Raw genomic sequence first — 55707 nt, 5'->3', positions numbered from 1 at the left:
CCTGTTCGCCGGAGCGGCACTGCTCGTCGGCTTCGTCCTCTACAGCACCCGCGCCAAGAACCCCATGCTTCCGATGCGGCTGTTCCGCTCCAGGGCCTTCTCCGGCATCAACGCAGCGAGCCTGCTGATGTTCTTGGGAATGTTCGGCTCGATCTTCCTCCTGAGCCAGTTCATGCAGGGCGTCCTCGGCTACTCGCCCACCCAGGCGGGCCTGCGCATGCTGCCCTGGACCGGCATGCCGATGCTCGTCGCCCCGATCGCCGGCATCCTGTCCGACCGCATAGGCGGCCGCCCCGTAGTCGCCACCGGCCTCTTCCTCCAGGCCGCCGGCCTCGGCTGGATGGCCACCGTGGTAGCCCCCGGCGTCTCCTACGCCGCCCAGCTCCCCGCCCTGATCATCAGCGGCATCGGCATGGCCCTGTACTTCGCCCCCGCCGCCAACCTGGTCATGTCCAGCGTCCTGCCCAAGGAACAGGGCATAGCCTCCGGCGCCAACAACGCACTGCGCGAGGTGGGCGGAGCGCTCGGCATCGCCATCATGTCGTCGATCTTCTCGTCCCAGGGCGGCTACGAGTCCGCCCAGACCTTCGTGGACGGGCTCCAGCCCGCCTTGATCACCGGCTCGGCAGTGGTCGCCCTCGCAGCAGTAGCCGCCCTCCTGATCCCGAGGAGGCGCGCTGGGCAGACGGCGACATCGCAGTCGGCGGAGGAGGCGACGCCGGCACTGGAGCCGATCGCAGGCTGACCCACGACGACGAAACGGCTCCGCCCGAAAGGGCGGGGCCGTTTTCCTGTGCCCCTGCGCACGGGTTGAGGCAGAGGCGGTTCGCACGACTGCCCGCAGACTCGGCAGGCAGGTCGACGCACCCGCACCCGCCCACGGCGGAAAGGGGACGTGCCGGGAGGTGTCCGCCCGCAGCGGCCGGCGTCCCCCAAAGCACAGCCCCAACAACCAGCACCGCCGGACCGAGGACGGACACGCCCGGCGCGGCCCCGACCCCAGACGCACTGGCAGGCGCAACGCGCACCCCCACCCAGCCCGCGCAGGCCGCCGCAGGCATCGGCACCCCCCACCGGCGGCGTCTCGTACTCTTGAGCCCGTGCAGGAACGACACGACGCCCCTCTCGCCCCCCTGACCACCTTCCGCCTGGGCGGCCCCGCAACCCGCCTGATCACCGCCACCACCGACGCCGAGGTGATCGCAGCCGTGAGCGAGGCCGACGCCACCGGAACCCCGCTCCTACTGATCGGCGGCGGCTCGAACCTGGTCATCGGCGACAAGGGCTTCGCCGGCACCGCACTCGTCATCGCCACCAAGGGCTTCGAACTCGACGGCACAAACCTGGAACTCGCCGCCGGCGAGGTATGGACCGACGCCGTCGCCCGCACCGTGGAGGCAGGCCTCGCCGGCACCGAATGCCTCGCCGGCATCCCCGGTTCTGCCGGCGCAACCCCCATCCAGAACGTGGGCGCGTACGGCCAGGAGGTCTCCTCCACCATCACCGAGGTGATCGCATACGACCGCACCACCCGCCGAACGGTCACCATCCCGAACGCCGACTGCGCCTTCTCGTACCGCCACAGCCGCTTCAAGGCCGATCCCGACCGCCACGTGGTCCTGCGCGTCCGCTTCGAACTGGAGGACGCGGCCGGCCTCTCCGGCCCCATCAAGTACGCCGAAACGGCCCGAGCCCTCGGCGTGGAACCCGGCGACCGGGTCCCCCTCGCCGCCGCCCGCGAGACCGTCCTCAAGCTCCGCTCCGGCAAGGGCATGGTCCTGGACCCGGAGGACCACGACACCTGGTCGGCGGGCTCCTTCTTCACCAACCCGATCCTCACCGACGCCGACTTCACCGCGTTCCACGCGCGCGTGAAGCAGAAGCTCGGCGCCGACGCGGAACCCCCCGCGTACCCCGCAGGCGACGGCCACACCAAGACCTCCGCGGCCTGGCTGATCGACAAGGCGGGCTTCACCAAGGGTTACGGCACCGGCCCGGCCCGCATCTCCACCAAGCACACCCTGGCCCTCACCAACAGGGGCAACGCCACCACCGAGGACCTCCTCACCCTCGCCCGCGAGGTCGTCGCAGGGGTCCACGAGACCTTCGGAATCACGCTGGTCAACGAGCCGGTGACGGTCGGAGTGAGCCTGTAAGGGCGCCTCAGTAGGCCACACCCACCCCCTGCTTCACCGTCCCCGCATCGTCGAGCGCCGCCAGCATCGCGTGTGCCGCATCCGCGCGGGCGATGAAGCGGCCATCGGGCGGAAAGCCCCCGACGACCGTGCGGTAGGAGCCGGTGAGCGGCTTGTTCTGCAGCCGCGGCGGCCGTACGGACGTCCAGTCGGTGCCACTGCGCGCCAGCTCGGCCTCCATCTCCCGCAGATCCGCGTAGACGTCCCTGAGGATCGCGGAGACGATGCCCCGCGCGGCACGGTCGACCAACTTCGCGCCCTCCGGCTCGGGGCCGACCGGCCCGGCACTGACCACGACCAGCCGCAGCACGCCCTCCGCCTCCATCGCGCCCAGCACGACACGGGTCAGCCGGGCGGCCACCCCGGCGTCCTTGCGGCTGCGGGCGCCGAGCCCGGACAGGACGGCGTCGCGGCCTGCCACCGCACCCCGCACCGCCTCCGGGTCGGTCAGGTCGGCGCGGAACACCTCCAGCGCGTCGCCGGTGACGCCGAGCCGGGCCGGATCGCGGACCACCGCGGTCACCCGGTGGCCGGCGCCGAGCGCCTGACGCACGATCTCCCGGCCGATGCCGCCGGTGGCGCCGAAAACGGTGAGTTTCATGAGTACCCCCGCACTCGAGATAGGTGGGTGAGTATTCACTCACCCCTGCCTCCTCCTAGAGTGGGTAAGCACTCACCCACCCGTCAAGCCCGATTGGACGACACATGGAAACGAAGCCGGCCCGGGTCCGCATCCTCGATGCCGCTCACGAGCTGATGCTCACCGTCGGGCTGGCGAAGGCGACCACCAAGGAGATCGCCAAGGCGGCCGGCTGCTCGGAGGCCGCGCTCTACAAGTACTTCGCGAGCAAGGAGGAGCTGTTCATCCAGGTGCTCTCGGAACGCCTGCCCCGGCTGACTCCACTGCTCAGCAGCCTCGCCGCCGAGCCCGGCAGGGCCACGCTGGAGGAGAACCTCACCGAGATCGCCCGCCAGGCCGCCCTCTTCTACGAGCAGAGCTTCCCGATCGCCGCCTCGCTCTACGCCGAGACCCAGCTCAAAAGGCGCCACGACGACGCGATGCGGCAGATGGGATCGGGACCGCACAAGCCGATCCAGGGCCTGGACACATATCTGCGGGCAGAGCAGGAACTCGGCCGGGTCAGCCAGAACGCGGACACGTTCGCGGCCGCATCGCTCCTCCTGGGCGCCTGCGCGCAGCGGGCATTCGCCTACGACGCCACAGAGACCGGCACCAGACCGCCCGTGGACGAGTTCGCCACCCGCCTCGCCCGCACCCTGTTGAGCGGAATCTCCGTTGCCGACCACACCGCCGGTCCCCGACCCTGATGCCATGAGGCATCGCACATGCGCCTGAGACTGCACGAGTTCCGCCCCGGAACAGGCCCCTACGAACACCGCGTCGTCCAGCCCAGGCACCTCCTGCGGCACACCTCCCTGACCGCCCCCGACCCCATCGGCCTGCTGCTGGGCGACCACGACGGCCTGAACACCCTCGCCGGACTGTTCTCCTTCGCCGCCCACTCCCGCCACACGCTCGTCCATGTGCCGCTGCGCGACGGAGTCCCGCCCGACGAGGGCTGGGGCGAGCGGGTCGACCTCGTGCTGGCCCACCACACCCTCGGCCTGCGCCCCAGCCAGTGGCCCGAACTGCGCCGGAAACTACGCCGGGCCACCCCACTGACCGCCCGCACCGACGAGGCACGCACCGCCCGCGACGCGGCCTCCTGGCACGAGCGGCAGAAGCGCGCCGACGCCCGGGACGACCTGCGACACGCCACCCACGCCCGCACGTTCTTCCTCTTCGGCACCCGCGAGGTGTTCGCCGAGACCGCCATGGACTTCGCCCGCGCGGCGGGCTGGGGACCGCGTCAGAAGCGTGTCGCCGAAGGCCACTCGGCACTGATGGCGGGACTGCCGCTGATCCAGCCGCCCGGCGGCGGGCACCCCGTCGAGGTGCTGATCTGCTTCAAGGCCTATCCGCCGTACGCCCACTTCAGACGACCGGGCCGCTGAGCCACTCGTCGATCCCCGCCAGCAGCTTCGCGCTCACATCCTCCGGCGCCGCCGAAGCCCGCACCGACTGCCGGGCCAGTTCCGCCAACTCCTCGTCGGTGAAGCCGTGATGGCGGCGGGCGATGTCGTACTGGGCGGCCAGCCGGGACCCGAACAGCAGCGGGTCGTCGGCGCCCAGGGCCATCGGCACACCGGCCTCGTACAAGGTCCGAAGCGGCACGTCCTCGGGCTTCTCGTACACACCCAGAGCCACATTCGAGGCAGGGCACACCTCGCACGTGACCCCCCGCTCCGCCAGCCGCTTCAGCAGCCGCGGATCCTCCGCCGCCCGCACACCGTGCCCGATCCGGTTCGCGTCCAGGTCGTCGAGACAGTCCCGCACCGACGAGGGACCGGTCAGCTCGCCACCGTGCGGAGCCGACAGCAGCCCGCCCTCCCGCGCGATGTGGAAGGCACGGTCGAAGTCCCTCGCCATACCCCGGCGTTCGTCATTGGACAGCCCGAAACCGACCACACCCCGGTCCGCGTAGCGCACCGCCAGCCGCGCCAGCGTCCGCGCGTCCAGGGGGTGCTTCATCCGGTTCGCGGCGACCAGCACCCGCATGCCGAGCCCCGTGTCGCGCGAAGTGGTCTCCACGGCGTCCAGGATGATCTCCAGCGCCGGGATCAACCCACCCAGCCGAGGCGCGTACGACGTCGGATCGACCTGGATCTCCAGCCACCCCGAGCCGTCGCGTACATCCTCCTCCGCGGCCTCCCGCACCAGCCGCTGAATGTCCTCGGGCTGCCTGAGGCACGAGCGCGCCGCGTCGTACAGCCGCTGGAACCGGAACCAGCCCCGCTCGTCCGTGGCCCGCAGCTTCGGCGGCTCACCGCTGGTCAACGCCTCGGTCAGCGCATCGGGCAGCCGTACCCCGTACTTGTCGGCCAGTTCCAGCACGGTGGTGGGCCGCATCGAACCGGTGAAGTGCAGATGCAGATGGGCCTTCGGCAGCTCAGAGACATCACGTACACGCTCCATCCCAGGATCCTGCCGTACGTCCCAGCCGTCCCGGTAGCGGATTCCCCGTACGTGGTCTTGCTCGCACGAAAAAACGGGCCACCCCGTGCGAGGTGGCCCGTTCGGTGCGGCGAGGTCAGTCCTGCGCCTCCGCCAGCAGCTTCTGGATCCGGCTGACGCCCTCGACGAGATCCTCGTCACCCAGGGCGTACGACAGCCGCAGATAGCCCGGCGTGCCGAAGGCCTCGCCCGGGACGACCGCGACCTCGGACTCCTCCAGGATCAGCGCGGCCAGCTCGACCGTGTCCTGCGGGCGCTTGCCGCGGATCTCCTTGCCGAGCAGGCCCTTGACCGACGGGTACGCGTAGAAGGCGCCCTCGGGCTCCGGGCAGACGACGCCGTCGATCTCGTTGAGCATGCGGACGATCGTCTTGCGGCGGCGGTCGAAGGCCTCGCGCATCTTCGCCACGGCGTCCAGGTCACCCGACACCGCAGCCAGCGCCGCGACCTGCGCGACGTTCGACACGTTCGACGTGGCGTGCGACTGCAGGTTCGTCGCGGCCTTGACCACGTCCTTCGGACCGATGACCCAGCCCACGCGCCAGCCCGTCATGGCGTACGTCTTCGCGACACCGTTGACGACGACGCACTTGTCGCGCAGCTCTGGCAGCAGCGCGGGCAGGGACACGGAGACCGCGTCGCCGTAGACCAGGTGCTCGTAGATCTCGTCGGTCAGCACCCACAGGCCGTGCTCCACGGCCCAGCGGCCGATCGCCTCGGTCTCGGCCTCGGAGTACACCGCACCGGTCGGGTTGGAGGGGGAGACGAAGAGGACGACCTTCGTCTTCTCCGTGCGGGCCGCCTCCAGCTGCTCCACGGAGACGCGGTAGCCGGTGGTCTCGTCCGCGACGACATCCACCGGGACACCGCCGGCCAGGCGGATCGACTCCGGGTACGTGGTCCAGTACGGCGCCGGGACGATGACCTCGTCGCCCGGGTCGAGGATCGCGGCGAAGGCCTCGTAGATGGCCTGCTTGCCGCCGTTGGTGACCAGGATCTGCGAGACGTCGGGTTCCCAGCCGGAGTCGCGCAGCGTCTTCGCGGCGATCGCGGACTTCAGCTCGGGCAGACCACCGGCCGGTGTGTACCGGTGGTACTTAGGGTTCTTGCAGGCCTCGATCGCGGCCTCGACGATGTAGTCGGGCGTCGGGAAGTCGGGCTCACCGGCGCCGAAGCCGATCACCGGACGCCCGGCGGCCTTGAGGGCCTTGGCCTTGGCGTCCACGGCGAGGGTGGCGGACTCGGAGATCGCGCCGACTCGGGCGGAGACCCGGCGCTCGGTGGGAGGGGTTGCAGCGCTCATGGACCCCATCGTTTCAGACCGGAAACGACCCCGGCACGCGGGTTTCACAGACTGAACAGCTGCGGGTCGGTCATTGAACAGGAGTGCGGATCCCGGCGATGGCCTGGTGATCTTCCGCCGGTTTCCGGGCGATCTTCCGCCGCCAAGGCCCCTACGGGGGCTTTCTGTTCGACGAGGCGCCCCGGACCACGTACACTCTCACCTCGTTGGCCTTCAGCAGCCGCACCGCAGGCGGTGCACACCGAGCACCCGGTCGGATGCGGTACGTTGGGGGACACACCAAAGGGTCGTAGCTCAATTGGTAGAGCACCGGTCTCCAAAACCGGCGGTTGGGGGTTCAAGTCCCTCCGGCCCTGCTACACACACCTTCGCCAGGATGTGTGCGCATGTACGTACAGCAATGCACCGCCGTGCGGCTCAGACCGGGCGCGGCACGGCCACGACCCGGGAACAGGTGAGGACGAATGGCGGACGCCGTGGGCTCCATCGACACGCCTGATGCCCAGGACGAGGCGCAGGAGACGAAGAAGAAGGCCCGCAAGGGCGGCAAGCGGGCCAAGAAGGGCCCGTTCAAGAGGCTTGCCCTCTTCTACCGCCAGGTCATCGCCGAGCTCCGCAAGGTCGTCTGGCCCACGCGTAACCAGCTGACGACCTACACGACCGTGGTGATTGTCTTCGTCGTCATCATGATCGCCCTGGTGACCGTGATTGACTATGGACTCAGCCACGCCGCCAAGTACGTCTTCGGCTGAGCCGACTGCGAAGGGCGCCGTGGTTACCGGCGCCCCTTTCGCATGTTCCACCCCTATGTATCCAGGAAGAAGCAGCCACCGTGTCTGACACGAACCTGAACGACGACGCCATCGAGCCGGACGAGTCCGTGGACGACGAGCTCGACATCGTCGAGGGCGCGGACGAGCAGGACGAGTTCGAGGCTGCGGAGGCCGAGGCGGGCGAGCCCGCCGAGGAAGAGGCCGTCCACGTCGTGGACGAGGAAGCCGTCGAGGCCGAGGAAGCCGTCGAGGAGGAGACCGAGCCGGTCGACCCCGTCCAGGCCCTCCGCGAGGAGCTGCGCACCCTCCCCGGCGAGTGGTACGTCATCCACACCTACGCCGGCTACGAGAACCGCGTGAAGACCAACCTGGAGCAGCGCGCCGTCTCGCTGAACGTCGAGGACTACATCTTCCAGGCCGAGGTGCCGCAGGAAGAGGTCGTCCAGATCAAGAACGGCGACCGCAAGACGATCAAGCAGAACAAGCTCCCGGGCTACGTCCTCGTCCGTATGGACCTGACGAACGAGTCCTGGGGCGTCGTCCGCAACACCCCCGGCGTCACCGGCTTCGTGGGCAACGCCTACGACCCGTACCCGCTGACGCTGGACGAGATCGTCAAGATGCTCGCCCCGGAGGCCGAGGAGAAGGCCGCCCGCGAGGCCGCCGAGGCCGAGGGCAAGCCCGCCCCGCAGCGCAAGGTCGAGGTCCAGGTGCTGGACTTCGAGGTCGGCGACTCGGTCACCGTCACCGACGGCCCGTTCGCCACGCTCCAGGCGACCATCAACGAGATCAACCCCGACTCGAAGAAGGTCAAGGGCCTCGTGGAGATCTTCGGCCGCGAGACGCCGGTCGAGCTCTCCTTCGACCAGATCCAGAAGAACTAGTTCTTCCTGGACCACCACGTCCGAGCAGGTCAGAGGGGCTGTCAGAAGCCCGTCTGACCTGCTCGGTTTTTGGCCGCGCATCTATACCCGTTATCGTTGTGCGGTATGCCTTCATCTGGGACGCGACCCGGGTGGGGGTAGACCCGAATCGAAAGGACCCGGAGAGCAATGCCTCCCAAGAAGAAGAAGGTCACGGGGCTCATCAAGCTCCAGATCCAGGCCGGCGCCGCGAACCCGGCCCCGCCGGTCGGCCCCGCGCTGGGTCAGCACGGCGTCAACATCATGGAGTTCTGCAAGGCGTACAACGCCGCGACCGAGTCGCAGCGTGGCTGGGTGATCCCGGTGGAGATCACGGTCTACGAGGACCGCTCCTTCACCTTCATCACCAAGACGCCGCCGGCCGCCAAGATGATCCTCAAGGCCGCGGGCATCGAGAAGGGCTCCGGCGAGCCGCACAAGACCAAGGTCGCCAAGATCACCGAGGCGCAGGTCCGCGAGATCGCCCAGACCAAGCTCCCCGACCTCAACGCCAACGACCTGGACGCCGCCGCGAAGATCATCGCCGGCACCGCGCGTTCCATGGGCGTCACGGTCGAGGGCTGAGCCCCAACTCCCCGCAGAAAAAGCAGTAGTGGCAGGGCCTGCTCGGCCCGCACCACGACTCCTAAGAATCCACAGGAGCAGTAGTGAGCAAGCGCAGCAAGTCTCTCCGCGCTGCGGACGCCAAGGTCGACCGGGAAAAGCTCTACGCCCCGCTCGAGGCCGTCCGTCTCGCCAAGGAGACCTCCACGACCAAGTTCGACGGCACCGTCGAGGTCGCCTTCCGTCTGGGTGTCGACCCGCGCAAGGCCGACCAGATGGTCCGTGGCACCGTGAACCTTCCGCACGGCACCGGTAAGACCGCCCGGGTCCTGGTCTTCGCGACCGGCGACCGTGCCGAGGCCGCGCGTGCCGCGGGCGCCGACATCGTCGGCGCCGACGAGCTGATCGACGAGGTCTCGAAGGGCCGCCTGGACTTCGACGCCGTCGTCGCCACCCCGGACCTCATGGGCAAGGTCGGCCGCCTCGGCCGTGTGCTCGGTCCCCGTGGTCTCATGCCGAACCCCAAGACCGGCACCGTGACCCCGGACGTGACGAAGGCCGTCAACGACATCAAGGGCGGCAAGATCGAGTTCCGTGTCGACAAGCACTCGAACCTGCACTTCATCATCGGCAAGACGTCCTTCGACGACGACAAGCTGGTGGAGAACTACGGCGCCGCGCTGGAGGAGATCCTCCGTCTGAAGCCGTCCGCCGCCAAGGGTCGCTACATCAAGAAGGCCGCGGTCAGCACCACCATGGGCCCCGGCATCCCGGTCGACCCGAACCGCACCCGCAACCTCCTCGTCGAGGAGGACCCGGCAGCCGTCTGAGCCGAGCGCTCACCCCGGTAGCCGCGTCAGCGACGCGTCAATACGAGGGCGGGCCCTGCAACCTCCGGGTTGCGGGGCCCGTCTTTGTTGCGTGCGGGTTTTCTCGTACGGCTGTCAGTGCCCTGCGTTAGCGTGCGGGCACAGCAATCGCATAGGGGTGGGACGAATGAAGAGCACGACCGTGCGGCGCTTGACCCTCTCGATAGCGGCGGTGACCGCGCTGTCCGGGGTGGCGGCCTGCAGCTCCTCGGACTCCGGGGGCTCCGGCAAGGACGACAAGGCCTCCGGCAAGGGCACGACGCACGTGAGCCCCATCGCGGCACTGCGCACCGCCGAGAAGTCCACCGACGGCGCCGACTCGGCCAAGGTCGAGTCCACGACGACCATGGGCTCCCTGATGTCCATGACGGCCGACGGCGCACTCGGCTGGGCCGACGGTCTCACCGGCAACCTGACCATCACGTACACCGGCGGCACCATGGCCGACACCATGAAGCAGCTGGGCACCACGTCGATGGAGGCCCGCTATCTGCCGGACGCCTACTACGCGAAGATGGGCGAGAAGTTCGCCGAGCAGGCGGGCGGCAAGCACTGGATCCGGTACGGCTACGAAGACCTCGCCGACCTCGGCGGCAGCTCCGGCGCCTACCTCAAGGACCAGATGCAGAACACGACCCCCAACCAGTCGGTGAAGCTCCTGCTGGCCTCCGGGGACGTCAAGAAGGTCGGCACCGAGAAGGTGCGCGGCGTGGACACCACGCACTACTCGGGCACGGTGGACGTGGCCGACCTGGCAGGCAAGAACTCCAACCTCACCGCGAGCCAGCTCGCCGGCCTGAAGAAGCAGCTCACCCAGGCCGGTGTCAGCACGGAGACCGTCGACATCTGGGTCGACGGCAAGGACCTGCTGGTCAAGAAGGTCGAGAAGGGTGAGATGTCGGCCGGGCAGTACACCCAGACCGCGTACTACAGCGACTACGGCGTGAAGGTCTCCGCCACCAAGCCGCCGGCGAGCGACACCGAGGACTTCAAGGAACTGCTGAAGAAGCAGGGCGGGACCGGAACGACGTCCTGACGCACATGACCTTTCCAGTACGTGCATACGCGCCGCGCCGGGCGGCGGGCGCAGCGGGCGCCGTCCTGCTCCTCGCCGCCGGCGCGGTCGGCTGCGGGAGCGGCGCGGGGCAGTCCTCGGCCGAGTCGGCCGCCGCTGCCGTGGCCCGGGCAACGAAGAAGACGCAGACCGTCACCTCCGTGCACTACCGGCTCAGCGGCCGGATCCCGGAGCAGGGGCGGGTCGAGACGGAGGCGTCGGTCGGTACGAAACCGGTGGTGGCGCGTGTGGTGACGTCCACCATCGGTGGAGACCACCCGACCGTCTCGGAAACCCGGATGGTCCACGGGGTGCTGTACCAGCGCCAGACGGAGAACGGTGTCGCTCAACAGGTCCACGGCAGGCACTGGGCCGGCTTCGGCGCCAGGGCCAGGTTCACCGCGGCCGGCGGCCTGAAGATGGACACCGGCGGACTGCGCGACCAGGTCGGGCACAACCCGGCCAGGGACGCCGCCTTCCTGGCGGCCGCCGACGATGTGCGGCGCACCGGCACCGAGAAGGTCGACGGCGTCACCACCACGCACTACACGGGGACGGCGACCGTCGCCGGCCTCCGCTCCGCCCTGGAGGGTCAGGAGAAGAAGGGACTCCTCCAGTACGACAAGCTGGGCGTCGACGAGCTCACGCTCGACGTCTGGATCGACGGCGAAGACCACGTCAAGCGACTGCGCACCCAGGGCTTCGGCCGCCACGGGCAGCTCGACCTGACCGTCACCTTCCTCGACTTCGGCAGGCCGGTGACGGTCCGCGCACCGTCCGCCGAGGACACGGTGGACCTGAGCAAGCCGTCGAAGCAGGGCCGCGGCTGAGCACCGTACGAGCGGATTTGCTTGACAGCGATCCGGTCACGTACCCTCCTGGAGAAGCCAAAGACCGCTGGTCGTTGCCGTGTGCTCGTGAGAGGGCGCGGTGGCCGAAGGATCCGCTGAAATCCGCGGACGACCCGCGCAGGTGACTGTGGAAGTGCTCCCGGAGTTCGCTGCCCAACAGCGTGCGAGTCCCGGTCGAGCTACGCCCCGTGCGCCTGCGCCGGGGCGTTTCGTTTGTCCCAGCCCCTTCCGAGCGGTCGTCATCACCCGGAAGGAGGCCGACGCTCATGGCAAGGCCCGACAAGGCTGCCGCGGTGGCCGAGCTCGCGGAGCAGTTCCGCAGCTCGAACGCCGCCGTGCTGACCGAGTACCGGGGTCTCACCGTGGCGCAGCTCAAGACGCTGCGTCGTTCGCTCGGTGAGAACGCCCAGTACGCCGTGGTGAAGAACACGCTGACCAAGATTGCGGCCAACGAGGCCGGGATCTCGACGCTCGACGACCTGTTCAACGGTCCGACGGCGGTCGCCTTCGTCACCGGTGACCCGGTGGAGTCGGCGAAGGGTCTTCGTGACTTCGCCAAGGACAACCCGAACCTCGTCATCAAGGGCGGTGTCCTTGACGGCAAGGCGCTGTCCGCCGACGAGATCAAGAAGCTTGCGGACCTCGAGTCCCGCGAGGTTCTGCTCGCCAAGCTGGCGGGCGCCCTGAAGGGCAAGCAGACGCAGGCTGCTCAGGTCTTCCAGGCGCTCCCGTCGAAGCTCGTCCGCACCGTGGACGCGCTTCGCGCCAAGCAGGACGAGCAGGGCGGTGCCGAGTAATTCGGCTCGCATCATGATCGCCGCCTGAGGCAGCCCGCCTGAGGCAGTGGTCGTAGCGGGCCGAACGTACGCCCGCCAGACATGTACATCCGGCACCAGCCGAATTAGTGGAAGGAAAGCCATCGTGGCTCTCACCCAGGACGAACTGCTCGCCGAGTTCGAGGGCATGACCCTCATCCAGCTCTCCGAGTTCGTGAAGGCGTTCGAGGAGAAGTTCGACGTCACCGCCGCCGCTGCGGTCGCCGTTGCCGGCCCGGCCGGCCCGGCCGCCCCGGCCGAGGCTGCCGAGGAGAAGGACGAGTTCGACGTCATCCTCACCGGCGCCGGTGACAAGAAGATCCAGGTCATCAAGGTCGTGCGTGAGCTGACCTCGCTGGGTCTGAAGGAGGCCAAGGACCTCGTGGACGGCGCCCCGAAGCCCGTTCTCGAGAAGGTCGCCAAGGACGCTGCCGAGAAGGCCGCCGAGTCCCTCAAGGGCGCCGGCGCGTCCGTCGAGGTCAAGTAAGACCTCTCAGGCCCGCAAGGCCTGTAACGCCTAAGCGCTGAAGAGCGATCATCCATTCGGGTGGTCGCTCTTCGGCGTTCCCGGGCGTCGGGCGGCGGCTGCCTTGCAGGCGGGGGTGTGCGGAGTATGGTGATCTTCGTCGTGTCTCCAAGCTCCCCAGGTGACATGTGGTTTGGGCCATGGGGGCCTTGACGAACCGCACGCAGCGCGCAATTCTCAGGACGCGTCGTCACAGGATCCGAATCCGAGGCATGGATCGGCGACGAAGAGGGCAGTATCAACGTGCGTTGAGGGCAAGCATGCCGAGGGCGTTGAGGACAACGAGGTACTCAGAAAATCGGGGCTGGACATCAGTGTGCCAAGTGGCTACACTGACCCTTTGCGCTGCCTGTTAGCTGTCCCCTGCCCGTCACCAGGGGCATGCCCTCGCTTGAGCACCGACGATCAGATGAGCCCTGACCAGGCCTTTCGGCCGAAACAGGGAGTCTGTCTCTGTGCACGGGAGAGGGACCGGTACGCGCGTAGTGAGTCCGAGCCCTCGGAAGGACCCCCTCTTGGCCGCCTCGCGCACTGCCTCGACCGCGAATACGAACAACGGCGCCAGCACCGCCCCGCTGCGCATCTCCTTTGCAAAGATCAAGGAGCCTCTCGAGGTTCCCAACCTGCTCGCGCTGCAGACCGAGAGCTTTGACTGGCTGCTCGGCAACACCGCCTGGCAGAGTCGGGTCGAGGAGGCTCTCGAGTCCGGTCAGGACGTCCCCACCAAGTCCGGTCTGGAGGAGATCTTCGAGGAGATCTCCCCGATCGAGGACTTCTCCGGGTCGATGTCGCTGACGTTCCGCGACCACCGTTTCGAGCCGCCGAAGAACAGCATCGACGAGTGCAAGGAGCGCGACTTCACGTACGCCGCTCCGCTCTTCGTGACGGCTGAGTTCACCAACAACGAGACCGGCGAGATCAAGTCCCAGACGGTCTTCATGGGCGACTTCCCGCTCATGACGAACAAGGGCACCTTCGTCATCAACGGCACCGAGCGTGTCGTGGTGTCGCAGCTCGTCCGTTCGCCCGGTGTCTACTTCGACTCCTCCATCGACAAGACGTCCGACAAGGACATCTTCTCCGCCAAGATCATCCCGTCCCGGGGTGCCTGGCTGGAGATGGAGATCGACAAGCGCGACATGGTCGGTGTCCGCATCGACCGCAAGCGCAAGCAGTCGGTCACCGTTCTCCTGAAGGCTCTCGGCTGGACGACCGAGCAGATCCTCGAGGAGTTCGGCGAGTACGAGTCGATGCGCGCCACCCTGGAGAAGGACCACACCCAGGGCCAGGACGACGCGCTGCTCGACATCTACCGCAAGCTGCGTCCGGGTGAGCCCCCCACGCGTGAGGCTGCGCAGACGCTGCTCGAGAACCTGTACTTCAACCCGAAGCGCTACGACCTCGCGAAGGTCGGCCGCTACAAGGTCAACAAGAAGCTGGGTGCGGACGCTCCGCTGGACGCGGGCATCCTGACCGTCGAGGACGTCATCTCGACGATCAAGTACCTGGTCAAGCTGCACGCCGGCGAGACCGAGACGACGGGCGACAGCGGCGGCACGATCGTCGTCGAGACCGACGACATCGACCACTTCGGCAACCGTCGTCTGCGCAGCGTCGGCGAGCTCATCCAGAACCAGGTCCGCACGGGTCTGGCTCGTATGGAGCGCGTCGTCCGTGAGCGCATGACGACCCAGGACGTCGAGGCGATCACGCCGCAGACCCTGATCAACATCCGGCCGGTCGTCGCCTCCATCAAGGAGTTCTTCGGCACCAGCCAGCTGTCGCAGTTCATGGACCAGAACAACCCGCTGTCGGGTCTCACCCACAAGCGCCGTCTGTCGGCTCTTGGTCCGGGTGGTCTCTCCCGTGAGCGGGCCGGCTTCGAGGTCCGTGACGTGCACCCGTCCCACTACGGCCGCATGTGCCCGATCGAGACCCCTGAAGGCCCGAACATCGGTCTGATCGGTTCGCTCGCCTCCTACGGCCGCGTCAACGCGTTCGGTTTCGTGGAGACGCCGTACCGCAAGGTCGTCGACGGTCAGGTCACCGACGAGGTCGACTACCTGACGGCCGACGAAGAGGACCGATTCGTCATCGCGCAGGCCAACGCCACGCTCAACGACGACCTGCGGTTCGCCGAGAACCGCGTGCTCGTCCGCCGTCGTGGTGGCGAGGTCGACTACGTCGCCGGTGACGACGTGGACTACATGGACGTCTCGCCGCGCCAGATGGTGTCGGTCGCGACCGCCATGATCCCGTTCCTCGAGCACGACGACGCCAACCGTGCTCTCATGGGCGCGAACATGATGCGCCAGGCCGTGCCGCTGATCAAGTCCGAGGCGCCGCTCGTCGGCACCGGCATGGAGTACCGCTCCGCGGTCGACGCCGGCGACGTGGTCAAGGCCGAGAAGGCCGGTGTGGTCCAGGAGGTCTCCGCGGACTACATCACCACCGCCAACGACGACGGCACGTACATCACCTACCGACTGGCCAAGTTCGCCCGCTCCAACCAGGGCACCTCGGTCAACCAGAAGGTCATCGTCAACGAGGGCGACCGGATCATCGAGGGCCAGGTCCTGGCCGACGGTCCGGCCACCCAGAACGGCGAGATGGCGCTGGGCAAGAACCTGCTCGTGGCGTTCATGCCGTGGGAGGGTCACAACTACGAGGACGCGATCATCCTGTCGCAGCGCCTCGTGCAGGACGACGTCCTCTCCTCGATCCACATCGAGGAGCACGAGGTCGACGCCCGTGACACCAAGCTCGGCCCCGAGGAGATCACCCGGGACATCCCGAACGTCTCCGAGGAGGTCCTCGCGGACCTGGACGAGCGTGGCATCATCCGTATCGGTGCCGAGGTCATCGCCGGTGACATCCTCGTCGGCAAGGTGACCCCCAAGGGTGAGACCGAGCTGACCCCCGAGGAGCGCCTGCTGCGCGCGATCTTCGGTGAGAAGGCCCGTGAGGTCCGTGACACCTCGCTGAAGGTGCCGCACGGCGAGACCGGCAAGGTCATCGGCGTCCGCGTCTTCGACCGTGAGGAGGGCGACGAGCTTCCCCCCGGTGTGAACCAGCTGGTGCGCGTGTACGTGGCGCAGAAGCGCAAGATCACCGACGGTGACAAGCTCGCCGGCCGGCACGGCAACAAGGGCGTCATCTCGAAGATCCTGCCCATCGAGGACATGCCGTTCCTCGAGGACGGAACTCCGGTCGACATCATCCTGAACCCGCTGGGTGTGCCGTCCCGAATGAACCCGGGACAGGTCCTGGAGATCCACCTCGGCTGGCTCGCCAGCCGTGGCTGGGACGTCTCCGGGCTCGCGGACGACTGGGCGCAGCGCCTCCAGGCCATCGCGGCCGACAAGGTCGAGCCCGGCACGAACGTCGCCACCCCCGTCTTCGACGGTGCGCGTGAGGACGAGCTGGCCGGTCTGCTGAACCACACGATCCCGAACCGTGACGGCGAGCGCATGGTGCTCCCGACCGGTAAGGCGCCGCTGTTCGACGGGCGCTCGGGCGAGCCGTTCCCGGAGCCGATCTCGGTCGGCTACATGTACATCCTGAAGCTGCACCACCTGGTCGACGACAAGCTGCACGCCCGCTCGACCGGCCCGTACTCGATGATCACCCAGCAGCCGCTGGGTGGTAAGGCGCAGTTCGGTGGCCAGCGCTTCGGCGAGATGGAGGTGTGGGCCCTCGAGGCCTACGGCGCCGCTTACGCCCTCCAGGAGCTGCTGACCATCAAGTCCGACGACGTCACCGGTCGCGTGAAGGTCTACGAGGCCATCGTCAAGGGCGAGAACATCCCCGAGCCCGGCATCCCCGAGTCCTTCAAGGTGCTCATCAAGGAGATGCAGTCTCTCTGCCTGAACGTGGAGGTGCTGTCCAGCGACGGTATGTCCATCGAGATGCGTGACACCGACGAGGACGTCTTCCGCGCTGCGGAGGAGCTCGGCATCGACCTGTCCCGGCGTGAGCCGAGCAGCGTCGAAGAGGTCTGACGGGAGTCCGGCCGGAGGCCCTGGTGAGGAACCTCCGGCCGGCCCCTGGACCCCCGTATCAGACCAAAGACTTACAACCCTGAGAGGGATTGACGCATAGTGCTCGACGTCAACTTCTTCGACGAGCTCCGGATCGGCCTGGCCACCGCTGACGACATCCGTCAGTGGAGCCACGGCGAGGTCAAGAAGCCCGAGACCATCAACTACCGCACCCTCAAGCCCGAAAAGGACGGACTCTTCTGCGAGAAGATCTTCGGTCCGACCCGGGACTGGGAGTGCTACTGCGGCAAGTACAAGCGTGTCCGGTTCAAGGGCATCATCTGTGAGCGTTGCGGCGTCGAGGTCACTCGCGCCAAGGTGCGCCGTGAGCGGATGGGCCACATCGAGTTGGCCGCCCCCGTCACGCACATCTGGTACTTCAAGGGTGTCCCGTCGCGCCTCGGCTACCTGCTGGACCTGGCGCCCAAGGACCTCGAGAAGGTCATCTACTTCGCGGCGTACATGATCACGTACGTCGACGAGGAGCGCCGTACCCGCGACCTGCCCTCCCTGGAGGCGCACGTCTCGGTGGAGCGGCAGCAGGTCGAGAACCGGCGTGACGCCGACCTGGAGGCCCGGGCCAAGAAGCTCGAGTCCGACCTGGCCGAGCTCGAGGCCGAGGGTGCCAAGGCCGATGTGCGCCGCAAGGTGCGCGAGGGCGCCGAGCGCGAGATGAAGCAGCTGCGCGACCGTGCGCAGCGCGAGATCGACCGTCTCGACGAGGTGTGGACCCGGTTCAAGAACCTCAAGGTCCAGGACCTCGAGGGCGACGAGCTGCTCTACCGCGAGCTGCGCGACCGCTTCGGCACGTACTTCGACGGTTCGATGGGTGCCGCGGCGCTGCAGAAGCGCCTGGAGTCCTTCGACCTCGAGGAGGAGGCCGAGCGCCTCCGCGAGATCATCCGTACCGGCAAGGGCCAGAAGAAGACCCGTGCGCTGAAGCGGCTGAAGGTCGTGTCTGCGTTCCTGCAGACCTCCAACAGCCCCAAGGGCATGGTCCTCGACTGCGTCCCGGTCATCCCGCCGGACCTTCGCCCGATGGTGCAGCTGGACGGTGGCCGCTTCGCGACCTCCGACCTGAACGACCTGTACCGCCGTGTGATCAACCGCAACAACCGTCTGAAGCGCCTGCTCGACCTGGGTGCTCCGGAGATCATCGTCAACAACGAGAAGCGCATGCTTCAGGAGGCTGTTGACGCCCTCTTCGACAACGGTCGTCGTGGTCGCCCGGTCACCGGTCCCGGTAACCGCCCGCTGAAGTCCCTCAGCGACATGCTGAAGGGTAAGCAGGGTCGATTCCGTCAGAACCTGCTCGGCAAGCGAGTCGACTACTCGGCGCGTTCCGTGATCGTCGTCGGTCCGCAGCTGAAGCTGCACCAGTGCGGTCTGCCGAAGGCGATGGCGCTGGAGCTCTTCAAGCCGTTCGTGATGAAGCGCCTGGTCGACCTGAACCACGCGCAGAACATCAAGAGCGCCAAGCGCATGGTGGAGCGCGGCCGCACGGTCGTGTACGACGTCCTCGAAGAGGTCATCGCCGAGCACCCGGTTCTGCTGAACCGTGCGCCCACCCTGCACCGTCTCGGCATCCAGGCCTTCGAGCCGCAGCTGGTCGAGGGCAAGGCCATCCAGATCCACCCGCTCGTCTGCACCGCGTTCAACGCGGACTTCGACGGCGACCAGATGGCCGTGCACCTTCCGCTGTCCGCGGAGGCGCAGGCCGAGGCCCGCATCCTGATGCTGTCCTCGAACAACATCCTCAAGCCCGCCGACGGCCGTCCGGTGACGATGCCGACCCAGGACATGGTCCTCGGTCTGTTCTTCCTCACCACCGACGGCGAGATGCGGGACGTCAAGGGCGAGGACCGCTCCTTCGCGTCCGTCGCCGAGGCGATCATGGCGTTCGACGCCGGCGAGCTCTCGCTGCAGTCGCGCGTGGACATCCGCTTCCCGGTGGGCACCATCCCGCCGCGCGGCTGGACCCCGCCGGCGCAGGAGGAGGGCGAGCCGGAGTGGCAGCAGGGTGACAGCTTCCGTCTGAAGACCACGCTCGGCCGTGCGCTCTTCAACGAGCTGCTGCCCGAGGACTACCCGTTCGTCGACTACGAGGTCGGCAAGAAGCAGCTCTCCGAGATCGTCAACGACCTCGCCGAGCGCTACCCCAAGGTCATCGTGGCGGCGACGCTCGACAACCTGAAGGCGGCCGGCTTCTACTGGGCGACCCGTTCCGGTGTCACCGTGGCCATCTCCGACGTCGTCGTTCCCGAGGCGAAGAGGGAGATCGTCAAGGGCTACGAGGCGCAGGACGAGAAGGTCCAGAAGCAGTACGAGCGCGGTCTGATCACCAAGGACGAGCGCACGCAGGAGCTCATCGCGATCTGGACCAAGGCGACCAACGAGGTCGCCGAGGCGATGAACGACAACTTCCCGAAGACCAACCCGATCTTCATGATGGTGAACTCGGGTGCACGAGGCAACATGATGCAGATGCGTCAGATCGCCGGTATGCGTGGTCTGGTGTCGAACGCGAAGAACGAGACGATCCCGCGTCCGATCAAGGCGTCGTTCCGTGAGGGTCTGTCCGTGCTGGAGTACTTCATCTCCACGCACGGTGCCCGTAAGGGTCTGGCGGACACCGCTCTGCGTACCGCCGACTCGGGTTACCTGACCCGTCGTCTGGTCGACGTCTCCCAGGACGTCATCATCCGCGAGGAGGACTGCGGCACCGAGCGCGGTCTGAAGCTGCGGATCGCCAACCGCGGCGCCGACGGCGTGCTGCGCAAGGCGGACGACGTCGAGACCAGCGTCTACGCCCGCATGCTCGCCGAGGACGTCGTCATCGACGGCAAGGTGATCGCGCCGGCCAACGTGGACCTGGGCGACGTGCTCATCGACCAGCTGGTGCACCACGGTGTCGAGGAGGTCAAGACCCGCTCGATCCTGACCTGCGAGTCCCAGGTCGGCACCTGCGCCATGTGCTACGGCCGCTCGCTGGCCACCGGCAAGCTGGTCGACATCGGTGAGGCGGTCGGCATCATCGCCGCCCAGTCCATCGGTGAGCCCGGTACCCAGCTGACGATGCGTACCTTCCACACCGGTGGTGTGGCCGGTGACGACATCACCCAGGGTCTGCCCCGTGTCGTCGAGCTCTTCGAGGCCCGTACCCCGAAGGGTGTCGCCCCGATCTCCGAGGCCTCCGGCCGCGTCCGGATCGAGGAGACCGAGAAGACCAAGAAGATCGTCGTCACCCCGGACGACGGCAGCGACGAGACGGCGTTCCCGATCTCGAAGCGTGCCCGACTCCTGGTCAGCGAGGGCGAGCACGTCGAGGTGGGCCAGAAGCTCACCGTGGGTGCCACCAACCCGCACGACGTGCTGCGCATCCTGGGCCAGCGTGCCGTCCAGGTCCACCTGGTCGGCGAGGTCCAGAAGGTCTACAACTCGCAGGGTGTGTCGATCCACGACAAGCACATCGAGATCATCATCCGGCAGATGCTCCGCCGTGTGACGATCATCGAGTCCGGCGACGCCGAGCTGCTGCCCGGTGAGCTGGTCGAGCGCTCGAAGTTCGAGGTCGAGAACCGTCGTGTGGTCCAGGAGGGCGGTCACCCGGCCTCCGGTCGTCCGCAGCTGATGGGTATCACCAAGGCCTCGCTGGCGACGGAGTCCTGGCTGTCGGCCGCCTCCTTCCAGGAGACGACCCGAGTCCTGACGGATGCGGCGATCAACGCCAAGTCCGACAGCCTCATCGGCCTCAAGGAGAACGTCATCATCGGTAAGCTCATCCCGGCCGGTACGGGCCTGTCCCGCTACCGCAACATCCGGGTCGAGCCGACCGAGGAGGCCAAGGCCGCGATGTACTCGGCCGTCGGCTACGACGACATCGACTACTCGCCGTTCGGCACCGGCTCCGGCCAGGCCGTTCCGCTGGAGGACTACGACTACGGTCCGTACAACCAGTAGGCGAGCAGCTTGAGTTGAAGGGCGGTCACCCCGTGGGGTGGCCGCCCTTCGGCGTGTGTGCGGGCCGTCAGAGCTGCGGCTGCAGATACGGCTGCAGGTGATGCAGCCGCGTGTAGTAGTCCGGGTGCGAGGAGAGCAGCTTGCTGAGCGCGCTCTCCTCCAGCTTCACACCACCGTTCGCCGCGGTGAGCGCGGCCTCGGCGTACTGCTCCTGCTGGTGCAGTTTGTCGAGTACGGCGGCCAGCATCGGGGCGAAGCCCAGCGCGGCCGCGTGCTCGTCGGCCCGCAGCTCGGAACGCCGGCCGACGGCGGCGAGTGCGTACGGCACCGCCAGGACCAGCAGCGGCAGCCCGTACAGCGTGCTGATCGTCGCCAGGGCGACGGAGCCGATGACCAGCACGACGACGGCGGTGCCGATGCAGCCGAACGCGCGCGACACCTTGAACACGAAGCCGGAGAACGCCTTCAGAACGCGCCAGGCGATCCGGCCGGGCAGCGCGTACCAGTAGCCGAGAAGCCCGGACCAGGCGTGGCCGCCGACATGGTGGCCCAGCTCGTGCGCCATGACGGCGGCGAGTTCTCCGTTGGGCAGTTCGTTCATGGCGAAGCGCGTGACGCCGACGATGTGGCCGGCCGCGGCGACCGCGTTCAGGTTGTCGCTGTCCTCCACCCACAGCTCGTAATTGCGGCCTTCTATCCCGGCGCGGGCCGTGACCTCGCGCCAGACCGGCTCGAGTTTGGCTCGTTCTTGTGGAGTGGGGTAGCGCAGACGGAGCAGATGGCGCGCGAGGGCGCTTTCCGTGGGCCGGTGGAAGACGAGTGCGCCGCTGGCGAGCCAGGCCAGCACCACGACGATGCCGAAGCCGCCGAAGACGAGCGAGACGAGGCCGACGACGAACAGGCTGCACAGGAAGTTCGGCAGGTGGAGCAGCAGACTGCCGACGGTGGTGGCGTCGGTGCGGCGCTGGTCCCTGCGGATGTGGACGCGGCCGTGGTCGGTGCTGATGTGGTGCGGGTGGGCGGAGGGCGCGGGAGGCACCGGCGGCGCAGGTGGTGCGGTGGGCGCGGAAGGTGGCTGCGGGTACTGCGGGGGCTGGCCGGCCTGCGGGTACGGGGGAGCTGCCTGAGCGGGGTACTGCGGTGCCTGTGGGTACTGGGGAGGCTGGGTCGGCTGCGGTGCTGCCTGTGGGTACTGCGGCGGTACCGACGGCTGGGGCGACTGCGCCGGGTACTGCGGGTACTCCGGTGGTTGCTGGGTCATGGCGGTTCCTAGTGGTTGCTTCAGTCGGGGACGGCGGTGCGGTGGTTCAGCCGAGCAGCAGTGACGCGGGGAGCAGGACCGTGCCGACGCAGAAGGCGATCAGGCCGGTGCGGATCCACTGGTGCTTGCGGGCGGCCAGGCGGCTCGACTCGGTGAGGGCCACGGTCAGAGCGGTGCCGGGATCCTGTTCCGTGTCGGCGAGCGCGGACTCCAAGTGGCCCTGCCGTACGGCCTGTTGGATGTCGCCGAAGTAGGTCAGCGGCTGTCCCGGCGTCCACGCCCCGGAGCGGTACCGCGGGAGTACGGCCAGCAGCATGGCGAAGAGGGAGACGGCGAGGGACAGCGTCCCGGACCACCACAGCGCCGTGCCCGGGGTGGACAGGGACGACGGTGTCCAGCCGCGTCCGGCCAGCAGTCCGCTGAACACGCCCGCCGTCATGCCGAGCGCGGCCACCAGCACGGAGGCCTTGCTGTCGGCGCGCGCGATCTCCGTGCGCAGATCGGTGAGGAGACGCTCGCAGAGCCGTATGCGCGCGGCGGGAGCGGGAGCGGGAGCGGGTGTGGGTGTGGGCGGAGGAGCGGGTGCCGGGTCGGTGGTTGTCATGTGCCGCTTGCCTCTGGGGAGTTGTCCGGGGCGTTCGGGTCCTCGGTGTCGGGCTGGGGGGCCTGGTCGGACGGTTGGTCGGGCACCGTCGGGGTGTTGCCGTAGCCGGGAGGGGGTTGCCAGGACGGGGTCTGCGGCGGGGCGTCCGGCGGCGGAGGGGCGTACGGCATGGGCGGGGGCGTGTAGGGCGCGGGCTGCTGCCAGGACGGTGGGCCCGGCGGTGTGCCGGGGGTCGGCGGTGCGGGTGTCGGTGCGGGAGCCTGCGGAGTCTGAGCTCCGATGGCCTGATCGCCCGGGTTCTGGTCGCTCGACGCGCCCGGGTACGCCGGCCCGTCCCCCTGCGGCGCGATGAGCGGCGGCGTCTGCGGGACCCCGGGGAGGCGCTGGTTCAGGATGTCGCTCACCGTGCGCAGGGCGAGTTGCTTGGGGCCCTCCAGCTCGTAGTTCTCGGCGGTGTCACCGTTGAGGAGCTGGCTCACCAGGTCCATCTGGGCCTGGATCATGCGGAGTTGGTCCTCGCGCATGCTGGTCATGACCAGACGGGAGTCCTCGGGGTGCTGGGCGAGGTGGAGGGCCCAGGCGTGCACGCCGCCCTGCTGGAGGTGGTACTGGTAGAACTCGATCTTCTGCGCCTCGATGCGCTGCAGTTCCAGCATCTGCTGGCCCTGCTGCAGCGCCAGTTGGTGCTGTTGCCCGCTCGCCAGCATCGCCTGTTCGTGCTGCCAGTGCTGCTGCTGGAGGAGCAGATCCTGCTGCTGGGTGCCGTACGCCATGGCCCGGTCGATCTGCAGCCGGTCCTGCTGCCGGTTGCGGCGGTCCACCTCGACGTCGATCTCCATGCCCCGCTCGGCCGCACGGATCTGCTCCGTGGCGGAGTGGTCGATGGCCTGGAGCCGGCGCTGGTGGTCGATGTTCTCCTGGTCGCGCCGCACCCGCAGCGTCCAGGTCACCTGCAGTCCCGCGGGCGCCCCGAGCGGGCCGAGGACGGTCACCGCCTGCAGCAACTCCCGCTCGGCGTCCGCGCTGTCGGCGATGGCGAAGCGCCGGGTCACCGGCCGGGCCGCCCGCTGCAGCTCGCCCAGCACCAGCGCCGGCACGTCCCGGTGCCCACTGGCCACGAACCGGGCCGGGTCGAGGACCTGCCAGGACAGGTCGACGGCGGCCGTGAACTCGAACGCGTCGTTGTCGCTGGGCAGGGTGAGCTCCGCCGAGAACGGGTGCACGCCCATGTCCACCTCGTACACGGCCGTGTACCGCTTCGCCGCGATCTCGCTGCGCGTGGGCCGGCGAGGTGGCAGATAGCAGTCGTGGCCGCCCTTCGGGGTGGCGAAGACCAGGGCGTGGTCGATGCGGACCAGCGACTTGAGGTTGAAGTCGAAGCGGCCGAGCTGCCGCACGGTGAGCACCGGGTCGACCAGTTCGGTGTGCCGGTCCGCCTGCTGCTGCCACTCGGGCGGGCGGTTGAAAGCGGGCATGGTGCGTGTCTCCTCGGGATGTACGGGTCAGGTGCGGGCCGGGAGGACCGTCAGGAGCCGGGCCGCCACCAGCGGCGGGGGATTGCCGTCCTCGCCGGGCATGGTCCGCAGCAGATGGCTCAGCCGGTCGTGCTCGGCGGGCGTGGTGACGAGCCGGGGCAGCAGGGCGGCCAGCGCCCACTCGGTGGCCGTGGCCCGGTCGGCGATCAGCACCCACTCGCGCAGCACGTCGAGTGCGTGCCGGGTGGAGCGGGGGTCGGCGAGGGCCGCCCGCCACAGCGCGGGAACGGTGCGGGCGGGCTCGCCGTCCTCGTGGGCGGTGCGGGCGTACCAGTCGAGGACCAGCGGGTTGCCGTACCGCTCGCCGTCCTGTGTGCGCCGGCAGGCGTTCACGAAGCCGCCGAGCGCCAGATCGTGCACGGCGCGGTCGTCGTCGAGGTGCTCGCGCAGCTCGGCCAGGACCCGGTCGCCGGCGGGGGAGAGCAGCAACAGTTCGACGGCCTCGGCGAGTTCACGCGCCATCTCGCCGTCGAGGTCGTCCGGATTGTCCTCGTACAGCCTGCGTACGGCCCCGCGCAGCGCGGCCAGCGCCTGTTCCGGCCGCTCCGGTCCGATCAGTCCGTACGCCCGTACGGCCACCCAGCGCAGCCGCGGGTCGGGGCCCTCGCACCAGCCGTCGAGGATGCGCGGGACGTAGGGCGTGCCGATGAGATGGGCGAGGGTGAGTGCGTTGACGGCGACCAGCCGGTGCCGGAACAGCTTGGAGGTGCCCCAGGGTTCGACGACCAGCGCCATCGCCGAGGGCAGGTCGGTGCGGGCGAGGACCGCGACGGTGGACGCGGCACGGGTGCGGACCAGGGGACGGCCGTCGTCGGCGAGGCGGCGCAGCCAGCCGATCAGCGCGGGCCGTGCGGACGGATGGCCCGTCCACACCTCGCGCAGCAGCACGAGGGCGACCCGCTCGTCGACGAACCTGGCCTTCTGCTGGGGCACCGGCCCCCACTCGGTGTGCTCGTCCTCCTCGAACCTCTCCGCGCGAGCGAGCTGGAGGCGCTTGCCGATGTGCGTGCCGAAGACGGGAACCTCCGGGACCTGGGATCGGTTCCAGGTCTCCTGGAGGAGGCGGTAGAGCAGGTCGCTGACCTCGGCGGTGAGGGCGTACGGGCCGCCGTCGAAGGCGGCGAGGGCCACCAGGAACGCCTTGTCCCGCAGGTGGATCGAGGTCTCGTCCTCCTCGAACCACTCCTGGACCTGGTTCTCCAGCGAGACCAGCGAGAACTGCGCCACCGCCTCAGCGCCGACCTCGCCGGCCGAGTGCCGGGCGAGCAACTGCGCGAAGGCGGCGACCTCGCGCAGCTGGTGGCTGCGGTTCAGGAAGTCGGTGACGTCCGGGAGTTCGAGCAGCTTGGCGGCGGTCTCGGCGTCGGTGCGGGTGCGCAGATGGGCGGCCAGGACATCGGCGGCGGCGGGCGGGCGCCAGGCCGCGGTGAACGCCACGTCCTCCAGTACGGCGGTGTCGTCGACGGTGACGATCAGGTACCCGTGCTCGCCGAGCCGGTCGCGGGCGGCCAGCAGATGCGGCTCGCGCAGCGGGCGGTCGCGGCGGGTGGCCAGGTCGCACAGGACGTATCCGCGCGAGGGGTCCTCGTCGGTGTCCGGGGCGGCGACCCGTTCGGCCAGGGCGCTCGGCTCGGTGGTGCGGTCCAGGGTGCGGACGCGGGCCGGGCCGAGCCGGTGCAGGAGCATCAGTGCGGCGGTGCGCCGGCCGGTGAAGCGGGCGCCGGACAGGACGAGGACGTGGTCGCGGCGCAGCCGCTCGAGCAGGCCGGCGACGGTCTCCTCGTCGGCGACGAAATGCTCGGCCAGCCGCTCCAGGGTGCTCGCCGGGACCTCGCCGGACGCGGATCCCGAGGACGAGAACCCGGGTATGGAGAACTGGTAGACCGTCTTGGTCCCCATGATCACGTCGCCGCCGACCTGGTTGCCGGTGACGTTGTTCTGGTCGCCGCCCACGGTGCCGCCGCCGAAGCGCGCCTGGGCGCCGATGCTCATGCTCCGTGGGCTGTGGTCGACCAGGTCGCGCCGGGCCGCCCAGGCGTCCTGCGGCTGGTCGCGCTCCTCGGACTCGTCGTCCGTGCCCTCTCTTCGGGCCTCGTCCTTTGCGTCCGGCTCGGCCTGGGGCTGGTCCGGCGCCGGTCCTGACGCGGGAGGCTGCTGCTCGGGCGTGCTCACGAGCCTTCACCCCGCCCGCGGTTCTTGGTGCCGATGGTGAAGTCGCCGCCGATCTGGTTGCCGGTGACGTTGTTCTGGTCGCCGCTCACCGCGCCCCCGCCGATGGTGACGGCGCCGTTGAAGACAGGACCCGGCGCCGGGGCTCCCCGGTCCGGCGCCGGGCCGCCCTGCGGGGGGACGCGCGGCGTCGGGCGGTCCCCCGAACCGCCCGACGCCTCCCCCGCCCCCGTGTCACCGTGGTCCTCGCCCGCCGCGCCGGCCGGCACGGGACCGTGCAGCCAGGCCTTCAGCGGGCCGTTCTTGCTGTCCACCGTCACCGCGTGGAACTCGGCCTTGGGGATGCCGGTGTGGTCGTGCCGTACGACTCCGGCGTACAGGGGGTCCGACACGCACAGTGCGAAGTCGTCGGCGCGCTCGCGCAGCGCGGCGCGCAGGACCTGCGCGTCCAGCAGCCGGCAGGCGTGGTTGAGGTCGGAGCCGACCCAGCCGTCGTACTCGTCCACGGCGACATGGCCGGTGGCGACGACGCCGCGCAGCCGAATCTGGGCGGAGCTGGAGGCCATCCTGTTGACCGTCCGCAGCTGCGCCGGCACCTCCGTGAGCAGGCTGCGCAGCAGCGCCGTGACCGGGGCGCTCGCGTCGATGAGCTCCATCACCGAGTCCCCGCGGTCGGCCCGCAGCCGCAGCGTCTCGTCGATGCCGGCGGCCTGCAGGGCGCGGTCGGTGATGTCGTAGAGCATGCGCCGCAGATAGGCCTGCTCCACGTCGTCCCGGTCGCTGAACCTCTCGATGTCCAGCAGCAGGATCGTGCGGCTCACGGGGTCGGTCATGGTCGCCTCTCCGAGGGGGGTGTGCGGTGCAGGTCAGCAGAGTGGCGTTCGCGTGACCTGGGTGGTGAGGGCGTATGACCCACTCGTTCTGTGACCGTGTGCACAGAAGAGCCGTACGAGGACGGCGGGATCACTCCTCGCGCGGCCCCTGCGGCGAGGGAATCGCCGACGAGGGCTCGGCCGCAGCGATCCGCCGCAGCACGTCGGGCCGCCGTATGAGAAGCGCCCGGCGGCCCGTCACCACGGCCTCCTTGTCGCGCAGTTCCCGCAGCAGCCGCTGCACCATCTCCCGGGACGCGCCCACCGAGCCCGCCAGCTCCTGCTTGCTCAGGGGCACGGCGAGTTCGATGCCTTCGTCGGTACGGCGGCCGTGGGTGCGGGCCAGGTCCAGCAGCAGGACGGCGAAGCGCTCCCGCACGCTCATCGACGCGAACTCCAGGCGGCGCCGGTCGGCCGCGCGGGTGCGGTCCGCGGTCAGGCCGAGGAGGGCGAAGGAGACCGCGGGGGAGCGGCCGAGGAAGTCCTTGAAGCGCTCGTGCTCCACGGCCACCGCCTGCACCGGCTCCAGCGCGGTCACCGTCGCCGACCGCGGCCGCCCGGTGAGCGCCGCCGACTCGCCGACGATGTCGCCGGGGCCGCGCAGCGCGAGCAGCGCCTCGTAGCCGTTGGCCGCCGCGGCCGTCACCTTGGTCCAGCCGTGCACCAGGAAGAGGACGTGGGAGGAGGGCTCGTGCTGGTGGATGAGGATCATGCGCGCCGCGAAGTCCAGCCTGCGGCCGAGCGCCAGCAGCGCGGAGCGGTCCCCGCTCTCCAGACGCGCCAGAAAGGGCACCCGGTCGTCCAGGCCTCCGTCGTCCGGTGAGTACACCGCCGTCCTCGTCACGCTCGTCCCCCGATTCCCTTCGCTGCGAACGGATCAACGTACTGAAGGCGCAGAACCGTCGGATCGGAAAGAGCGCGAATCGGCCAACGACGCGAAATGATCTACGACCGGCGCGAACAGGCCGTGGGGCAGAGGGAGAAGGCCCGCGCGGGCCTTCGCGCGACGCACCCTGTGCCGGAATTGCCGCCGCGGCGCATCATGGAGGGACTCGGGGGTTCGGGGAGGTACTCGTGTCCAATCCGTCATGGCAGCCCTGGCAGTCGGGGCAGGGCGACCCGCAGCGGGCGCAGGATGTCCCGCAGTCGGGGCAGGATGTGCCGCAGCCCTGGCAGAAGGCCTCGCGGCACGGCCAGGGGCTTCCGCAGCCGTGGGAGACCGCGGTCCCTCCCGCGCAGGACTTCGGGCAGTCGTGGCAGGGGCAGAGCGCCCCGGCCATGCTCGCCTCGCACGCCGACCGCGAGCGGGCCGTCGACGTGCTCAGGGCGGGATACGGGGAGGGGCGGCTGGAGCACGCCGAGTTCGAGAAGCGGGTCGCCCGGGCCTACACGGCGCGGACCGTGGGGGAGCTGGCGCTGCTCGTCGCCGATCTGCCGCAGGGTCCCGTACCGGTCACCCGGCCCGTTCCGCCCGTCCCCGCGACCTTCCTGCCGGCCGTGGCGCCCACCAACGGCAAGGCGGTCGGCTCCATGGTCTGCGGGGTGCTCACGCTCTTCACCGCCGGGCTCACCGGCATCCCAGCGGTCATCCTCGGCCACACCGCACGCAGCGAGATGCAGCGCAGCGGCGAGCGCGGTGAGGGCCTCGCGATGACCGGGCTGGTGCTGGGCTGGATGTCGGTCGCGGGATGGGCGCTGATCATCACGATCCTCATAGCGGCGGGGCTGGCGTCCGCATGACGGGTGAGCTGCGGTGACGTAGCTCCTCGACGTGTCTGGAACGTGAATTCGAAGATCATGCACGGCGTAGGGTCTTGACATGCTCTGCATGGCGATGCGGGCGCGGCCCATTTGTTTTGACCGTAGCGTTTGAGGTAGGTACGCTCAGACCTTGTGCCTGGGGTGTGCCCTGGCTCTCGTGCGTGCCTTCAACCGCATCGCGAGCTGTGAGCGGCCACCGTAATCTGTGCTCTTTTCGCCTTGCGGCGGGAGTCCGCCGGATTCGACACACCCGACCGCGTGGGTCGGCGACGTTCCAGGTTAGCTGTACCCATCGGCACACAGAAACCGGAGAAGTAGTGCCTACGATCCAGCAGCTGGTCCGTAAGGGCCGGCAGGACAAGGTCGAGAAGAACAAGACGCCCGCACTCGAGGGTTCCCCTCAGCGTCGTGGCGTCTGCACGCGTGTGTTCACGACCACCCCGAAGAAGCCGAACTCGGCCCTGCGTAAGGTCGCGCGTGTGCGTCTGACCAGCGGGATCGAGGTCACCGCTTACATTCCGGGTGAGGGACACAACCTGCAGGAGCACTCCATCGTGCTCGTGCGCGGCGGCCGTGTGAAGGACCTGCCGGGTGTTCGCTACAAGATCATCCGTGGCTCCCTCGACACCCAGGGTGTCAAGAACCGCAAGCAGGCCCGTTCCCGCTACGGCGCCAAGAAGGAGAAGTAAGAATGCCTCGTAAGGGCCCCGCCCCGAAGCGCCCGGTCATCATCGACCCGGTCTACGGTTCTCCTCTGGTCACGTCGCTCATCAACAAGGTGCTGCTGAACGGCAAGCGCTCCACCGCCGAGCGCATCGTCTACGGCGCCATGGAGGGCCTGCGCGACAAGACCGGCAACGACCCGGTCATCACGCTCAAGCGTGCTCTCGAGAACATCAAGCCGACCCTCGAGGTCAAGTCCCGCCGTGTCGGTGGCGCCACCTACCAGGTGCCGGTCGAGGTCAAGCCCGGCCGCGCCAACACCCTGGCGCTGCGCTGGCTGGTCGGTTACTCCCGCGCCCGTCGCGAGAAGACCATGACCGAGCGTCTGCTCAACGAGCTTCTCGACGCTTCGAACGGCCTCGGTGCGGCCGTCAAGAAGCGCGAGGACACCCACAAGATGGCCGAGTCCAACAAGGCCTTCGCGCACTACCGCTGGTAGTCGCTACCCACATCGAGACCGAGAGAAGACTGAAGCCTTATGGCTACCACTTCACTTGACCTGGCCAAGGTGCGGAACATCGGCATCATGGCCCACATCGACGCGGGCAAGACGACCACCACCGAGCGGATCCTGTTCTACACCGGCGTTTCGTACAAGATCGGTGAGGTCCACGACGGCGCTGCCACCATGGACTGGATGGAGCAGGAGCAGGAGCGTGGCATCACGATCACGTCTGCTGCGACCACCTGTCACTGGCCGCTCGAGGACAACGACTACACCATCAACATCATCGACACCCCGGGGCACGTCGACTTCACCGTTGAGGTGGAGCGCTCCCTGCGTGTGCTCGACGGTGCCGTGACGGTGTTCGACGGTGTCGCCGGTGTCGAGCCGCAGTCCGAGACGGTGTGGCGTCAGGCCGACCGTTACGGCGTGCCGCGTATCTGCTTCGTCAACAAGCTGGACCGTACCGGCGCCGAGTTCCACCGCTGCGTGGACATGATCTCGGACCGCCTGGGCGCCCAGCCGCTGGTCATGCAGCTTCCGATCGGCGCCGAGGCCGACTTCAAGGGCGTCGTGGACCTGGTCCGCATGAAGGCGCTCGTGTGGTCCGCCGAGGCCGCCAAGGGCGAGATGTACGACGTCGTCGACATCCCGGCCACGCACACCGAGGCTGCCGAGGAGTACCGCGGCAAGCTGATCGAGGGCGTCGCCGAGAACGACGAAGAGATCATGGAGCTGTACCTGGAGGGCGAGGAGCCCACCGAGGAGCAGCTGTACGCCGCGATCCGTCGCATCACCATCGCGTCCGGCAAGTCCAAGGACACCACGGTCACCCCGGTGTTCTGCGGTACCGCGTTCAAGAACAAGGGTGTTCAGCCCCTGCTCGACGCGGTCGTGCGCTACCTCCCGACCCCGCTCGACGTCGAGGCCATCGAGGGCCACGACGTGAAGGACCCCGAGCTCGTCGTGAAGCGCAAGCCGTCCGACGACGAGCCGCTGTCCGCGCTGGCGTTCAAGATCATGAGCGACCCGCACCTCGGCAAGCTCACCTTCGTCCGGATCTACTCCGGTCGCCTGGAGTCCGGCACCGCCGTGCTGAACTCCGTCAAGGGCAAGAAGGAGCGCATCGGCAAGATCTACCGCATGCACGCGAACAAGCGTGAGGAGATCGAGTCGGTGGGCGCCGGCGACATCGTCGCCGTCATGGGCCTCAAGCAGACCACCACCGGTGAGACGCTGAGTGACGACAAGGCCCCGGTGATCCTGGAGTCCATGGACTTCCCGGCGCCGGTCATCCAGGTCGCCATCGAGCCCAAGTCCAAGGGTGACCAGGAGAAGCTGGGTGTCGCCATCCAGCGTCTCGCGGAGGAGGACCCCTCCTTCCAGGTCCACTCGGACGAGGAGACGGGCCAGACCATCATCGGTGGTATGGGCGAGCTGCACCTCGAGGTGCTGGTCGACCGTATGCGCCGTGAGTTCAAGGTCGAGGCCAACGTCGGCAAGCCGCAGGTCGCCTACCGCGAGACGATCCGCAAGGCCGTCGAGCGCGTCGACTACACGCACAAGAAGCAGACTGGTGGTACCGGCCAGTTCGCCAAGGTGCAGATCGCGATCGAGCCGATCGAGGGCGGCGACGCCTCGTACGAGTTCGTGAACAAGGTGACCGGTGGCCGTATCCCGAAGGAGTACATCCCTTCGGTGGACGCCGGTGCGCAGGAGGCCATGCAGTTCGGCATCCTCGCGGGCTACGAGATGACGGGCGTCCGCGTCACGCTCATCGACGGTGGCTACCACGAGGTCGACTCCTCCGAGCTCGCCTTCAAGATCGCCGGTTCGCAGGCCTTCAAGGAGGCCGCGCGCAAGGCCAGCCCCGTGCTGCTCGAGCCGATGATGGCCGTCGAGGTCACCACGCCCGAGGACTACATGGGTGAGGTCATCGGCGACATCAACTCCCGCCGTGGCCAGATCCAGGCCATGGAGGAGCGGGCCGGTGCCCGCGTCGTGAAGGGCCTCGTGCCCCTCTCGGAGATGTTCGGTTACGTCGGCGACCTGCGCAGCAAGACGTCCGGCCGTGCGAGCTACTCCATGCAGTTCGACTCCTACGCCGAGGTTCCGCGGAACGTCGCCGAGGAGATCATCGCGAAGGCCAAGGGCGAGTAACACACCGCGTTCAACGCGCTGCGTTCACACGCCGTAGGCTTGACTCCGGAGCCTGCCGGGGTATTCCTCCCCAATCGTGGGGGAATGCCCCGGGGCCCGGGCACTAACAGCAAAGATCACCTGGCGCCGATGAAGTAAGGCGTACAGAACCACTCCACAGGAGGACCCCAGTGGCGAAGGCGAAGTTCGAGCGGACTAAGCCGCACGTCAACATCGGCACCATCGGTCACATCGACCACGGTAAGACGACCCTCACGGCCGCCATTACCAAGGTGCTGCACGACGCGTTCCCGGACCTGAACGAGGCCTCGGCGTTCGACCAGATCGACAAGGCTCCCGAAGAGCGCCAGCGCGGTATCACCATCTCCATCGCGCACGTCGAGTACCAGACGGAGACCCGTCACTACGCCCACGTCGACTGCCCCGGTCACGCGGACTACATCAAGAACATGATCACGGGTGCGGCGCAGATGGACGGCGCCATCCTCGTTGTCGCCGCCACCGACGGCCCGATGCCGCAGACCAAGGAGCACGTGCTCCTGGCCCGCCAGGTCGGCGTTCCGTACATCGTCGTCGCCCTGAACAAGGCCGACATGGTGGACGACGAGGAGATCCTGGAGCTCGTCGAGCTCGAGGTCCGTGAGCTGCTCTCCGAGTACGAGTTCCCGGGCGACGACGTTCCGGTCGTCAAGGTCTCGGCGCTCAAGGCGCTCGAGGGCGACAAGGAGTGGGGCCAGTCGGTCCTGGACCTGATGTCCGCCGTCGACACCGCCATCCCGGAGCCGGAGCGCGACGTCGACAAGCCGTTCCTGATGCCGATCGAGGACGTCTTCACGATCACCGGTCGCGGTACGGTCGTCACCGGCCGTATCGAGCGTGGTGTCCTGAAGGTCAACGAGACCGTCGACATCATCGGCATCAAGACCGAGAAGACCACCACCACGGTCACCGGCATCGAGATGTTCCGCAAGCTGCTCGACGAGGGCCAGGCCGGTGAGAACGTCGGTCTGCTGCTCCGCGGCATCAAGCGCGAGGACGTCGAGCGCGGCCAGGTCATCATCAAGCCGGGCTCGGTCACCCCGCACACCGAGTTCGAGGCGCAGGCCTACATCCTGTCCAAGGACGAGGGTGGCCGCCACACGCCGTTCTTCAACAACTACCGTCCGCAGTTCTACTTCCGTACGACTGACGTGACCGGTGTTGTGACCCTCCCCGAGGGCACCGAGATGGTCATGCCCGGCGACAACACTGAGATGAAGGTCGAGCTCATCCAGCCCATCGCCATGGAAGAGGGCCTGAAGTTCGCCATCCGTGAGGGTGGCCGGACCGTGGGCGCCGGCCAGGTCACCAAGATCAACAAGTGAGCTTGTTGATCTGACCTGGTAGCTCCAGCGCGAGCTCCTGAAGGGGCCCGTACGACTTCGGTCGTACGGGCCCTTTCGCTTGTCCTGTGCCGGACGGGGCCGACGGTTGCGCGGTGAAGTCTCGGCAAACCTTGCGGGACGCGGCGCGGGACTCGTCGTGGAGACTTGGCGCAGTTCGCCCCGCCGATGCCCCGAATGCCCCTGTCTTCCATCTGTGGGGCGGTTGTGACGCCCTAGCGTGAGGGACCGGAGCAGCCAGACAGGGGATGATCGCCGATGTCCGTGATGGTCGACCGGCCGACGCAGCAGTTGCGGGCGGTGCAGGTCCCCCGTCGGTCGGCCCCGCTCCGCCGCGAGCGTCCGCGCCTGTACGCCATCGACGGCATACGCCTCGTCGCCGCACTGATGGTCGCCGTGCACCACTACGCCGGCAGCTGGCGGGTCGACCAGCCGGACAACCTCGTCTGGGGCAGACCGGCGTCCGAGGTCATGCCGACGGTGTTCCGCTTCGCGACCTACGGCTGGATCGGCGTCGAGATCTTCTTCGTCATCAGCGGCTTCGTGATCTGCATGTCCTGCTGGGGGCGCACCCCGCGGCAGTTCTTCGTCTCCCGGGTGATCCGGCTCTACCCGGCGTACTGGTTCGCCATCGCCTTCACCACGGCCGTGGTGGTGGCGGTGCCGGGCGTCTGGGAGCGGCTGAAGCTGCGCGACATCCTGCTCAACTTCACGATGCTGCAGTCAGGTTCGGGCGTGGACAGCGTCGACGGGGTGTACTGGACGCTCTGGTCGGAGCTGCGCTTCTACCTGCTCTTCATGGTCGTCGTCGCCACCGGGCTGACGTACCGCAAGGTCGTCATCTTCTGCTGTGTGTGGGGTGCGGCGGCGATGCTGGCGCCGGTGGCGAAGTTCCACCTGCTGACGCTGGTGGCCAACCCGGACGGTGCGTGGTTCTTCATCGCCGGGCTGGCCCTGTATCTGATGCACCGCTTCGGGCAGGACCTCCTCCTGTGGGGGATCCTCGCGATGGCATGGCTGATGGGGCAGCGGCAGCTGGGCCTCAGGATCGACAACAACGAGCATGTGTCGGGATGGCGGGGGAGTGCCGTCATCTTCACCGTGTTCCTGCTGGTGATGGTCGCCATCGCGCTGGGTGCGACGGACCGGATCCGGTGGAGGTGGCTGGTGACGGCGGGGAGCCTGACGTATCCGCTGTATCTGCTGCACTACGTCGCCGGTACGACGCTCATCAACCGTCTGCGGGACACCATGGACCCGCGGCTGCTGGTCGCCGTCGTGATCGCCGGGTTCCTGGTGCTGAGCTGGCTGGTGCACCGGTTCGTGGAGGCGCCGGTGGCGCGGATGCTGAAGCGGGGGCTGGACACGTCGTTCGCGCGGCTGCGCAACGCGTGAGCGCTCCGCCGGTTGTGCCGGCGATACGTCGTCTGTTGTCTGCGGCGCCGTTGTGGCTGGTCGCGCCCGCGCGGCGGAGCCGCAAATCGGCACAGAGCCCCGCGCCCCTTGGGGGGCGCGGGGCGCCCTGATCCCTACCGGCGGCGGGCTGTGGCCTCCAGTGCCGTCGTCGCCGTACCCCACATGTTGTCGGTGACGTTGACCGTGTGGCCCGGCGGGACGATCTCGTCGATGCGGTCGAGTACGTCGGTGGGCAGGTCGATGTCGTCCGCCGCGAGGTAGGACTCGAGGTGTTCCATCGTGCGCGGGCCGACGATCGCGGAGGTGACCGCCGGGTGGCGGGTGACGAAGGCGATCGCCAGCTGGACGAGGGTCAATCCGGCCTCGTCGGCGAGTGCGCCGAGGGCGTCGGCGGCATCGAGCTTCGCCGCGTTCGCCGCGGACGTGGCGTCGTAGAGGGCGGCGAAACGACTCTGCCGGACGACCGAGCCCGGCCCGCCGATCTCCCCGCCCTTGCGGTAGCGGCCCGAGAGCCAGCCGCCGGCCAGCGGGCTGTAGCTCAGGACGCCCATGCCGTGGCGCCGGCAGGTCGGCAGCACGTCGTACTCGACGGCGCGGGCGAGCAGGGAGTACGGCGGCTGCTCGGTGCGGAAGCGCTCGCGGCCGCGGCGCTCGGCGGTCCACTGCGCCTCGACGATCTCGGACGCGGGGACCGTCGACGCGCCGAACGCGCGGATCTTGCCCGCGTGCACCAGGTCGGAGAGGACGCCCAGGGTCTCGTCGACATCGGTGGCCGGGTCGAGGCGGTGGACCTGGTAGAGGTCGATCCAGTCGGTGCCGAGGCGGCGCAGCGAACCCTCGACCGCTTCGGTTATCCAACGCCGCGATGTTCCACGGTGGTTGGGGTCCTCACCGAACGGCAGCCCGACCTTCGTGGCGAGCACCACGTTCTCGCGCCGCCCACCGGCGAGCGCCTTGCCGACGATCTCCTCCGACTCGCCGGCGGAGTAGAAGTCGGCGGTGTCGATGAAGTTGATCCCCGCGTCGAGGGCGCGGTGAATGATCTTCGCCGACTCCTCGTGATCGGAGTTGCCGAAGGTGCCGAGCATCATTGCGCCCAGGCACAGCCGGCTGACCGAGACGCCGGTGCGTCCCAGGGGTCGGTAGTCCATGAAGAAACTCCTCAGGTGGCAGCGAGAAACGGATAGGCTGTCCACATCACTGTAGCGGATAGGCTATCCGTTTAGTGCTCGATAAGCTTCCTCCATGTCCCGACCGGCGCCCCGCCCCCCTGTGAGACGTGCCGACGCCGAGCGCAACCGCGACCGGATCCTCGCTGCCGCCCGCACCGCGTTCGCCGCTCCCGACGCCCAGGTGTCGATGGCTGAGGTCGCGCGCCGCGCCGGTGTCGGCATGGCCACGCTGTACCGCAACTTTCCCGGCCGCCAGGAGCTCCTGGAAGCCCTCTACACCGACGAGGTCAGCGCCGTCTGCGATGCGGCCGGGACCGTCGGCGGCGAGTCGCCCGGGGCGCGGCTGACCGCCTGGCTCTCGGAGTTCTTCGCCTTCTCCACCAGGAAGCGGCACGTCGCCGCCGAGCTGCTCAAGCACTCGGACGACAGCAACCCGGTGTTCGGCGACAACCGCGCCCGGGTGCTGGCCGCCGGCCGGCCGCTGCTCGCCGCCGCGCAACGCGACCACGAGGTCCGCGACGACCTCACGCTCGAGCAGGTCCTCGACCTGGTCATCGCCATCGCCACCATCCACGGCGACGCGGGGTACCTGGAACCGATCCTCCGGGCCGCGCTCGACGGCCTGCGCGCGCCGACGTCACCCGGCACCCGATGACCGCACCGGGTGCCGGGCGACCGCGACCGGAGTCGGCTACGGCGTCACGACCTTGCCCCCGAAGGTCACCGCGAGCTTCCCGTCCGAAGCGAAGGACCAGCCCAGGCTGCCGCTGTAGGAGGAGCAGCGGGAGCCGTTCGTGCCGGTCCAGAACTGGTTGGAGCTGTCGGCGTCGCCGACCGTCTTGTCGTTCGAGCCGCTGACCGCGAACCGGCACGAGGTGTTGGTCCGGAAGACCGAGGTGCCCGCGTCGAAGGAGAAGTTGCGCTCGGCGTTGTCGACGCCGACGTTGTTGGAGATGGTCATCCTGCCCGGGTTGCTGTTGTACGTGAACCCGTGATGACCGTTGCGGTAGGCGATGCTGTGCTGCACGACGTGGTTGACCGCGATGTCGTCGCCGCCGAGCTTGTAGCCGTTGCGGTCGCCGTTGGAGTTCACGGTGCCGTCGCTGAGCGTGCCGTTTCCGTAGGACAGCGCGTACTCGATGGTCACCGGGCCGATCGCGCCGGTGTCGGTCTTCGTGTACAGGTCCCAGCCGTCGTCGATGTTGTTGTGGGAGACGTCGTAGCGGAAGACGTTCCCGGTGCCGGTGGTCAGCTTCGCGGCGAAGCCGTCCGCGTCCTCGCCGTCGGAGTCGGCGTTGTCGTGCGACTCGGAGCTCACGATCAGGTTGTTCGTCGGCCACTGGGAGCTCGGCGTGCTGGAGGAGATGCGGCCCAGCTGCAGACCCGTGTCGCGGTTGTACGCCGTCACCACGCGCTCGACGACGTTGTTGCTGCCGCCGACGTAGATGCCGTTGTCGCCGGCGTGCTGGACGGTGATGCCGTAGAGGTGCCAGTAGTTGGCGTTCAGCTGGAGCCCGCGGTTCGACGAACTCTCGCTCTGCGCCGAGAAGTTGAGCACCGGCGTCTCGCCCGGATAGGCGGACAGGGTGGTGCGGGCACTGGAGGTGCCGTTGCTGCCCGCCGGGATCGTGATCGTCGAAGAGTAGTTGTACGTCCCGCCGCGCAGGTAGATCGTGCCACCCGACGCGATGCGGCTGATCGCGGTGGCGAGCGTCGTCGGGGCGGACTGGGTGCCGGCCGCGCTGTCGGTGCCGCTGGGCGACACGTACTGCGTGGTGCTCGCGGCCTGCGCCGGGGCGCCGGACAGCGCGACGAGGGCGCCGGCCAGCAGGCTGACTGACGCGAGGACGGATCTCACTTGCATGATGGTGCCTCCGGTTCGTCCGTGACCAGGGGTGTCGTGCAGGAGAAAGCGCTTTCTCGTGTTCTCGATCGGGAACGTAAGCGCTTGCTATGAACGCGTCAATAGGCGGGTGCTTGATTCTTATTCACGGACATGAACCGAACGGGTGGCGTGGTCGTGTGACACCGGGCGCCGCGGCGACTGTGGGGGAGATGGCGAATTCGGCACAGGCGTAGGGCAGTTGGGGGCCCAGTGGCGCACACTGAAGCGTGTGCCCCGCCGGATGGGCCCATGACAGGAGGCGGTCATGTCGGATCCCGCCGCGGCTCTCGCACTCAGCGCCGCGACGACCCTCGTCAACACCATGGCCACGTCGGGCTGGGAGGCGACGAAGGCACTTTTCGTACGGCTCTTCAGGCGTCAGGGCGACGGCGACGAGCAGGCGGCGGAGCTGGAACGGGGTGCGGCCCGGGTCGCCGCCGCCGGTGACGCGGACCGTGCCCGGCAGTCGCTGGTCGGGTCGTGGCAGTACCAGCTGCAGACGCTGCTGGAGGACCACCCGGACGCCGAGGCGGAACTCCTGGAGATCCTCGCGCAGTTGCAGTCCCCGGAGGCCGGACAGCACTGGCAGCAGACCAACATCGCCCGTGACGGCGGTACGGCCTACGCGGCCCAGGGCGGCAACGTCATCCACTACTCGGTGAACCAGGTCCCCCTCGCCCCGGACCCGGACGACCAGCGGTGACCGGGGCGGACGCTCCCCGGACCCGGCGGCAGGACGTCCGCGCCGAAGGCGGCTTCGCCTACGGCGTGGTCGGCGCCGATCTGCACGTCTTCGGCGACGGCACCCCGGTCTACCTGCTGTTCGCCCGCCGCGGGGCGCCCGCCGCCGACGCCGGCTGGCTCAGGGCGCAGCCCAGCCGCATGCTCGACGCGCGCGCCGAGGTCGTCGACTTCACCGGACGGGACGCCGAACTGGGGGAGCTGACCGCCTGGCGCGACGGGCCCGCACGGTTCGCGGTGCGCTGGCTGCACGGGCCCGGCGGTCAGGGCAAGACCCGGCTGGCCGCCCGGCTCGCCGCCGACGCCGAGGCGGCCGGCTGGAAGGTCGTCGACGCCGTGCACGGCACGGACACGGCGCCGCCCGCGGAGGGCAGCCAGGACCTGGCCCTCGACGGGCACCGCGGTGTCCTCGTCCTCGTCGACTACGCCGACCGCTGGCCCGCCTCCCATCTGAGCTGGCTGTTCCACAACAGCCTGCTCCGGCAGGGCATACCGGCCCGGGTCCTGCTGATCGCCCGCTCCGCGCACGGCTGGCCGGCGGTCCGGGGCCAGCTCAACCGGCTCCGCGAGAACATCGACACCTCCGACCAGGAGCTACGGCCGCTGCCGGCCGACGGCGCCGAACGCGACCACATGTTCCGCACCGCCCGGGCCTGTTTCGCCGCGCAGTACCCCGAGGTCGAGGCCGCCGACCCGATCCCGCCGCCCGGACCTCTCGACCACCCCGACTTCGGGCTGACGCTCGCCGTGCAGATGGCCGCGCTGGTCGCCGTGGACGCGCGGGCGCACGGCCGCCGGCCGCCCGACGACATGGTCGGCCTCACCGCGTACCTGCTCGACCGCGAGCACGAGAACTGGCGGCAGCTGTACGAGAACGCGGCCGCCGGGTTGCCGCACCGCACGCCCGACCACGTCATGGCGCGGGCCGTCTTCACCGCCGTACTGACCGGGCCGGTGAGCCCTGCCGCCGGGCGCGGTCTGCTGGGCCGGCTGTTGCCGGAGGCGGAGCCGGACGTGCTGCTGGGCGATCACGCCGTCTGCTACCCGCCCGGCGGCCCGGCCCGCGCCCAGGTCCTCCAGCCCCTGCTGCCCGACCGGCTCGCCGAGGACTTCCTCGCGCTCAGCCTGCCGGGCAGTCCCGTCACCGGGTACGCCACCGACCCCTGGGCCGCGCTCGGCGTCACCGCGCTGCTGGCACGCGGCGGCGACGGGGCGGCGGCGCCGTGGACACCCCGCGCGGTGACCTTCCTCGCGGAGGCGGCCGACCGCTGGCCGCACGTGGGGCACGGGCATCTGTTCCCGGTGCTGCGGGAGGACCCCGGGCTGGCCCTGGCCGCGGGCAGCGCGGCGCTGATGTCGCTCGCGGACATCGCCGAGCTGGACTTCGGGATGGTGGAGGGGATCGAGGAGCGATTCCGGTCGATCACCGGGAACACGCGGCACGTGGACATCGACGTCGGGTACGCGGTGCTGACCGAGCGGGTCGTGGAGCGCCTTCTGGCCGAGGACACCGACGATCGCGAGCGGGCGCCGGCACTGCACACACTGGCCGTCCGGCTGGCGCACGCGGGCCGCAAGAGCGAGGCGCTGGAAGCCGAGTCACAGGCGTTGGAGCACAGCCGCGCGGTCGTGGAGGCGGGCAACCCCGACCGGCAGGCACGCGGGATCGACCTGCACAACCACGCCATGGCCCTGAGCCACCTCAGCGACCTGCTCGCGACCGCCGGCGATCTGCAGGACGCGGCCGAGACGGCCAGGGCCGCGGTGGAGATCATGCGCAACCTGGCACAGGGCGACGAGGAGCGCTACATGGCGCCCTTCGCCCATGCGACGGGCACGCTCGTGTCGCGGCTGAGGCAGCTCGGCCATACGGCGAAGGCTCTGGAGTACGCCGAGATCGCGCTGGTGATGTACGACGAGGTCATCCGGAGCGACCCCGCCCGGACGATGGCGCGGCACCTGTCCGGCTGTACGGCGGCGGCCCGGCAGCTCGCCTCGCTCCTGGACGAGAACGACCGGCCGGAGGACGCCCTGAAGGTCTACGGGGCTGCCCTGGAGTATGGACGGGTCCTTGCGGACGCGGCTCCTGAGTCCGAACTTCCGGGCCTCGCCGCCGCGTTGAGCGGCCTCGGGCGCACGCTGGCCCGCCTCGGCCGGCACGAGGAGGCGTTGGCGCCCACCACCGAGGCCGCCGAACTGTTCCGCCGGCTGGAGAAGAGCAATCCCGCCGAGTTCCGCTTCCACCTCGCCGGGGCCCTGCAGAACCTCGGCGAGCAGCTCGCGACCCTGTCCCGCCGCAGAGAGGCGCTGGCCGCCTTCGAGGAGGCGCTCGCCCTGTTCCGCCGGCTCGCCGAGGCCGACCCGGACGCGCACCTGCCGAACGTCGCCGAACTCCTCGGCCGAGTCGCCGACACACTGTCCGCCACCGGCCGCAGGACCGAGGCTCCCGGCCCCGACGAGGAGTCAGTGGCCATCCTCCGGCGGCTCGCTCGCGACGAGCCGTCGTACCGGGAGATCCTGGCCCCCGCGCTGAACAACCTGTGTCTCCGCCTCGCCGAGGCGGGCCGGCCCGCAGACGCGATCGCACCCGCCCGCGAGGCCCTGGCCCTCCACCGGGACCTCGCGCAGGAGGACCCGCGCACCTACATGCCGCTCCTCGCCGTCGCCGTCTACAACATGGGTGTACGGCACGGCGCCGTCGGCAGCCCGGCGGAAGCCGTGGAGGCACTGACCGAGGCCGTGGGGCGCTTCCGGCAGCTGGCCGCGATGGACCCCGCCGGCCACACCGGGCAGCTCGCCCTGGCCCTCGGCTCTCTCGGCGAACAACTCGGCGCCCTCGGGCGGCACGACGAGATGCTCGCCGTCAGTCAGGAGAGCCTCGACCTGCTCCGGCCGCGCTCCACCTCGGACGGCGACCGTCTGCTCGAGTTCACCAAGGCACAGCTGAGGTACGCCCTGATGCGGCAGAAGGCCGGTGCGGACCTCGACGCGGCGCTGGCGGAGGCGGTCGACGCCGTGAACACGTACTGGCCGGCGGCCGAGCGCAACCCCGTCTTCATTCCCGCGCTCAAACAGGCGCTCGGTATCCTGGCGGACGTCTGCGAGGCCCTCGGCATGCACTCCGACGCCGCCGACTTCCGGCGCAAACGGGAGGGCATCCCCGAGCCGGATCGGCCCCGTGTTTGACCTACGTCACCCTCGGGGTATTCTCTCCGGCTCGATTGGCCAGGCCCCCGCCCCATATGGCAGACTGTCGGAGTTGCTCGGTCGAGTGTTGATGCTGCGCGCCTCCCGCCGGGAGGACCGAAAGCGAGTCCCACAGTACTCGTCGTCCTAACTGCCACTTCGGCAGCACTGGGGCGGACGTACGGGAATCTTTCGGGAAGTGTCAGTGCGGCACCGGCCAGGCACCCGGTGGACTTCTCGTCCTCGGCCTGCGGTTCCGGAAGGGCCGTGTTTTCCCGGCAGGGATGTTCGAACAAGGGACATCTGTGTCAGCGAAAGCGCGACACGCCCGACCGCGTGGGTCGGAGAACGAGGGTGAAGCCGCCGGGTTCCAGAGCTGTATAGAGACAGGACTACTGAGTAGCCATGGCGGGACAGAAGATCCGCATCCGGCTCAAGGCCTACGACCACGAGGTCATCGACTCCTCGGCGAAGAAGATCGTCGAGACGGTGACCCGCACTGGTGCGTCGGTCGCGGGCCCGGTGCCGCTGCCCACTGAGAAGAACGTGTACTGCGTCATCAAGTCGCCGCACAAGTACAAGGACTCGCGCGAGCACTTCGAGATGCGCACGCACAAGCGCCTGATCGACATTCTCGACCCCACCCCCAAGACCGTTGACTCTCTGATGCGACTCGACCTCCCGGCCGGTGTCGACATCGAGATCAAGCTCTGAGGGTCGGTGAGCTGAGAATGGCTAAGCAGATCAAGGGCATCCTGGGCGAGAAGCTCGGCATGACGCAGGTGTGGGACGCGAACAACCGCGTCGTTCCGGTCACCGTCGTCAAGGCCGGCCCCAACGTCGTCACCCAGGTCCGTACGAACGACAGCGACGGCTACGAGTCGGTCCAGATCGCCTTCGGCGAGATCGACCCGCGCAAGGTGAACAAGCCCCTCAAGGGCCACTTCGCCAAGGCCGACGTCACCCCCCGTCGCCACCTCGTCGAGATCCGCACCGCGGACGCCTCCGAGTACACGCTGGGCCAGGAGATCACCGCTGAGGTGTTCGAGGCCGGCGTGAAGGTCGACGTGACCGGCAAGAGCAAGGGCAAGGGCTTCGCCGGTGTCATGAAGCGTCACAACTTCAAGGGCCTCGGCGCCGGTCACGGCACCCAGCGCAAGCACCGCTCGCCCGGTTCCATCGGTGGCTGCGCCACCCCGGGCCGCGTGTTCAAGGGCCTCCGCATGGCGGGTCGCATGGGCAACGAGCGTGTCACCACCCAGAACCTGACCGTCCACGCCGTTGACGCGGAGAAGGGTCTGCTGCTCATCAAGGGCGCGGTTCCCGGTCCGAACGGCGGCCTCGTCCTGGTCCGCACCGCGGCCAAGGGGGCCTGAGGTAACCGATGAGCACTGTTGACATCCTTTCGCCTGCCGGCGAGAAGACCGGTTCCGTCGAGCTCCCTGCGGAGATCTTCGGCGTGGAGAAGGTCAGCATCCCGCTGATCCACCAGGTCGTCGTCGCGCAGAACGCGGCTGCCCGCCAGGGCACGCACAAGACGAAGACCCGTGGCGAGGTCCGTGGTGGCGGCAAGAAGCCGTACCGCCAGAAGGGCACCGGCCGCGCCCGTCAGGGCTCGACCCGTGCGCCGCAGTTCGCCGGCGGTGGCGTCGTCCACGGCCCGCAGCCGCGTGACTACTCGCAGCGGACCCCGAAGAAGATGAAGGCTGCCGCCCTGCGTCACGCCCTCACCGACCGGGCCCGCCACAACCGCATCCACGTCGTCACCGGCGTGATCGAGGGCGAGACCCCCTCCACGAAGGCCGCCAAGACGCTGTTCGGCAAGATCTCGGAGCGCAAGAACCTGCTCCTGGTCGTCGACCGCGCCGACGAGGCCGCGTGGCTGTCCGCCCGCAACCTGCCCCAGGTCCACATCCTGGAGCCGGGCCAGCTGAACACGTACGACGTGATCGTCTCGGACGACGTGGTCTTCACCCAGGCCGCTCTCGAGTCCTTCGTCGCCGGCCCGAAGGCCAACGACACCGAAGGGAGCGAGGCCTGATGGCTACGCGTCACCCGAGCATTGCCTCCAAGGCGGCCAAGGCCGCCAAGGCCGCGCGCGTCGCCAAGGCGCGTCGCCACGCCACCGAGGGCAAGAACACCGTCGAGACGCCGCTGAGCAAGTCGTACACGGACCCCCGTGACGTCCTGCTGAAGCCGGTCGTGTCGGAGAAGAGCTACGCGCTCCTGGACGAGAACAAGTACACGTTCATCGTCGACCCGAACGCCAACAAGACCCAGATCAAGCAGGCCGTCCAGGCGGTCTTCTCGGTCAAGGTCACCGGGGTCAACACGATCAACCGCATCGGCAAGCGCAAGCGGACCCGCACCGGCTTCGGCCAGCGTGCGGCCACCAAGCGCGCGATCGTGACCCTCGCCGAGGGCGACCGTATCGACATCTTCGGCGGTCCGACCGCCTGAGGGCGGTCCGGATCGTCCGATATCGGACGAGGACTGAGAAATGGGAATCCGCAAGTACAAGCCGACTACGCCGGGCCGTCGTGGTTCCAGCGTCGCCGACTTCGTCGAGGTCACGCGGTCCACGCCGGAGAAGTCGTTGGTCCGCCCCCTGCACAGCAAGGGTGGCCGTAACAACTCCGGTCGTGTGACCGTCCGCCACCAGGGTGGTGGCCACAAGCGCGCCTACCGCGTGATCGACTTCCGTCGTCACGACAAGGACGGCGTGCCGGCGAAGGTCGCGCACATCGAGTACGACCCCAACCGCACCGCGCGCATCGCGCTGCTCCACTACGCGGACGGCGAGAAGCGCTACATCCTGGCGCCGAAGGGCCTGAACCAGGGCGACCGGATCGAGAACGGTCCCGGCGCCGACATCAAGCCCGGCAACAACCTGGCGCTGCGCAACATCCCGGTCGGTACGACGATCCACTCCGTGGAGCTTCGTCCGGGCGGTGGCGCCAAGTTCGCCCGCTCCGCCGGTGCCTCGGTGCAGCTGCTCGCGAAGGAGGGCACGATGGCCCACCTCCGCATGCCGTCCGGTGAGATCCGCCTGGTCGACCAGCGCTGCCGCGCCACGGTCGGCGAGGTCGGCAACGCCGAGCAGAGCAACATCAACTGGGGCAAGGCCGGCCGCAAGCGCTGGCTGGGCGTCCGCCCGACCGTTCGCGGTGTGGCGATGAACCCGGTTGACCACCCCCACGGTGGTGGTGAGGGCAAGACCTCCGGTGGTCGCCACCCGGTCAGCCCCTGGGGTCAGAAGGAAGGTCGTACTCGTTCGCCCAAGAAGGCGTCGAACAAGTACATCGTCCGCCGCCGCAAGACGAACAAGAAGCGCTAGGAGCGGGTTTAGATGCCGCGCAGTCTCAAGAAGGGGCCCTTCGTCGACGAGCACCTCGCCAAGAAGGTGGATGCTCAGAACGAAGCCGGTTCCAAGAACGTCATCAAGACCTGGTCCCGTCGCTCGATGATCGTCCCGGCCATGCTCGGCCACACGATCGCGGTGCACAACGGCAAGACCCACATCCCGGTGTTCGTCACCGAGTCGATGGTCGGCCACAAGCTCGGCGAGTTCTCGCCGACGCGCACCTTCCGGGGCCACGTCAAGGACGACCGGAAGTCGAAGCGCCGCTAGTAGCGGATCGCATTCAGACACGTAAGTAACTGAGAGGGACAACCATGGAAGCCAGGGCCCAGGCGCGGTACATCCGCGTTACGCCCATGAAGGCCCGCCGCGTGGTGGACCTTATCCGTGGCATGGACGCCACGGAGGCTCAGGCTGTTCTGCGATTCGCTCCGCAGGCAGCCTCCGTGCCCGTCGGCAAGGTGCTCGACAGCGCCATCGCCAACGCCGCGCACAACTACGACCACACCGACGCCGACAGCCTCTTCATCTCCGAGGCGTACGTCGACGAGGGCCCGACCCTGAAGCGGTTCCGTCCGCGCGCCCAGGGCCGTGCCTACCGGATCCGCAAGCGGACCAGCCACATCACCGTGGTCGTCAGCAGCAAGGAAGGAACCCGGTAATGGGCCAGAAGGTTAACCCGCATGGGTTCCGGCTCGGTGTCACCACGGACTTCAAGTCCCGGTGGTACGCCGACAAGCTGTACAAGGACTACGTCAAGGAAGACGTCGCCATCCGTCGGATGATGACGTCCGGCATGGAGCGCGCCGGCATCTCGAAGGTGGAGATCGAGCGCACCCGTGACCGTGTGCGTGTGGACATCCACACCGCTCGTCCGGGCATCGTCATCGGCCGCCGTGGCGCCGAGGCCGACCGCATCCGCGGTGACCTCGAGAAGCTCACGGGCAAGCAGGTCCAGCTGAACATCCTCGAGGTCAAGAACCCCGAGACGGACGCTCAGCTGGTTGCTCAGGCCGTCGCCGAGCAGCTCTCCTCCCGCGTCTCCTTCCGCCGCGCCATGCGTAAGAGCATGCAGTCGGCGATGAAGGCCGGCGCCAAGGGCATCAAGATCCAGTGCGGTGGCCGCCTCGGTGGCGCCGAGATGTCCCGCTCGGAGTTCTACCGCGAGGGCCGTGTGCCCCTGCACACGCTCCGCGCGAACGTGGACTACGGCTTCTTCGAGGCCAAGACGACCTTCGGCCGCATCGGTGTGAAGGTCTGGATCTACAAGGGCGACGTCAAGAACATCGCCGAGGTCCGCGCCGAGAACGCCGCTGCCCGTGCGGGTAACCGCCCGGCGCGCGGCGGTGCCGACCGCCCGGCCCGTGGTGGCCGCGGTGGCGAGCGGCGCGGTCGCAAGCCGCAGCAGGCTGCAGGCTCCGAGGCCCCCAAGGCCGAGGCTCCCGCTGCCGCTCCGGCTGCTGAGAGCACCGGAACGGAGGCCTGACCGTCATGCTGATCCCCCGTAGGGTCAAGCACCGCAAGCAGCACCACCCGGGACGCAGCGGCGCTGCCAAGGGCGGCACGCAGGTTGCGTTCGGCGAGTACGGCATCCAGGCGCTCACCCCGGCGTACGTGACGAACCGTCAGATCGAGGCCGCTCGTATCGCCATGACGCGTCACATCAAGCGTGGTGGCAAGGTCTGGATCAACATCTACCCGGACCGTCCCCTCACCAAGAAGCCTGCCGAGACCCGCATGGGTTCCGGTAAGGGTTCGCCGGAGTGGTGGATCGCCAACGTCAAGCCCGGACGCGTGATGTTCGAGCTGTCGTACCCCAACGAGAAGATTGCGCGTGAGGCCCTGACTCGTGCGGCGCACAAGCTGCCGATGAAGTGCCGGATCGTCAAGCGCGAGGCAGGTGAAGCGTGATGTCGGCCGGTACCAAGGCGTCCGAGCTGCGCGAGCTGGGCAACGAGGAGCTTCTGGCGAAGCTCCGCGAGGCCAAGGAAGAGCTGTTCAACCTCCGCTTCCAGGCGGCGACCGGTCAGCTCGAGAACCACGGTCGGCTCAAGGCCGTCCGTAAGGACATCGCGCGGATCTACACCCTGATGCGTGAGCGCGAGCTGGGCATCGAGACGGTGGAGAGCGCCTGATGAGTGAGAGCAACGTGACTGAGCAGACTGCAGAGGCCCGCGGCTTCCGCAAGACCCGTGAGGGTCTCGTCGTCAGCGACAAGATGGACAAGACCGTCGTCGTCGCCGTCGAGGACCGCGTCAAGCACGCGCTGTACGGCAAGGTCATCCGCCGTACCAACAAGCTCAAGGCGCACGACGAGCAGAACGCCGCGGGTGTCGGCGACCGTGTCCTCCTCGCGGAGACCCGGCCGCTGTCCGCCACGAAGCGGTGGCGCGTCGTCGAGATCCTCGAGAAGGCCAAGTAATTTCCTGCGGGGATCATCCCGCAGGACAGTTCCGCCAGGCTCCAACCGGGCTGAGCAATCAGCCCGGTTGGGGAACCGGCAGACAAACAGGAGATAGACGTGATCCAGCAGGAGTCGCGACTGCGCGTCGCCGACAACACTGGTGCGAAGGAAATCCTTTGCATCCGTGTGCTCGGTGGCTCCGGTCGCCGCTACGCGGGCATCGGTGACGTCATCGTCGCCACCGTCAAGGACGCGATCCCCGGTGGCAACGTGAAGAAGGGTGACGTCGTCAAGGCCGTCATCGTTCGCACCGTCAAGGAGCGCCGCCGTCCGGACGGCTCGTACATCCGCTTCGACGAGAACGCCGCCGTCATTCTGAAGAACGACGGCGACCCTCGCGGCACCCGCATCTTCGGCCCGGTGGGGCGTGAGCTGCGCGAGAAGAAGTTCATGAAGATCATCTCGCTGGCTCCGGAGGTGCTGTAAGCATGAAGATCAAGAAGGGCGACCTGGTCCAGGTCATCACCGGCAAGGACAAGGGCAAGCAGGGCAAGGTCATTGCCGCTTACCCGCGCGACGAGCGCGTCCTGGTCGAGGGTGTCAACCGGGTCAAGAAGCACACCAAGGCCGGTCCGACCGCTCGCGGTTCGCAGGCCGGTGGCATCGTCACGACCGAGGCGCCGATCCACGTCTCCAACGTCCAGCTGGTCGTTGAGAAGGACGGCAACAAGGTCGTCACGCGTGTCGGTTACCGCTTCGACGACGAGGGCAACAAGATCCGCGTTGCCAAGCGGACGGGTGAGGACATCTGATGGCTACCACCACCACTCCGCGTCTCAAGACGAAGTACCGCGAGGAGATCGCGGGCAAGCTGCGTGACGAGTTCAAGTACGAGAACGTCATGCAGATCCCCGGCCTCGTCAAGATCGTGGTCAACATGGGTGTGGGCGACGCCGCCCGCGACTCCAAGCTGATCGAGGGCGCCATCCGCGACCTCACCACGATCACCGGTCAGAAGCCGGCCGTCACCAAGGCCCGCAAGTCCATCGCGCAGTTCAAGCTGCGTGAGGGCCAGCCGATCGGTGCCCACGTCACGCTCCGTGGCGACCGCATGTGGGAGTTCCTGGACCGCACCCTGTCGCTCGCGCTCCCGCGCATCCGCGACTTCCGTGGTCTGTCCCCCAAGCAGTTCGACGGCCGTGGCAACTACACCTTCGGTCTCACCGAGCAGGTCATGTTCCACGAGATCGACCAGGACAAGATCGACCGTACCCGGGGTATGGACATCACCGTGGTGACCACGGCGACCAACGACGCTGAGGGCCGCGCCCTCCTTCGTCACCTCGGCTTCCCCTTCAAGGAGGCGTGAGCGAGATGGCGAAGAAGGCTCTGATCGCGAAGGCTGCTCGCAAGCCCAAGTTCGGCGTGCGTGGCTACACGCGCTGCCAGCGCTGCGGCCGTCCCCACTCCGTGTACCGCAAGTTCGGCCTGTGCCGCGTGTGCCTTCGTGAGATGGCTCACCGTGGCGAGCTGCCGGGCGTGACCAAGAGCTCCTGGTAATCCCCCATTTAGGGATTTCCGGAGGCTCTCGGTAAGCAATGGGCGTGTCAGGCGCCCCTCTCTCCATGGCTTAGGCTTGGGGGGTTGGGCGCCTGACGGTCGCCCGTACGACTTACTACGCCGTAGGTCCACCGCGCCGCACCCGTCCCGTCTCGGATCGGGGAGAGGGATGGCGCACCAGGAAACCCCGGCGAGAGAGGCCGAAGGCCAATTCATGACCATGACTGATCCGATCGCAGACATGCTTACGCGTCTGCGGAACGCGAACTCGGCATACCACGACTCCGTGACGATGCCGGCATCGAAGATCAAGTCGCACATCGCGGAGATCCTCCAGCAGGAGGGCTTCATCACGGGCTGGAAGATCGAGGACGCCGAGGTCGGCAAGAACCTCGTTCTCGAGCTGAAGTTCGGCCCGAACCGTGAGCGCTCCATCGCGGGCATCAAGCGGATCTCCAAGCCCGGTCTCCGGGTGTACGCGAAGTCCACCAACCTGCCCAAGGTCCTCGGTGGCCTCGGCGTGGCGATCATCTCCACGTCGCACGGTCTTCTGACCGACAAGCAGGCCGGCAAGAAGGGCGTGGGTGGGGAAGTCCTCGCCTACGTCTGGTAGCGGAAGGGAACGGAGGAAACAGCTATGTCGCGTATTGGCAAGCTCCCCATCACGGTTCCCGCCGGCGTGGACGTCACCATCGACGGCCGTACGGTCTCGGTCAAGGGCCCCAAGGGCTCGCTGACCCACACCGTTGCCGCGCCGATCGACATCGCCAAGGGTGAGGACGGCGTTCTCAACGTCACCCGCCCCAACGACGAGCGTCAGAACAAGGCCCTGCACGGCCTGTCCCGCACGCTGGTGGCGAACATGATCACCGGCGTGACCCAGGGTTACGTGAAGAAGCTCGAGATCAGCGGTGTCGGTTACCGCGTCACGGCCAAGGGTTCGAACCTCGAGTTCGCTCTCGGCTACAGCCACCCGATCACCGTCGAGGCGCCCGAGGGCATCACCTTCAAGGTGGAGGCCCCCACCCGGTTCTCGGTCGAGGGCATCGACAAGCAGAAGGTCGGCGAGGTTGCGGCCAACATCCGCAAGCTGCGCAAGCCCGACCCGTACAAGGCCAAGGGCGTCAAGTACGAGGGCGAAGTCATCCGCCGCAAGGTCGGAAAGGCGGGTAAGTAAGCCATGGCATACGGACAGAAGATCCTGAAGGGCGACGCCTACAAGCGCGCCGCGATCAAGCGCCGTCACATCCGGATCCGCAAGCGGATCAACGGTACGGCGGAGCGTCCGCGTCTGGTCGTTACCCGCTCCAACCGCCACATCGTGGCCCAGGTGATCGACGACCTCAAGGGGCACACCCTTGCGTCGGCGTCCACCCTGGACACCTCGATCCGCGGTGGCGAGGGCGACAAGTCCGCGCAGGCCAAGCAGGTCGGTGCCCTGGTCGCCGAGCGCGCCAAGGCCGCCGGTGTCGAGGCCGTCGTGTTCGACCGTGGTGGCAACCAGTACGCCGGGCGCATCGCCGCCCTGGCGGACGCCGCCCGCGAAGCCGGGCTCAAGTTCTGAGCCGCTCGTAGCTAGCGGAAAGAGAGAGGTAATCCAATGGCTGGACCCCAGCGCCGCGGTGGCGGTGCCGGTGGCGGCGAGCGGCGGGACCGTAAGGGTCGTGACGGTGGCGCAGCCGCCGCCGAGAAGACCGCTTACGTTGAGCGTGTCGTCGCGATCAACCGTGTCGCCAAGGTTGTGAAGGGTGGTCGTCGCTTCAGCTTCACCGCGCTGGTCGTGGTGGGCGACGGTGACGGCACCGTGGGTGTCGGTTACGGCAAGGCCAAGGAGGTGCCGGCCGCCATCGCCAAGGGTGTTGAGGAGGCCAAGAAGCACTTCTTCAAGGTCCCCCGTATCCAGGGCACCATCCCGCACCCCATCCAGGGTGAGAAGGCTGCCGGCGTCGTGCTGCTCAAGCCCGCGTCCCCCGGTACCGGTGTTATCGCCGGTGGTCCGGTGCGTGCCGTGCTCGAGTGCGCCGGTATCCACGACGTGCTGTCGAAGTCGCTCGGCTCCGACAACGCGATCAACATCGTGCACGCCACCGTGGAGGCCCTGAAGGGTCTGCAGCGTCCCGAGGAGATCGCGGCCCGCCGTGGTCTGCCGCTCGAGGACGTCGCCCCCGCGGCTCTGCTCCGTGCGCGTGCCGGGGCGGGTGTGTGATCATGGCGCAGCTCAAGATCACGCAGGTCAAGTCCTACATCGGCAGCAAGCAGAACCACCGTGACACCCTGCGCTCCCTTGGTCTCAAGGGCATCAACACGCAGGTCGTCAAGGAGGACCGCCCCGAGTTCCGCGGCATGGTGCACACCGTCCGCCACCTCGTGACGGTCGAGGAGGTCGACTGATCATGGCGGAGAACAACCCGCTCAAGATCCACAACCTCCGTCCCGCCCCGGGCGCCAAGACCGCCAAGACCCGTGTCGGTCGTGGTGAGGCGTCGAAGGGTAAGACGGCCGGTCGTGGTACCAAGGGTACGAAGGCCCGTTACCAGGTTCCGGAGCGCTTCGAGGGTGGGCAGATGCCCCTCCACATGCGTCTTCCGAAGCTGAAGGGCTTCAAGAACCCGTTCAAGACCGAGTTCCAGGTCGTGAACCTCGACAAGCTGGCCGCGCTCTACCCCGAGGGTGGCGAGGTCACCGTCGAGGGTCTGGTGGCCAAGGGTGCCGTTCGCAAGAACAGCCTCGTCAAGGTCCTCGGCCAGGGCGAGATCTCCGTGGCGCTGCAGGTGACGGTCGACGCCGTCTCCGGCTCCGCCAAGGAGAAGATCACCGCCGCCGGCGGCACCGTCACCGAGCTCGTCTGACCCGTTCAGGCGTCTCGATGACTTGAGCGATCCCGACCGGGGATATCCCACAAAGGGGTATCCCCGGTTGGTCGTTCCACGGGGAGCTGTGCCGCCGGTAAGGTAGCCAGCACTGTTCTTTTTTTGTATCCGTCGAACCTCAAGACCGTCACCCTTGACGCAGTTGCGCGGGGGTCGCAGGAGGCACCGTGCTCACCGCGTTCGCCCGGGCGTTCAGGACGCCCGACCTGCGCAAGAAACTGCTCTTCACGCTCGCCATCATCGTGGTGTACCGGGTCGGTACCCACATCCCGATCCCCGGTGTCAACTACACGGCTGTCCAGGAGTGTGTGGACCAGGCGTCCGGCAACCAGGGCCTGTTCGGTCTGGTCAACATGTTCAGCGGCGGCGCGCTGCTGCAGATCACGATCTTCGCGCTGGGCATCATGCCGTACATCACGGCGAGCATCATTCTGCAGCTGCTGACCGTGGTGATCCCGCGCCTCGAAGCCCTCAAGAAGGAGGGCCAGGCCGGTACGGCGAAGATCACGCAGTACACCCGCTACCTGACCGTGGCGCTCGCCATCCTGCAGGGCACCGGCCTGGTGGCCACCGCCCGCAGCGGCGCGCTCTTCTCCGGCTGCACGGTGGCCTCGAGCATCGTCCCGGACCAGGCGATCTTCACCACCATCACCATGGTCATCTGCATGACCGCCGGTACGGCCGTCGTGATGTGGCTCGGCGAGCTCATCACCGACCGCGGCATCGGCAACGGCATGTCGATCCTGATGTTCATCTCGATCGCCGCGACCTTCCCGTCCGCGCTGTGGGCGATCAAGAAGCAGGGCACCCTCGCCGGCGGCTGGATCGAGTTCGGCACCGTCATCGCCGTCGGTCTGGTCATGGTCGGTCTGGTCGTCTTCGTCGAGCAGGCCCAGCGCAGGATCCCCGTTCAGTACGCGAAGCGCATGATCGGCCGCCGGTCCTACGGCGGTACGTCGACCTACATCCCGTTGAAGGTCAACCAGGCGGGTGTGATTCCCGTCATCTTCGCGTCGTCGCTGCTCTACATCCCGGCACTGATCGCTCAGTTCTCCGGGAGCAAGGCCGGCTGGAAGACCTGGGTCGAGCAGAACCTGACCAAGGGTGATCACCCGATTTACCTGGTCAGCTACTTCTTGCTGATCGTTTTCTTCGCGTTCTTCTACGTGGCGATCTCCTTCAACCCCGAAGAAGTCGCCGACAACATGAAGAAGTATGGTGGCTTCATCCCGGGCATCCGGGCTGGCCGACCGACCGCTGAGTACCTCAGCTACGTACTCAACCGGATCACCTGGCCGGGTTCGCTGTATCTGGGTCTGATCGCTCTCGTACCAACGATGGCGTTGGTCGGGTTCGGGGCAACCGGTAACTTCCCCTTCGGCGGGACGAGCATCCTGATCATCGTGGGTGTCGGTCTCGAGACGGTGAAGCAAATCGAGAGCCAGCTCCAGCAGCGCAATTACGAAGGGTTCCTCCGCTGATGCGAATCGTCCTCGTCGGGCCGCCCGGTGCTGGAAAGGGCACCCAGGCCACGCGCCTTGCCGGGAAGCTGTCGATCCCGCACATCTCCACGGGCGACCTGTTCCGCGCCAACATCAGCCAGCAGACGGAGCTCGGGAAACTCGCGAAGTCCTACATGGACGCCGGCAACCTCGTCCCCGACGAGGTCACCATCGCGATGGCGAAGGACCGCATGGAACAGCCGGACGCCGAGGGCGGCTTCCTGCTGGACGGTTTCCCGCGCAATGTCTCGCAGGCCGAGGCGCTCGACGAGCTGCTCAAGACCGAGGGCATCAAGCTGGACGCGGTACTCGACCTCGAGGTCCCCGAGGAAGAGGTCGTGAAGCGGATCGCCGGCCGGCGTATCTGCCGCAACGACTCGGCGCACGTCTTCCACGTGACGTACAGCCCGGCGAAGAAGGAAGGCGTCTGCGACGTCTGCGGCGGTGAGCTGTACCAGCGCGACGACGACTCCGAGGAGACCGTCCGCACCCGGCTCGAGGTCTACCACACGCAGACCGAGCCGATCATCGACTACTACAAGGCGCAGGGCCTGGTCGTCACGATCTCGTCCCTGGGCCCGGTGGACGAGGTAACACAGCGGGCCCTCGAGGCCCTCAAGCGCGAGGACGACGGCAAGTAGCCGTCCAGTCAGTTACGGCCGTGGCACCCGCAGGGGAGTCACGGCCGTACTGTTGTACAGGTAACCGGTTGACGTGAGTGACGGAGAGCGCAGGCCCCCATGGTGCAGATCAAGAGCCCCGAGCAGATCGCCAAGATGCGTGAGGCGGGGCTGGTCGTCGCCGCGATCCACGCGGCGACCCGTGAGGCGGCGGTGCCCGGAGCCACCACCAAGGACCTGGACGAGGTCGCCCGCAAGGTCCTCGCCGAGCACAACGCCAAGCCCAACTTCCTTGGCTACGGCGGCTTTCCGGCCACGATCTGCACTTCCGTCAACGAGGTCGTCGTTCACGGCATCCCCTCCGACGACGTCGTCCTGAAGGACGGCGACGTCATCTCCATCGACTGCGGCGCGATCATCGACGGCTGGCACGGTGACGCGGCGTACACCGCCTTCGTCGGCTCCGGCCACGCCCCCGACCTGATCGAACTCTCCCGGGTCACCGAGGAGTCGATGTGGGCGGGCATCGCGGCGATGAAGCAGGGCAACCGTCTGGTCGACGTCTCCCGTGCCATCGAGACGTACATCCGCCGCCAGCCGAAGCCCGGCGGCGGCAAGTACGGGATCATCGAGGACTACGGCGGCCACGGCATCGGCACCGAGATGCACATGGACCCGCACCTGCTGAACTACGTCGACCGCCGCCGCGGCAAGGGCCCCAAGCTGGTCCCCGGCTTCTGCCTCGCGATCGAGCCGATGGTCTCCCTGGGCACCCCCAAGACCGAGGTCCTCTCCGACGACTGGACGGTCATCACCACGGACGGCACATGGTCCTCCCACTGGGAGCACTCCGTCGCACTGACCGAGCAGGGCCCCCTGGTCCTGACGGCCCCGGACGGCGGCAGGGCGAAGCTGGCGGAGCACGGGATTGCGGCGGCGCCGGATCCGCTGGCGTGATGGACCTGGGTCACCACCGTCGGTCGGAGGCCGGCGCAGCCGCTCGGAGCTTGTGAGGCGCTCCCGGCGCCGAGCCCGCGAGAGCGGTGTCAAGGAGCGGACGGCGGCAGGGCGAAGCTGGCGGAGCACGGGATTGCGGCGGCGCCGGATCCGCTGGCGTGATGGACCTGGGTCACCACCGTCGGTCGGAGGC

Annotated in this window: 57 protein-coding genes, 1 tRNA gene and 1 pseudogene (1 of these 59 running past the window's edge); 48 read left to right on the top strand and 11 right to left on the bottom strand. The window is 68.3% G+C overall.

Annotated elements, in window-relative coordinates; translation table 11 throughout:
- Positions 1 to 745, top strand: partial view of a DHA2 family efflux MFS transporter permease subunit gene (locus ABZ880_RS21425; protein ID WP_361265113.1) — the 3' portion only. Its footprint begins 698 nt before the window's first position; 745 of the gene's 1443 nt are visible here — the last part of the coding sequence; the start codon falls outside the window, past its left edge; it ends in the stop codon at positions 743 to 745.
- A gap of 337 nt (positions 746 to 1082) precedes the next feature.
- Positions 1083 to 2156: pseudogene (locus ABZ880_RS21420) on the top strand (UDP-N-acetylmuramate dehydrogenase); the annotation flags it as partial.
- 7 nt (positions 2157 to 2163) lie between these two features.
- On the opposite strand, the gene ABZ880_RS21415 reads toward ABZ880_RS21420, so the two are convergent.
- Complete coding sequence (locus ABZ880_RS21415) at positions 2164 to 2796, bottom strand: NAD(P)H-binding protein (RefSeq protein WP_361265110.1); 633 nt, start codon at positions 2794 to 2796, stop codon at positions 2164 to 2166.
- Positions 2797 to 2900: 104 nt separating this feature from the next.
- On the opposite strand from ABZ880_RS21415, the gene ABZ880_RS21410 reads away from it, so the two are divergent.
- Both ABZ880_RS21410 and ABZ880_RS21405 read left to right on the top strand, forming a co-directional pair.
- Positions 2901 to 3524 carry a helix-turn-helix domain-containing protein gene (locus tag ABZ880_RS21410; protein ID WP_361265107.1) on the top strand — a complete coding sequence of 208 codons (624 nt, stop codon included), beginning with the start codon at positions 2901 to 2903 and terminating at the stop codon, positions 3522 to 3524.
- An 18-nt stretch (positions 3525 to 3542) separates the two neighbouring features.
- Complete coding sequence (locus ABZ880_RS21405; RefSeq protein WP_361265104.1) at positions 3543 to 4211, top strand: hypothetical protein; 669 nt, start codon at positions 3543 to 3545, stop codon at positions 4209 to 4211.
- Here the strand turns inward: ABZ880_RS21405 and ABZ880_RS21400 are convergent.
- Together ABZ880_RS21400 and ABZ880_RS21395 are read right to left on the bottom strand one after the other, a co-directional pair.
- Entirely contained in the window at positions 4192 to 5232 is a 1041-nt protein-coding gene (locus tag ABZ880_RS21400; protein ID WP_361265102.1) for an adenosine deaminase, read from the bottom strand. The genes ABZ880_RS21405 and ABZ880_RS21400 overlap by 20 nt on opposite strands.
- Positions 5233 to 5347: 115 nt before the next feature.
- On the bottom strand, positions 5348 to 6574 hold the full coding sequence (locus tag ABZ880_RS21395; protein WP_361265099.1) for a pyridoxal phosphate-dependent aminotransferase: 1227 nt from the start codon (positions 6572 to 6574) through the stop codon (positions 5348 to 5350).
- A gap of 283 nt (positions 6575 to 6857) precedes the next feature.
- Between ABZ880_RS21395 and ABZ880_RS21390 the strand changes: the two genes are divergently transcribed.
- From ABZ880_RS21390 to ABZ880_RS21340, 11 genes are all read left to right on the top strand, one after another.
- Positions 6858 to 6930, top strand: a tRNA-Trp gene (locus ABZ880_RS21390).
- Positions 6931 to 7038: 108 nt separating this feature from the next.
- Entirely contained in the window at positions 7039 to 7326 is a 288-nt protein-coding gene (secE, locus tag ABZ880_RS21385; RefSeq protein WP_242772567.1) for a preprotein translocase subunit SecE, read from the top strand.
- Between the two features lie 80 nt (positions 7327 to 7406).
- Positions 7407 to 8231, top strand: a complete 825-nt coding sequence (gene nusG / locus ABZ880_RS21380; protein WP_361265096.1) for a transcription termination/antitermination protein NusG — start codon at positions 7407 to 7409, stop codon at positions 8229 to 8231.
- Positions 8232 to 8399: 168 nt separating this feature from the next.
- Positions 8400 to 8834 carry a 50S ribosomal protein L11 gene (gene rplK / locus ABZ880_RS21375; protein ID WP_003998857.1) on the top strand — a complete coding sequence of 145 codons (435 nt, stop codon included), beginning with the start codon at positions 8400 to 8402 and terminating at the stop codon, positions 8832 to 8834.
- A gap of 83 nt (positions 8835 to 8917) precedes the next feature.
- Entirely contained in the window at positions 8918 to 9643 is a 726-nt protein-coding gene (gene rplA / locus ABZ880_RS21370; RefSeq protein WP_359016946.1) for a 50S ribosomal protein L1, read from the top strand.
- Positions 9644 to 9809: 166 nt separating this feature from the next.
- Positions 9810 to 10718, top strand: a complete 909-nt coding sequence (locus ABZ880_RS21365; RefSeq protein ID WP_361265092.1) for a hypothetical protein — start codon at positions 9810 to 9812, stop codon at positions 10716 to 10718.
- Positions 10719 to 10723: 5 nt separating this feature from the next.
- Positions 10724 to 11566, top strand: coding sequence for an LppX_LprAFG lipoprotein (locus ABZ880_RS21360; RefSeq protein WP_361265089.1), 843 nt, complete (start codon positions 10724 to 10726; stop codon positions 11564 to 11566).
- Between the two features lie 287 nt (positions 11567 to 11853).
- On the top strand, positions 11854 to 12384 hold the full coding sequence (rplJ, locus tag ABZ880_RS21355) for a 50S ribosomal protein L10 (RefSeq protein ID WP_361265086.1): 531 nt from the start codon (positions 11854 to 11856) through the stop codon (positions 12382 to 12384).
- Positions 12385 to 12505: 121 nt separating this feature from the next.
- A complete protein-coding gene (gene rplL / locus ABZ880_RS21350; RefSeq protein ID WP_186281297.1) occupies positions 12506 to 12889 on the top strand; it encodes a 50S ribosomal protein L7/L12 in 384 nt (127 codons plus the stop codon).
- A gap of 554 nt (positions 12890 to 13443) precedes the next feature.
- The gene (gene rpoB / locus ABZ880_RS21345; protein WP_361265083.1) at positions 13444 to 16929 is read left to right on the top strand and encodes a DNA-directed RNA polymerase subunit beta; all 3486 of its coding nucleotides are present in this window, start codon (positions 13444 to 13446) and stop codon (positions 16927 to 16929) included.
- A 99-nt stretch (positions 16930 to 17028) separates the two neighbouring features.
- Positions 17029 to 20928: a DNA-directed RNA polymerase subunit beta' gene (locus ABZ880_RS21340; protein ID WP_361265080.1), complete on the top strand. Its 3900-nt coding sequence runs from the start codon at positions 17029 to 17031 to the stop codon at positions 20926 to 20928.
- Between the two features lie 67 nt (positions 20929 to 20995).
- Here ABZ880_RS21340 and ABZ880_RS21335 read toward each other — a convergent pair whose 3' ends face one another.
- The 6 genes from ABZ880_RS21335 to ABZ880_RS21310 form a co-directional block, all read right to left on the bottom strand.
- Complete coding sequence (locus ABZ880_RS21335; RefSeq protein WP_361265077.1) at positions 20996 to 22189, bottom strand: M48 family metalloprotease; 1194 nt, start codon at positions 22187 to 22189, stop codon at positions 20996 to 20998.
- A gap of 46 nt (positions 22190 to 22235) precedes the next feature.
- A complete protein-coding gene (locus tag ABZ880_RS21330; RefSeq protein ID WP_361265074.1) occupies positions 22236 to 22793 on the bottom strand; it encodes a Pycsar system effector family protein in 558 nt (185 codons plus the stop codon).
- A complete protein-coding gene (locus ABZ880_RS21325) occupies positions 22790 to 24268 on the bottom strand; it encodes a hypothetical protein (RefSeq protein WP_361265071.1) in 1479 nt (492 codons plus the stop codon). The genes ABZ880_RS21330 and ABZ880_RS21325 overlap by 4 nt, the downstream gene beginning before the upstream one ends.
- Positions 24269 to 24295: 27 nt before the next feature.
- Entirely contained in the window at positions 24296 to 26500 is a 2205-nt protein-coding gene (locus tag ABZ880_RS21320; RefSeq protein ID WP_361265068.1) for a hypothetical protein, read from the bottom strand.
- A complete protein-coding gene (locus tag ABZ880_RS21315; protein WP_361265065.1) occupies positions 26497 to 27330 on the bottom strand; it encodes a hypothetical protein in 834 nt (277 codons plus the stop codon). The genes ABZ880_RS21320 and ABZ880_RS21315 overlap by 4 nt, the downstream gene beginning before the upstream one ends.
- 130 nt (positions 27331 to 27460) lie before the next feature.
- Positions 27461 to 28213, bottom strand: a complete 753-nt coding sequence (locus tag ABZ880_RS21310) for a Crp/Fnr family transcriptional regulator (protein ID WP_361265062.1) — start codon at positions 28211 to 28213, stop codon at positions 27461 to 27463.
- Between the two features lie 230 nt (positions 28214 to 28443).
- Here ABZ880_RS21310 and ABZ880_RS21305 point away from each other — a divergent pair, with 230 nt between their 5' ends.
- The 6 genes from ABZ880_RS21305 to ABZ880_RS21280 all read left to right on the top strand — a co-directional run bounded on the left by ABZ880_RS21305 (position 28444) and on the right by ABZ880_RS21280 (position 35235).
- A complete protein-coding gene (locus tag ABZ880_RS21305; RefSeq protein ID WP_361265059.1) occupies positions 28444 to 29109 on the top strand; it encodes a DUF1707 and DUF4190 domain-containing protein in 666 nt (221 codons plus the stop codon).
- Between the two features lie 338 nt (positions 29110 to 29447).
- Complete coding sequence (gene rpsL, locus ABZ880_RS21300) at positions 29448 to 29819, top strand: 30S ribosomal protein S12 (protein WP_003948652.1); 372 nt, start codon at positions 29448 to 29450, stop codon at positions 29817 to 29819.
- A 2-nt stretch (positions 29820 to 29821) separates the two neighbouring features.
- Positions 29822 to 30292, top strand: coding sequence for a 30S ribosomal protein S7 (gene rpsG, locus ABZ880_RS21295; protein WP_009330725.1), 471 nt, complete (start codon positions 29822 to 29824; stop codon positions 30290 to 30292).
- Positions 30293 to 30331: 39 nt separating this feature from the next.
- Entirely contained in the window at positions 30332 to 32458 is a 2127-nt protein-coding gene (fusA, locus tag ABZ880_RS21290) for an elongation factor G (protein WP_361265056.1), read from the top strand.
- A gap of 170 nt (positions 32459 to 32628) precedes the next feature.
- Positions 32629 to 33822 carry an elongation factor Tu gene (tuf, locus tag ABZ880_RS21285; protein WP_361265053.1) on the top strand — a complete coding sequence of 398 codons (1194 nt, stop codon included), beginning with the start codon at positions 32629 to 32631 and terminating at the stop codon, positions 33820 to 33822.
- 276 nt (positions 33823 to 34098) lie between these two features.
- Positions 34099 to 35235, top strand: a complete 1137-nt coding sequence (locus ABZ880_RS21280; RefSeq protein WP_361265050.1) for an acyltransferase — start codon at positions 34099 to 34101, stop codon at positions 35233 to 35235.
- A gap of 134 nt (positions 35236 to 35369) precedes the next feature.
- Here the strand turns inward: ABZ880_RS21280 and ABZ880_RS21275 are convergent, their stop codons facing one another.
- Positions 35370 to 36407, bottom strand: a complete 1038-nt coding sequence (locus ABZ880_RS21275; RefSeq protein WP_361265047.1) for an aldo/keto reductase — start codon at positions 36405 to 36407, stop codon at positions 35370 to 35372.
- A gap of 94 nt (positions 36408 to 36501) precedes the next feature.
- On the opposite strand from ABZ880_RS21275, the gene ABZ880_RS21270 reads away from it, so the two are divergent.
- The gene (locus ABZ880_RS21270; RefSeq protein ID WP_361265044.1) at positions 36502 to 37083 is read left to right on the top strand and encodes a helix-turn-helix domain-containing protein; all 582 of its coding nucleotides are present in this window, start codon (positions 36502 to 36504) and stop codon (positions 37081 to 37083) included.
- Positions 37084 to 37119: 36 nt separating this feature from the next.
- Here ABZ880_RS21270 and ABZ880_RS21265 read toward each other — a convergent pair whose 3' ends face one another.
- Positions 37120 to 38292 (bottom strand): right-handed parallel beta-helix repeat-containing protein, encoded by a 1173-nt coding sequence (locus ABZ880_RS21265; protein ID WP_361265041.1) that lies wholly within the window; start codon positions 38290 to 38292, stop codon positions 37120 to 37122.
- A 286-nt stretch (positions 38293 to 38578) separates the two neighbouring features.
- On the opposite strand from ABZ880_RS21265, the gene ABZ880_RS21260 reads away from it, so the two are divergent.
- From ABZ880_RS21260 to map, 26 genes are all read left to right on the top strand, one after another.
- The gene (locus ABZ880_RS21260) at positions 38579 to 39016 is read left to right on the top strand and encodes a hypothetical protein (protein ID WP_361265038.1); all 438 of its coding nucleotides are present in this window, start codon (positions 38579 to 38581) and stop codon (positions 39014 to 39016) included.
- Complete coding sequence (locus ABZ880_RS21255) at positions 39013 to 42240, top strand: tetratricopeptide repeat protein (protein ID WP_361265035.1); 3228 nt, start codon at positions 39013 to 39015, stop codon at positions 42238 to 42240. Before ABZ880_RS21260 ends, ABZ880_RS21255 begins: the two co-directional genes overlap by 4 nt.
- Positions 42241 to 42645: 405 nt before the next feature.
- On the top strand, positions 42646 to 42954 hold the full coding sequence (gene rpsJ, locus ABZ880_RS21250) for a 30S ribosomal protein S10 (protein ID WP_003948644.1): 309 nt from the start codon (positions 42646 to 42648) through the stop codon (positions 42952 to 42954).
- A gap of 17 nt (positions 42955 to 42971) precedes the next feature.
- Complete coding sequence (gene rplC, locus ABZ880_RS21245; RefSeq protein WP_232031828.1) at positions 42972 to 43616, top strand: 50S ribosomal protein L3; 645 nt, start codon at positions 42972 to 42974, stop codon at positions 43614 to 43616.
- Between the two features lie 8 nt (positions 43617 to 43624).
- Positions 43625 to 44281: a 50S ribosomal protein L4 gene (rplD, locus tag ABZ880_RS21240; protein WP_030930525.1), complete on the top strand. Its 657-nt coding sequence runs from the start codon at positions 43625 to 43627 to the stop codon at positions 44279 to 44281.
- The gene (rplW, locus tag ABZ880_RS21235; protein ID WP_361265030.1) at positions 44281 to 44700 is read left to right on the top strand and encodes a 50S ribosomal protein L23; all 420 of its coding nucleotides are present in this window, start codon (positions 44281 to 44283) and stop codon (positions 44698 to 44700) included. Before rplD ends, rplW begins: the two co-directional genes overlap by 1 nt.
- A gap of 40 nt (positions 44701 to 44740) precedes the next feature.
- Positions 44741 to 45577, top strand: coding sequence for a 50S ribosomal protein L2 (gene rplB, locus ABZ880_RS21230; protein WP_361265027.1), 837 nt, complete (start codon positions 44741 to 44743; stop codon positions 45575 to 45577).
- A 12-nt stretch (positions 45578 to 45589) separates the two neighbouring features.
- Positions 45590 to 45871, top strand: coding sequence for a 30S ribosomal protein S19 (gene rpsS / locus ABZ880_RS21225; RefSeq protein WP_030930516.1), 282 nt, complete (start codon positions 45590 to 45592; stop codon positions 45869 to 45871).
- A 44-nt stretch (positions 45872 to 45915) separates the two neighbouring features.
- Positions 45916 to 46263 (top strand): 50S ribosomal protein L22, encoded by a 348-nt coding sequence (gene rplV, locus ABZ880_RS21220; protein ID WP_003974262.1) that lies wholly within the window; start codon positions 45916 to 45918, stop codon positions 46261 to 46263.
- Positions 46263 to 47087, top strand: a complete 825-nt coding sequence (gene rpsC / locus ABZ880_RS21215; RefSeq protein WP_361265024.1) for a 30S ribosomal protein S3 — start codon at positions 46263 to 46265, stop codon at positions 47085 to 47087. The genes rplV and rpsC overlap by 1 nt, the downstream gene beginning before the upstream one ends.
- A 5-nt stretch (positions 47088 to 47092) precedes the next feature.
- Positions 47093 to 47512 (top strand): 50S ribosomal protein L16, encoded by a 420-nt coding sequence (gene rplP, locus ABZ880_RS21210; RefSeq protein WP_266958985.1) that lies wholly within the window; start codon positions 47093 to 47095, stop codon positions 47510 to 47512.
- Positions 47512 to 47736 carry a 50S ribosomal protein L29 gene (gene rpmC / locus ABZ880_RS21205; RefSeq protein WP_003974259.1) on the top strand — a complete coding sequence of 75 codons (225 nt, stop codon included), beginning with the start codon at positions 47512 to 47514 and terminating at the stop codon, positions 47734 to 47736. Before rplP ends, rpmC begins: the two co-directional genes overlap by 1 nt.
- Positions 47736 to 48023, top strand: a complete 288-nt coding sequence (gene rpsQ, locus ABZ880_RS21200; RefSeq protein ID WP_007384073.1) for a 30S ribosomal protein S17 — start codon at positions 47736 to 47738, stop codon at positions 48021 to 48023. The genes rpmC and rpsQ overlap by 1 nt, the downstream gene beginning before the upstream one ends.
- Positions 48024 to 48122: 99 nt before the next feature.
- Positions 48123 to 48491 (top strand): 50S ribosomal protein L14, encoded by a 369-nt coding sequence (gene rplN / locus ABZ880_RS21195; protein ID WP_003998823.1) that lies wholly within the window; start codon positions 48123 to 48125, stop codon positions 48489 to 48491.
- A 2-nt stretch (positions 48492 to 48493) separates the two neighbouring features.
- Positions 48494 to 48817, top strand: coding sequence for a 50S ribosomal protein L24 (gene rplX, locus ABZ880_RS21190; RefSeq protein WP_053674523.1), 324 nt, complete (start codon positions 48494 to 48496; stop codon positions 48815 to 48817).
- Positions 48817 to 49374 (top strand): 50S ribosomal protein L5, encoded by a 558-nt coding sequence (gene rplE / locus ABZ880_RS21185; RefSeq protein ID WP_020135807.1) that lies wholly within the window; start codon positions 48817 to 48819, stop codon positions 49372 to 49374. Before rplX ends, rplE begins: the two co-directional genes overlap by 1 nt.
- A 5-nt stretch (positions 49375 to 49379) precedes the next feature.
- A complete protein-coding gene (locus tag ABZ880_RS21180; protein WP_003948630.1) occupies positions 49380 to 49565 on the top strand; it encodes a type Z 30S ribosomal protein S14 in 186 nt (61 codons plus the stop codon).
- Between the two features lie 214 nt (positions 49566 to 49779).
- Positions 49780 to 50178 (top strand): 30S ribosomal protein S8, encoded by a 399-nt coding sequence (gene rpsH / locus ABZ880_RS21175; RefSeq protein WP_007494756.1) that lies wholly within the window; start codon positions 49780 to 49782, stop codon positions 50176 to 50178.
- 24 nt (positions 50179 to 50202) lie between these two features.
- Positions 50203 to 50742 (top strand): 50S ribosomal protein L6, encoded by a 540-nt coding sequence (rplF, locus tag ABZ880_RS21170; RefSeq protein WP_269661073.1) that lies wholly within the window; start codon positions 50203 to 50205, stop codon positions 50740 to 50742.
- Positions 50743 to 50745: 3 nt separating this feature from the next.
- Entirely contained in the window at positions 50746 to 51129 is a 384-nt protein-coding gene (rplR, locus tag ABZ880_RS21165) for a 50S ribosomal protein L18 (protein WP_071364959.1), read from the top strand.
- A gap of 36 nt (positions 51130 to 51165) precedes the next feature.
- Positions 51166 to 51771, top strand: coding sequence for a 30S ribosomal protein S5 (gene rpsE / locus ABZ880_RS21160; protein WP_004984517.1), 606 nt, complete (start codon positions 51166 to 51168; stop codon positions 51769 to 51771).
- A 2-nt stretch (positions 51772 to 51773) separates the two neighbouring features.
- The gene (gene rpmD, locus ABZ880_RS21155) at positions 51774 to 51956 is read left to right on the top strand and encodes a 50S ribosomal protein L30 (protein ID WP_003974250.1); all 183 of its coding nucleotides are present in this window, start codon (positions 51774 to 51776) and stop codon (positions 51954 to 51956) included.
- 2 nt (positions 51957 to 51958) lie between these two features.
- Entirely contained in the window at positions 51959 to 52414 is a 456-nt protein-coding gene (gene rplO / locus ABZ880_RS21150; RefSeq protein ID WP_003974249.1) for a 50S ribosomal protein L15, read from the top strand.
- Between the two features lie 188 nt (positions 52415 to 52602).
- Positions 52603 to 53916, top strand: a complete 1314-nt coding sequence (gene secY, locus ABZ880_RS21145) for a preprotein translocase subunit SecY (protein ID WP_361265017.1) — start codon at positions 52603 to 52605, stop codon at positions 53914 to 53916.
- On the top strand, positions 53916 to 54578 hold the full coding sequence (locus ABZ880_RS21140; RefSeq protein WP_361265014.1) for an adenylate kinase: 663 nt from the start codon (positions 53916 to 53918) through the stop codon (positions 54576 to 54578). The genes secY and ABZ880_RS21140 overlap by 1 nt, the downstream gene beginning before the upstream one ends.
- Before the next feature lie 99 nt (positions 54579 to 54677).
- On the top strand, positions 54678 to 55514 hold the full coding sequence (gene map, locus ABZ880_RS21135; RefSeq protein ID WP_361265011.1) for a type I methionyl aminopeptidase: 837 nt from the start codon (positions 54678 to 54680) through the stop codon (positions 55512 to 55514).
- The last annotated feature ends 193 nt before the right edge of the window (positions 55515 to 55707 follow it).

Source organism: Streptomyces sp. NPDC047043 (assembly GCF_040644055.1).
In the GTDB taxonomy this organism is placed as follows: domain Bacteria; phylum Actinomycetota; class Actinomycetes; order Streptomycetales; family Streptomycetaceae; genus Streptomyces.
This window is presented reverse-complemented; position numbering and strand designations above follow the sequence as displayed.

Excerpts from the sequence above, each read along its gene's own strand:
- ABZ880_RS21415 (WP_361265110.1), bottom strand. The coding sequence starts at position 2,796 with ATGAAACTCACCGTTTTCGGCGCCACCGGCGGCATCGGCCGGGAGATC.
- ABZ880_RS21410 (WP_361265107.1), top strand. The coding sequence starts at position 2,901 with ATGGAAACGAAGCCGGCCCGGGTCCGCATCCTCGATGCCGCTCACGAG.
- ABZ880_RS21405 (WP_361265104.1), top strand. The coding sequence starts at position 3,543 with ATGCGCCTGAGACTGCACGAGTTCCGCCCCGGAACAGGCCCCTACGAA.
- ABZ880_RS21400 (WP_361265102.1), bottom strand. The coding sequence starts at position 5,232 with ATGGAGCGTGTACGTGATGTCTCTGAGCTGCCGAAGGCCCATCTGCAT.
- ABZ880_RS21395 (WP_361265099.1), bottom strand. The coding sequence starts at position 6,574 with ATGAGCGCTGCAACCCCTCCCACCGAGCGCCGGGTCTCCGCCCGAGTC.
- secE (WP_242772567.1), top strand. The coding sequence starts at position 7,039 with ATGGCGGACGCCGTGGGCTCCATCGACACGCCTGATGCCCAGGACGAG.
- rplK (WP_003998857.1), top strand. The coding sequence starts at position 8,400 with ATGCCTCCCAAGAAGAAGAAGGTCACGGGGCTCATCAAGCTCCAGATC.
- ABZ880_RS21365 (WP_361265092.1), top strand. The coding sequence starts at position 9,810 with ATGAAGAGCACGACCGTGCGGCGCTTGACCCTCTCGATAGCGGCGGTG.
- ABZ880_RS21360 (WP_361265089.1), top strand. The coding sequence starts at position 10,724 with ATGACCTTTCCAGTACGTGCATACGCGCCGCGCCGGGCGGCGGGCGCA.
- rplJ (WP_361265086.1), top strand. The coding sequence starts at position 11,854 with ATGGCAAGGCCCGACAAGGCTGCCGCGGTGGCCGAGCTCGCGGAGCAG.
- ABZ880_RS21335 (WP_361265077.1), bottom strand. The coding sequence starts at position 22,189 with ATGACCCAGCAACCACCGGAGTACCCGCAGTACCCGGCGCAGTCGCCC.
- ABZ880_RS21330 (WP_361265074.1), bottom strand. The coding sequence starts at position 22,793 with ATGACAACCACCGACCCGGCACCCGCTCCTCCGCCCACACCCACACCC.
- ABZ880_RS21325 (WP_361265071.1), bottom strand. The coding sequence starts at position 24,268 with ATGCCCGCTTTCAACCGCCCGCCCGAGTGGCAGCAGCAGGCGGACCGG.
- ABZ880_RS21315 (WP_361265065.1), bottom strand. The coding sequence starts at position 27,330 with ATGACCGACCCCGTGAGCCGCACGATCCTGCTGCTGGACATCGAGAGG.
- rpsG (WP_009330725.1), top strand. The coding sequence starts at position 29,822 with ATGCCTCGTAAGGGCCCCGCCCCGAAGCGCCCGGTCATCATCGACCCG.
- fusA (WP_361265056.1), top strand. The coding sequence starts at position 30,332 with ATGGCTACCACTTCACTTGACCTGGCCAAGGTGCGGAACATCGGCATC.
- ABZ880_RS21280 (WP_361265050.1), top strand. The coding sequence starts at position 34,099 with ATGTCCGTGATGGTCGACCGGCCGACGCAGCAGTTGCGGGCGGTGCAG.
- ABZ880_RS21275 (WP_361265047.1), bottom strand. The coding sequence starts at position 36,407 with ATGGACTACCGACCCCTGGGACGCACCGGCGTCTCGGTCAGCCGGCTG.
- ABZ880_RS21270 (WP_361265044.1), top strand. The coding sequence starts at position 36,502 with ATGTCCCGACCGGCGCCCCGCCCCCCTGTGAGACGTGCCGACGCCGAG.
- ABZ880_RS21265 (WP_361265041.1), bottom strand. The coding sequence starts at position 38,292 with ATGCAAGTGAGATCCGTCCTCGCGTCAGTCAGCCTGCTGGCCGGCGCC.
- ABZ880_RS21260 (WP_361265038.1), top strand. The coding sequence starts at position 38,579 with ATGTCGGATCCCGCCGCGGCTCTCGCACTCAGCGCCGCGACGACCCTC.
- rpsJ (WP_003948644.1), top strand. The coding sequence starts at position 42,646 with ATGGCGGGACAGAAGATCCGCATCCGGCTCAAGGCCTACGACCACGAG.
- rplC (WP_232031828.1), top strand. The coding sequence starts at position 42,972 with ATGGCTAAGCAGATCAAGGGCATCCTGGGCGAGAAGCTCGGCATGACG.
- rplD (WP_030930525.1), top strand. The coding sequence starts at position 43,625 with ATGAGCACTGTTGACATCCTTTCGCCTGCCGGCGAGAAGACCGGTTCC.
- rplW (WP_361265030.1), top strand. The coding sequence starts at position 44,281 with ATGGCTACGCGTCACCCGAGCATTGCCTCCAAGGCGGCCAAGGCCGCC.
- rplB (WP_361265027.1), top strand. The coding sequence starts at position 44,741 with ATGGGAATCCGCAAGTACAAGCCGACTACGCCGGGCCGTCGTGGTTCC.
- rpsS (WP_030930516.1), top strand. The coding sequence starts at position 45,590 with ATGCCGCGCAGTCTCAAGAAGGGGCCCTTCGTCGACGAGCACCTCGCC.
- rplV (WP_003974262.1), top strand. The coding sequence starts at position 45,916 with ATGGAAGCCAGGGCCCAGGCGCGGTACATCCGCGTTACGCCCATGAAG.
- rpsC (WP_361265024.1), top strand. The coding sequence starts at position 46,263 with ATGGGCCAGAAGGTTAACCCGCATGGGTTCCGGCTCGGTGTCACCACG.
- rplP (WP_266958985.1), top strand. The coding sequence starts at position 47,093 with ATGCTGATCCCCCGTAGGGTCAAGCACCGCAAGCAGCACCACCCGGGA.
- rpmC (WP_003974259.1), top strand. The coding sequence starts at position 47,512 with ATGTCGGCCGGTACCAAGGCGTCCGAGCTGCGCGAGCTGGGCAACGAG.
- rpsQ (WP_007384073.1), top strand. The coding sequence starts at position 47,736 with ATGAGTGAGAGCAACGTGACTGAGCAGACTGCAGAGGCCCGCGGCTTC.
- rplX (WP_053674523.1), top strand. The coding sequence starts at position 48,494 with ATGAAGATCAAGAAGGGCGACCTGGTCCAGGTCATCACCGGCAAGGAC.
- rplE (WP_020135807.1), top strand. The coding sequence starts at position 48,817 with ATGGCTACCACCACCACTCCGCGTCTCAAGACGAAGTACCGCGAGGAG.
- ABZ880_RS21180 (WP_003948630.1), top strand. The coding sequence starts at position 49,380 with ATGGCGAAGAAGGCTCTGATCGCGAAGGCTGCTCGCAAGCCCAAGTTC.
- rpsH (WP_007494756.1), top strand. The coding sequence starts at position 49,780 with ATGACCATGACTGATCCGATCGCAGACATGCTTACGCGTCTGCGGAAC.
- rplF (WP_269661073.1), top strand. The coding sequence starts at position 50,203 with ATGTCGCGTATTGGCAAGCTCCCCATCACGGTTCCCGCCGGCGTGGAC.
- rplR (WP_071364959.1), top strand. The coding sequence starts at position 50,746 with ATGGCATACGGACAGAAGATCCTGAAGGGCGACGCCTACAAGCGCGCC.
- rpsE (WP_004984517.1), top strand. The coding sequence starts at position 51,166 with ATGGCTGGACCCCAGCGCCGCGGTGGCGGTGCCGGTGGCGGCGAGCGG.
- rpmD (WP_003974250.1), top strand. The coding sequence starts at position 51,774 with ATGGCGCAGCTCAAGATCACGCAGGTCAAGTCCTACATCGGCAGCAAG.
- rplO (WP_003974249.1), top strand. The coding sequence starts at position 51,959 with ATGGCGGAGAACAACCCGCTCAAGATCCACAACCTCCGTCCCGCCCCG.
- ABZ880_RS21140 (WP_361265014.1), top strand. The coding sequence starts at position 53,916 with ATGCGAATCGTCCTCGTCGGGCCGCCCGGTGCTGGAAAGGGCACCCAG.
- map (WP_361265011.1), top strand. The coding sequence starts at position 54,678 with ATGGTGCAGATCAAGAGCCCCGAGCAGATCGCCAAGATGCGTGAGGCG.